The sequence below is a fragment of the Blastococcus sp. DSM 46786 genome, assembly GCF_900109665.1.
Taxonomy (GTDB): domain Bacteria; phylum Actinomycetota; class Actinomycetes; order Mycobacteriales; family Geodermatophilaceae; genus Blastococcus; species Blastococcus carthaginiensis.
Genome location: NZ_FOAO01000010.1, coordinates 55,944 through 103,294, shown reverse-complemented (window position 1 = coordinate 103,294; position 47,351 = coordinate 55,944). Strand labels below are relative to the sequence as shown.

37 protein-coding genes and 1 pseudogene are annotated in these 47,351 nt (G+C 74.1%); 14 read left to right on the top strand and 24 right to left on the bottom strand.

From position 1 onward, the window contains the following. Positions 1-88: 88 nt before the first annotated feature. From BMW62_RS10920 to dnaA, 10 genes are all read right to left on the bottom strand, one after another. Positions 89-832: a DUF3566 domain-containing protein gene (locus tag BMW62_RS10920; protein WP_091930881.1), complete on the bottom strand. Its 744-nt coding sequence runs from the start codon at positions 830-832 to the stop codon at positions 89-91. A 107-nt stretch (positions 833-939) separates the two neighbouring features. After that, a complete protein-coding gene (gene gyrA / locus BMW62_RS10915) occupies positions 940-3,408 on the bottom strand; it encodes a DNA gyrase subunit A (RefSeq protein ID WP_091930880.1) in 2,469 nt (822 codons plus the stop codon). A 103-nt stretch (positions 3,409-3,511) separates the two neighbouring features. Next, positions 3,512-5,542 (bottom strand): DNA topoisomerase (ATP-hydrolyzing) subunit B, encoded by a 2,031-nt coding sequence (gyrB, locus tag BMW62_RS10910; RefSeq protein WP_091930879.1) that lies wholly within the window; start codon positions 5,540-5,542, stop codon positions 3,512-3,514. A 414-nt stretch (positions 5,543-5,956) separates the two neighbouring features. Further along, a complete protein-coding gene (locus BMW62_RS10905) occupies positions 5,957-7,744 on the bottom strand; it encodes an ABC transporter ATP-binding protein (protein WP_211435085.1) in 1,788 nt (595 codons plus the stop codon). A 14-nt stretch (positions 7,745-7,758) separates the two neighbouring features. Next, positions 7,759-8,796, bottom strand: coding sequence for a hypothetical protein (locus BMW62_RS10900; protein ID WP_091930878.1), 1,038 nt, complete (start codon positions 8,794-8,796; stop codon positions 7,759-7,761). A 43-nt stretch (positions 8,797-8,839) separates the two neighbouring features. Further along, on the bottom strand, positions 8,840-9,340 hold the full coding sequence (locus tag BMW62_RS10895) for a DciA family protein (protein ID WP_091930877.1): 501 nt from the start codon (positions 9,338-9,340) through the stop codon (positions 8,840-8,842). Continuing rightward, complete coding sequence (gene recF, locus BMW62_RS10890; protein ID WP_091930876.1) at positions 9,337-10,515, bottom strand: DNA replication/repair protein RecF; 1,179 nt, start codon at positions 10,513-10,515, stop codon at positions 9,337-9,339. Before recF ends, BMW62_RS10895 begins: the two co-directional genes overlap by 4 nt. A 139-nt stretch (positions 10,516-10,654) precedes the next feature. Further along, the gene (gene gnd, locus BMW62_RS10885; protein ID WP_091930875.1) at positions 10,655-11,626 is read right to left on the bottom strand and encodes a phosphogluconate dehydrogenase (NAD(+)-dependent, decarboxylating); all 972 of its coding nucleotides are present in this window, start codon (positions 11,624-11,626) and stop codon (positions 10,655-10,657) included. A gap of 103 nt (positions 11,627-11,729) precedes the next feature. Next, positions 11,730-12,890 (bottom strand): DNA polymerase III subunit beta, encoded by a 1,161-nt coding sequence (gene dnaN, locus BMW62_RS10880; protein ID WP_091930874.1) that lies wholly within the window; start codon positions 12,888-12,890, stop codon positions 11,730-11,732. Positions 12,891-14,004: 1,114 nt separating this feature from the next. Next, positions 14,005-15,777: a chromosomal replication initiator protein DnaA gene (gene dnaA, locus BMW62_RS10875; RefSeq protein WP_091930873.1), complete on the bottom strand. Its 1,773-nt coding sequence runs from the start codon at positions 15,775-15,777 to the stop codon at positions 14,005-14,007. 685 nt (positions 15,778-16,462) lie between these two features. Between dnaA and rpmH the strand changes: the two genes are divergently transcribed. The 8 genes and pseudogenes from rpmH (at position 16,463) to BMW62_RS10835 (ending at position 22,131) form a co-directional block, all read left to right on the top strand. Continuing rightward, positions 16,463-16,600: a 50S ribosomal protein L34 gene (rpmH, locus tag BMW62_RS10870; RefSeq protein WP_091930872.1), complete on the top strand. Its 138-nt coding sequence runs from the start codon at positions 16,463-16,465 to the stop codon at positions 16,598-16,600. Between the two features lies 1 nt (position 16,601). Continuing rightward, the gene (gene rnpA, locus BMW62_RS10865) at positions 16,602-16,982 is read left to right on the top strand and encodes a ribonuclease P protein component (RefSeq protein WP_091930871.1); all 381 of its coding nucleotides are present in this window, start codon (positions 16,602-16,604) and stop codon (positions 16,980-16,982) included. Positions 16,983-17,026: 44 nt separating this feature from the next. Continuing rightward, positions 17,027-17,227: pseudogene (gene yidD / locus BMW62_RS23595) on the top strand (membrane protein insertion efficiency factor YidD); the annotation flags it as partial. A 130-nt stretch (positions 17,228-17,357) separates the two neighbouring features. Further along, positions 17,358-18,524, top strand: coding sequence for a membrane protein insertase YidC (yidC, locus tag BMW62_RS10855; RefSeq protein ID WP_170852330.1), 1,167 nt, complete (start codon positions 17,358-17,360; stop codon positions 18,522-18,524). A gap of 109 nt (positions 18,525-18,633) precedes the next feature. After that, on the top strand, positions 18,634-19,206 hold the full coding sequence (locus BMW62_RS10850) for a Jag family protein (protein WP_244523966.1): 573 nt from the start codon (positions 18,634-18,636) through the stop codon (positions 19,204-19,206). Continuing rightward, a complete protein-coding gene (gene rsmG, locus BMW62_RS10845; RefSeq protein WP_244523965.1) occupies positions 19,203-19,889 on the top strand; it encodes a 16S rRNA (guanine(527)-N(7))-methyltransferase RsmG in 687 nt (228 codons plus the stop codon). The genes BMW62_RS10850 and rsmG overlap by 4 nt, the downstream gene beginning before the upstream one ends. 96 nt (positions 19,890-19,985) lie before the next feature. Next, on the top strand, positions 19,986-21,041 hold the full coding sequence (locus BMW62_RS10840) for a ParA family protein (RefSeq protein ID WP_091930867.1): 1,056 nt from the start codon (positions 19,986-19,988) through the stop codon (positions 21,039-21,041). A gap of 25 nt (positions 21,042-21,066) precedes the next feature. Beyond that, positions 21,067-22,131, top strand: coding sequence for a ParB/RepB/Spo0J family partition protein (locus tag BMW62_RS10835; protein ID WP_091930866.1), 1,065 nt, complete (start codon positions 21,067-21,069; stop codon positions 22,129-22,131). Between the two features lie 117 nt (positions 22,132-22,248). Here BMW62_RS10835 and BMW62_RS10830 read toward each other — a convergent pair whose 3' ends face one another. From BMW62_RS10830 to BMW62_RS10790, 9 genes are all read right to left on the bottom strand, one after another. Next, positions 22,249-23,244 (bottom strand): D-alanine--D-alanine ligase family protein, encoded by a 996-nt coding sequence (locus tag BMW62_RS10830; protein ID WP_091930865.1) that lies wholly within the window; start codon positions 23,242-23,244, stop codon positions 22,249-22,251. Next, positions 23,241-24,659 carry an aminotransferase-like domain-containing protein gene (locus BMW62_RS10825; RefSeq protein ID WP_170852329.1) on the bottom strand — a complete coding sequence of 473 codons (1,419 nt, stop codon included), beginning with the start codon at positions 24,657-24,659 and terminating at the stop codon, positions 23,241-23,243. The genes BMW62_RS10830 and BMW62_RS10825 overlap by 4 nt, the downstream gene beginning before the upstream one ends. A 99-nt stretch (positions 24,660-24,758) precedes the next feature. Then, the gene (locus BMW62_RS10820; RefSeq protein ID WP_244523964.1) at positions 24,759-25,910 is read right to left on the bottom strand and encodes an N-acetylmuramoyl-L-alanine amidase; all 1,152 of its coding nucleotides are present in this window, start codon (positions 25,908-25,910) and stop codon (positions 24,759-24,761) included. A gap of 168 nt (positions 25,911-26,078) precedes the next feature. Then, the gene (gene trxA, locus BMW62_RS10815) at positions 26,079-26,405 is read right to left on the bottom strand and encodes a thioredoxin (protein WP_091930864.1); all 327 of its coding nucleotides are present in this window, start codon (positions 26,403-26,405) and stop codon (positions 26,079-26,081) included. A gap of 112 nt (positions 26,406-26,517) precedes the next feature. Further along, positions 26,518-27,498 carry a thioredoxin-disulfide reductase gene (trxB, locus tag BMW62_RS10810; RefSeq protein WP_091930863.1) on the bottom strand — a complete coding sequence of 327 codons (981 nt, stop codon included), beginning with the start codon at positions 27,496-27,498 and terminating at the stop codon, positions 26,518-26,520. 102 nt (positions 27,499-27,600) lie between these two features. Continuing rightward, positions 27,601-29,268 carry a hypothetical protein gene (locus tag BMW62_RS10805; protein WP_170852328.1) on the bottom strand — a complete coding sequence of 556 codons (1,668 nt, stop codon included), beginning with the start codon at positions 29,266-29,268 and terminating at the stop codon, positions 27,601-27,603. Between the two features lie 80 nt (positions 29,269-29,348). After that, on the bottom strand, positions 29,349-31,406 hold the full coding sequence (gene murJ / locus BMW62_RS10800) for a murein biosynthesis integral membrane protein MurJ (RefSeq protein ID WP_280138639.1): 2,058 nt from the start codon (positions 31,404-31,406) through the stop codon (positions 29,349-29,351). Beyond that, entirely contained in the window at positions 31,403-33,796 is a 2,394-nt protein-coding gene (locus tag BMW62_RS10795) for a DUF6049 family protein (protein WP_091930861.1), read from the bottom strand. Before BMW62_RS10795 ends, murJ begins: the two co-directional genes overlap by 4 nt. Beyond that, positions 33,793-34,269 carry an NUDIX hydrolase gene (locus BMW62_RS10790; RefSeq protein ID WP_091930860.1) on the bottom strand — a complete coding sequence of 159 codons (477 nt, stop codon included), beginning with the start codon at positions 34,267-34,269 and terminating at the stop codon, positions 33,793-33,795. The genes BMW62_RS10795 and BMW62_RS10790 overlap by 4 nt, the downstream gene beginning before the upstream one ends. A gap of 203 nt (positions 34,270-34,472) precedes the next feature. Between BMW62_RS10790 and BMW62_RS10785 the strand changes: the two genes are divergently transcribed. Then, positions 34,473-35,960: a CCA tRNA nucleotidyltransferase gene (locus tag BMW62_RS10785; protein ID WP_091930955.1), complete on the top strand. Its 1,488-nt coding sequence runs from the start codon at positions 34,473-34,475 to the stop codon at positions 35,958-35,960. Between the two features lie 49 nt (positions 35,961-36,009). Beyond that, a complete protein-coding gene (locus BMW62_RS10780; RefSeq protein WP_091930859.1) occupies positions 36,010-36,975 on the top strand; it encodes a matrixin family metalloprotease in 966 nt (321 codons plus the stop codon). Between the two features lie 12 nt (positions 36,976-36,987). Here BMW62_RS10780 and BMW62_RS10775 read toward each other — a convergent pair whose 3' ends face one another. Further along, positions 36,988-38,259 carry an MFS transporter gene (locus BMW62_RS10775; RefSeq protein WP_091930858.1) on the bottom strand — a complete coding sequence of 424 codons (1,272 nt, stop codon included), beginning with the start codon at positions 38,257-38,259 and terminating at the stop codon, positions 36,988-36,990. Positions 38,260-38,360: 101 nt separating this feature from the next. Between BMW62_RS10775 and BMW62_RS10770 the strand changes: the two genes are divergently transcribed. Continuing rightward, positions 38,361-39,014 (top strand): YqgE/AlgH family protein, encoded by a 654-nt coding sequence (locus BMW62_RS10770; protein WP_244523962.1) that lies wholly within the window; start codon positions 38,361-38,363, stop codon positions 39,012-39,014. 126 nt (positions 39,015-39,140) lie between these two features. On the opposite strand, the gene BMW62_RS10765 is transcribed toward BMW62_RS10770, so the two are convergent. The 3 genes from BMW62_RS10765 to BMW62_RS10755 form a co-directional block, all read right to left on the bottom strand. Next, a complete protein-coding gene (locus tag BMW62_RS10765) occupies positions 39,141-39,896 on the bottom strand; it encodes a hypothetical protein (RefSeq protein WP_091930856.1) in 756 nt (251 codons plus the stop codon). Positions 39,897-40,016: 120 nt separating this feature from the next. Further along, positions 40,017-41,096 (bottom strand): inositol-3-phosphate synthase, encoded by a 1,080-nt coding sequence (locus BMW62_RS10760; RefSeq protein ID WP_091930855.1) that lies wholly within the window; start codon positions 41,094-41,096, stop codon positions 40,017-40,019. A gap of 111 nt (positions 41,097-41,207) precedes the next feature. Continuing rightward, the gene (locus BMW62_RS10755; protein WP_211435084.1) at positions 41,208-41,828 is read right to left on the bottom strand and encodes a PadR family transcriptional regulator; all 621 of its coding nucleotides are present in this window, start codon (positions 41,826-41,828) and stop codon (positions 41,208-41,210) included. 157 nt (positions 41,829-41,985) lie between these two features. Between BMW62_RS10755 and BMW62_RS10750 the strand changes: the two genes are divergently transcribed. The 3 genes from BMW62_RS10750 to BMW62_RS10740 all read left to right on the top strand — a co-directional run bounded on the left by BMW62_RS10750 (position 41,986) and on the right by BMW62_RS10740 (position 46,531). Beyond that, positions 41,986-42,402 (top strand): DUF5318 family protein, encoded by a 417-nt coding sequence (locus tag BMW62_RS10750; protein WP_091930954.1) that lies wholly within the window; start codon positions 41,986-41,988, stop codon positions 42,400-42,402. A 142-nt stretch (positions 42,403-42,544) separates the two neighbouring features. After that, entirely contained in the window at positions 42,545-45,007 is a 2,463-nt protein-coding gene (locus BMW62_RS10745) for a transglycosylase domain-containing protein (protein WP_244523961.1), read from the top strand. A 114-nt stretch (positions 45,008-45,121) separates the two neighbouring features. Continuing rightward, on the top strand, positions 45,122-46,531 hold the full coding sequence (locus tag BMW62_RS10740; RefSeq protein WP_244523960.1) for a glycosyltransferase family 87 protein: 1,410 nt from the start codon (positions 45,122-45,124) through the stop codon (positions 46,529-46,531). On the opposite strand, the gene BMW62_RS10735 is transcribed toward BMW62_RS10740, so the two are convergent. Next, positions 46,511-47,323 (bottom strand): deoxyribonuclease IV, encoded by an 813-nt coding sequence (locus tag BMW62_RS10735; RefSeq protein ID WP_091930952.1) that lies wholly within the window; start codon positions 47,321-47,323, stop codon positions 46,511-46,513. The genes BMW62_RS10740 and BMW62_RS10735 overlap by 21 nt on opposite strands. Positions 47,324-47,351: the final 28 nt, after the last annotated feature.

The window sequence follows — 47,351 nt, the reverse complement described above, 5'->3', positions numbered from 1 at the left end:
GGAGGGTCCCGGGAAGGGACGACGGCCACGCTCCGCCCCAACTGGGGACGGCACGTGGCCGCGGTGCGATCCGGAGGATCGCAGTGATTCAGTCCCGTTCGGAGAGCGTGACCTCGAGCCCGCCGACCAGGTCGGAGCAGAGGTTGTAGATGAACGTGCCGACGGTGCAGAGCGCGGTGAGCAGGACGACGTTGATCGCCCCGATGACCGCCGCACCCCAGAACACCACGCCGAGGGTCACGACGTCGCCCGTGGACTCCGCGCCCGACGCGCTGCCGATCTGCCCGAACAGGTCGTTCACGGCCTCGAAGACGCCCAGCCCGCCGAGGACCATGTACAGCAGGCCGACCGCCACCATCCAGATGAAGAAGAGTGCGATCGACAGCATCAGCGAGATCTTCAGCGCCGACCAGGTGTCGATGTGGCGCACCTGCAGGCGGGCGCGGCGCGGGCCGCGGCCGGCCTTGCCCCGGCCGGTCCGCGCGCTGCCCACGCCGACGCCCATCGGGCCGGCGCCGCTCTCGGGGCCGCCCGCGGGCGCGTCGCCGTCGTCGGAGGGCGCCTGCTTGGGGGTGTCCTGCGGCGGCGCACCCTGCGGCGCCGTGCCCTGCGGGGCGGCCCCCTGCTGGGCCGGGGTGGCGCCGGTCGCCGGGGTCAGCGGCTGCGGGACGACAGGCGCCGAACCCGTGCCGGGGGCCTGGGCCCGCTGGCTCCCGGTCGCGGGGATGGACTGCGTCGGGGCCGGCTTGCCGTCCGTGGGGGTGCCCTTCGCCGCGCCGCCGTCCCCTGCCCGGGAGTCGGTGCGCACCGAACCGTGCGTCCGGTCGCTCATGCCAGTCTCCCGTTCCGCAGCGGCGACGCCGCTCCTTCAGTTCCGGGCTCCGCGGCGGCTTCTGGCCACCGCGGAGCCGCAGTCGCTTGCGTGACTAACTACTCACCCTAGGCCGGAGGCTCGTCGTTGTCCGTCGTACGCGCGATCGCCACGATCGACACGTCCTCCGGCAAGTTCATGAGCTTGACGCCCATCGTGGCCCGGTCCTTGTTGTGCCGCACCCCGTTGACCGGCGTCCGGATGACGCCGCCACCGGAGGTGATGGCGTAGAGCTCGTCGCCGAGGGTCACCGCGAGTGCCCCGACGAGCGCCCCCTTGCGCGCCTTCGGGTCGGCCGTCAGCACGCCCTTGCCGCCGCGGCCCTGGTTCGGGTAGTTCTCGATGCCGGTGCGCTTGGCGAACCCGCGCTCGGTGGCGACGAGGACGTCGACCCCCTCCTGCGCGACGATCATCGACAGCAGGCGGTCGTCCTCGGACAGCGAGATGCCGCGGACGCCCTCGGTCGCGCGGCCCATCGGCCGCAGCGCGGCGTCGTCGGCCTTGAACCGGATCGACATCGCCTTGCGGGTCACGAGCAGGAGGTCCTGCTCCGGGTCGATCAGCGAGGCGCCGACCAGCTCGTCGCCATCGCGCAGGTTGATCGCGATGACGCCGCCCTGGCGGGGCGAGTCGAAGTCGGTCAGCCGGGTCTTCTTGACCTGCCCCTTGGCGGTGGCCAGCACCAGGTACGGGGCGACCGTGTAGTCCTTGATCTGCATGACCTGGGCGATCTTCTCGTCGCCCTGGAACGCCAGGATGTTGGCCACGTGCGCGCCGCGGGCCGTGCGGTTGGCCTCGGGCAGCTCGTAGGCCTTCGCCCGGTAGACCCGGCCCTTGTTCGTGAAGAACAGGATCCAGTCGTGCGTGGAGCCCACGAAGAAGTGGTCGACGATGTCGTCCTGCTTGAGCTGGGCCCCCATCACGCCCTTGCCGCCGCGGCGCTGCGACCGGTAGAGGTCGCTCTTGGTCCGCTTGGCGTAGCCGGTGCGGGTGATGGTGACGACGACCTCCTCCTCCGCGATGAGGTCCTCCATCGAGACGTCGCCCTCGTTGGCCACGAACTGGCTGCGCCGGTCGTCGCCGTACTTCTCGACGATCTCGGCGAGCTCGTCCTTGACGATCTGCCGCTGACGCTCCGGCGAGGCGAGGATGGCCTGCAGGTCGGCGATGCGGGCCTCGATCTCGGCGAGCTCGTCCATGATCCGCTGGCGCTCGAGGGCGGCCAGCCGGCGCAGCTGCAGGTCGAGGATCGCGACGGCCTGGATCTCGTCGATGTCGAGGAGCTCCATCAGGCCCCCGCGCGCCTCCTCGGCCGAGGGGCTGCGCCGGATGAGGGCGATGACCTCGTCGAGGTGGTCCAGGGCCTTGGCGTAGCCGCGCAGGATGTGCGCGCGCTCCTCCGCCTTGCGCAGCCGGTACCGGGTGCGCCGCTGGATGACCTCGATCTGGTGGTTGACCCAGTTGCGGACCAGCTCGTCCAGCCGGAGCGTGCGCGGCACACCGTCGACGATGGAGAGCATGTTGCAGCCGAACGACGTCTGCAGCTGGGTGTGCTTGTAGAGGTTGTTCAGCACGACCTTGGCGACGGCGTCGCGGCGCAGCGTGATGACCAGCCGGCGGCCGACGCGGTCGCTGGACTCGTCGGCGATCTCGCTGATGCCCTGGAGCCGGCCGTCCTTGACCAGGTCGGCGATGTTCTCGGCGAGGTTGTCGGGATTGACCTGGTAGGGCAGCTCGGTGACGACGAGCTGCACGCGGCCCCGGGCGTCCTCCTCGACGGTGACGACGGCGCGCATGCGCACCGAGCCGCGGCCGGTGCGGTAGGCGTCCTCGATGCCCTCCCGGCCGACGATCAGGCCGTGGGTCGGGAAGTCGGGGCCCTTGATCCGCTCCATGCAGGCGGTGAGGGCCTCCTCGGCCTCCGCCTCGGGGTGGTCGAGCATCCAGAAGACGGCCGCGGCCACCTCGCGCAGGTTGTGCGGCGGCATGTTGGTGGCCATGCCGACCGCGATCCCGGCGGAGCCGTTGATCAGCAGGTTCGGGACGCGCGCCGGCAGGACGACGGGCTCCTGGGTGCGGCCGTCGTAGTTGCCCTGGAAGTCGACGGTCTCCTCGTCGATGCCGGCCAGCATCTCCATGGCCAGCGGCGTGAGGCGGCACTCGGTGTACCGCATCGCGGCCGCCGGGTCGTTGCCCGGCGAGCCGAAGTTGCCCTGCCCGTCGATCAGCGGGTAGCGCATGGACCACGGCTGGGCGAGGCGGACGAGGGCGTCGTAGATCGCCGAGTCACCGTGGGGGTGGTAGTTACCCATGACCTCGGCGACCGGGCGGGCGCACTTCACGTAGCCGCGGTCCGGGCGGAAGCCCTGGTCGTACATGGCGAACAGCACGCGGCGGTGCACCGGCTTGAGGCCGTCGCGGACCTCGGGCAGGGCGCGGCCGACGATCACGCTCATCGCGTAGTCGATGTAGCTGCGCTGCATCTCCTGCTGGAGGTCGACCGCTTCGACGCGGTCGCGGGGTGGGGTCTCCGTCACGGTTCAGGTCTCCACAGGTCGGTGCACAGAGGTGGACAAAAGGCCAAGTCGACCGCTAAGGCCCCGTCCCGCCCCTCGGAGTGGGCCGGGACGGGGCCGGGGTTCAGACGTCGAGGAAGCGGACGTCGCGAGCGTTGCGGGTGATGAAGCTGCGCCGGGCCTCGACGTCCTCGCCCATGAGGATGCTGAAGACCTCGTCCGCGGCGGCGGCGTCCTCCAGCGTCACCTGGCGGAGGATGCGGGTCTCGGGGTTCATCGTGGTCTCCCACAGCTCGCTGGCGTTCATCTCGCCGAGCCCCTTGAACCGCTGGATCATCTCGTCCTTGATCTTGCGGCCGCTCTCGACGCCGGCCTTGACGACGGCGTCGCGCTCCTTGTCGCTGTAGGCGTACTCGTCGCCGACCTTGCCGCCCCACTTGATCTTGTACAACGGGGGCTTGGCCAGGTAGACGTACTGCCCCTCGACCAGCGGCCGCATGAAGCGGAACAGCAGCGTGAGCAGGAGCGTGCTGATGTGCTGGCCGTCGACGTCGGCGTCGGCCATCAGCACGATCTTGTGGTACCGGAGCTTCGAGATGTCGAACTCGTCGTGGATGCCGGTGCCGAAAGCGGTGATCATCGACTGGACCTCGGTGTTCTTGAGGACCCGGTCGATGCGCGCCTTCTCGACGTTGATGATCTTGCCACGGATCGGCAGGATCGCCTGGTACATCGAGTCGCGGCCGGACTTCGCCGAGCCACCGGCCGAGTCACCTTCGACGATGTAGACCTCCGAGTTGCGCGGGTCCGTCGAGCGGCAGTCGGCCAGCTTGCCGGGCAGGCCGCTGACCGAGAGCAGGCTCTTGCGGGCCAGCTTGCGGGCGTCCTGCGCCGCGCGCCGGGCGCGGGCCGCGGAGGCGGCCTTGGTGATGATCGTCTTGGCCTCGGTCGGGTTGGACTCGAACCAGTGCCCGATCTGCTCGTTGCAGATCTTCTGCACGAAGCCCTTGACCTCGGTGTTGCCGAGCTTGGTCTTGGTCTGCCCCTCGAACTGCGGGTCGCCCAGCTTCACCGAGACGATCGCCGCGAGGCCCTCGCGGATGTCGTCGCCGGTGAGCTTCTCGTCCTTCTCCTTGAGCAGCTTCTTCTCGACGGCGTACCGGTTGACGATCGAGGTGAGCGCCGCGCGGAAGCCCTCCTCGTGGGTGCCGCCCTCGTGGGTGTTGATGACGTTGGCGAAGGTGTGCACCGACTCGGAGTAGGCGTCGGACCACTGCATCGCGATGTCCACCGACATGGCCATGTCGTTCTTGCCGGTGCCCTCGGCGGAGAAGCCGATGACCGACTTGTGGATCGGCGTCCGCCGCTTGTTGATGTGGCCGACGTAGTCGACGAGGCCGCCGTCGTACCGGTAGGTGACCTCGGTGGGCTCGAACGCCTCGTCCTCGGCCTCGGTCGGCGTGGCCGCCTCGGCCAGCGACTCCTCGCCCACCCCCGTCTCGGCCTTGGCGTGGCCCGGGCGCTCGTCGCGCAGCACGATGGTCAGCCCGGCGTTCAGGAAGGCCATCTCCTGGAGCCGGCGGTTGATCGTGTCGAACGAGTAGGTCGTGGTCTCGAAGATGCCGCCGTCGGCCCAGAAGGTGATCTGGCTGCCGCGCTTGTCGGTCGGGCCGACCTCCTCCAGCGGACCCGGCTTGGCCTCGGTGTACTCCTGGTGCCACTCCTTGCCGCGGGTCCAGACGCGGACGTCGAGCCTGGTCGAGAGCGCGTTGACGACGGTGACGCCGACGCCGTGCAGACCGCCGGACACGCCGTAGCTCTTGCCGTCGAACTTCCCGCCCGCGTGCAGGACGGTCATGATCACCTCGACCGTCGGCCGCTTCTCGACGGGGTGCATGTCCACCGGGATGCCGCGGCCGTTGTCCTCGACCCGGACGCCACCGTCGGCCAGCAGGGTGACCTTCACGGTGTCGCAGTAGCCGGCCAGCGCCTCGTCGACGGCGTTGTCCACGACCTCCCACACCATGTGGTGCAGACCGCGCTCACCGGTGGAGCCGATGTACATACCGGGGCGCTTGCGCACCGCCTCGAGGCCCTCGAGGACGGTGATGGAGCTGCCGGAGTAGGTGTTGTCGACCTGGGGTGCTGCGACCACGTGGGGCCTTCCTCTCGAGCAACCGGCGCGCCGGGACCCCGAGCACGCGCGGGGGGCCGGGACGGCGCAGGAGGGCGCTCAGCCGGTTGCTGACGGTTTTCGTCTCCCACGATAGCGCGAGGTACGACAGGAACCGTGCCGTGCACGCCCTGACGTCGTGTCTGCGCCGCTCGCAGGATGACCGCCACCATCCTGCTTGCCCCCCGCCCCGACACGCCGCCAGGGACGGCGCTGGCCGGTTCGAGGTCGCGCGCTCGTCGTCGGCACCGCTGGAGTTCCACGTGGAACACGGTCCCGGCGGCGCGGGACGGTGCTGCGCCGGCCGTCCTCCCGCGCCGTACGGCGTCCTCCCTCAGCGCCCACCGCGAGGGAGGACGCGCGATGATCAAGGTCACCTGATCCCGGCCGCGGACGTCACACCAGCAGCTGGGCCGCCGCGAGTTCGCGGTAGAGCGGGCTGCTGCCGACCAGCTCGTCGTGGGTGCCGCGCGCGACCACCCGCCCCTCGTCGAGCACCACGATCTGGTCGCTGTCGAGCACCGTGGACAGCCGGTGGGCGACGACCAGCAGCGCCCGGCCCGCCGACGCCGCCGCCAGGGTGGTGCGCAGCAGCCCCTCGTTGCGCGCGTCCAGGCTGGCCGTCGGCTCGTCGAGCAGCAGGAGCTCGGGGCGGGCGAGCAGCGAGCGCGCGATGGCCAGCCGCTGCCGCTCACCCCCGGACAGCAGCACGCCCTCGTCGCCGACCAGCACGTCGAGCCCGCGCGGCGAGCGCCGGACGACGTCGGTGAGGCCGACGTCGGCGAGCACCGCCCAGAGCTCGGGGTCGGTGGCGTCCGGCCGGGTGAGCAGCAGGTTGTCCCGCACGCTGCCGGCGAGGACGGGGGCCTCCTGCTCGACGTAGCCGAGCCCGGCGCGCAGGGCCGCCCGGGGCAGGTCCCGGACGTCGGTGCCCGCCCACCGGATCACGCCCCCGGAGTGCGGGTAGAAGCCCTCGATCAGCGCCAGCACCGTGGACTTCCCCGCCCCCGAGGGGCCGACGAGCGCGACCCGGCTGCCGGCGGCGACCTGCAGGGACACCCCGTGCAGCACCGGTGTCCCGTCCGGATAGGCGAACGAGACGTCGTCCAGCTCGAGCAGCGGCGCGCCGACCGCCGGGCCGGCCGGCCGCGACCCGGCCCGCTGCGGGCGCTCGTCGTCCTCCGGGGGCAGGGCGAGCACCTCCTGGATGCGGGTGAGGGCCCCCAGGCCGGTCTGCAGCTGGGTCCACGCGCCGATCGCCTGCCCCAGCGGCATGACCAGCAGGAACAGGTAGAGGATGAACGCCACCAGGGACGCCACGGTGATGGAGCCGCTCGCCACCCGGTAGCCACCGACGCCGAGGACGGCGAGGAAGGCGCCCTGCACGGCGATCGACCCGGCCGGCGAGACCAACGCCTCCAGCCGGGCCACCTGGACCCCGGCCGCGTACGCCCGCCGGGCGCTCGCGCCGACGGCCGCGACCTCCCGCGCCGTGGCACCGCTGGCCCGGATGGTGCGCACCGCCGACAGCGCGCGCTCGACCGCCGCGGTCATCGCGCCGACCTCCTCCTGGGCGCGCTGGGAGAGCCGGCGCACGCCGCGGGAGGCCAGGACGGCGGTGACCGCACCGATGGCGACGGCCAGCACCGTCACGAGCAGCAGCCAGACGTCGACCACGGCCATCGCCACCAGCGCGCCGACCCCGACCACCACCGAACCGGCGACGTCGACGACGCCGGAGGTGACCGTGGCGCGCAGCAGGGTGGTGTCCGAGCCGACGCGGGACATCAGGTCGCCGGTGCGCCGGCGGTCGTACTCGGCCACCGGCAGCCGCAGCAGCCGGTCGACCAGCGTGAGGCGGGTGGTGAGCACGAACCCCTCGGCCGTGCGCTGCAGGACGAACTGCTGCAGCGCCGAGAGCGCCGAGGCGGCCACCAGGACGACCACGAGCAGCCCGACCGCGGGGAGCAGCGGCTCACCGGCCCCCACCACGTCGATGACCCGGGCCACGAGGGCCGGCTGGGCGAGCGCGGCGGCCGCCCCCACCAGGGACAGACCCCCGGCCAGCAGCAGCCGACGGCGGTGCGGCCGCAGCAGCGGCAGCAGGTCGCGCAGCCGGGCGGCCGGGGGCGGCGCGGTGCCCCCGGCCGGCCCGGCGGAGTCCGTGGGGGTGGGTGCGGTCACGGGTACCGGCGCCGTCAGTACCCGGCGGTGAGCGCAGCGGTGATCGCGGTCAGCAGGCGCGCGTGGTGCTCGAGCAGCTGCGGCCGGTGCCCGTCGGGCCGGATCGCCGCCACGTGGTCACCCGCCCCACCACCCCCGCGGACGGCGGCCGACCAGAACTCGTCGCCGTCGTCGCTGCCCAGCAGCACACCGTGCACGGCGGGGTCCTGCGCGAGGCGGCGCAGCCGCGGGTCGTCCTCCGCGGCCAGCAGCAGCCAGCGGGCGTCGAAGGTCTGGTCGCCGCTGGGCATCGGCACCAGGCCGCCGGTCCGGTGCCGCCAGAAGCGCGCCGGGCTCAGCCGGAAGCCGGGCACGGTGCCCAGCATGGGGACGGCGGTGACCGCGTACTCCGGCACCAGGTAGCGCCCCGACGCGTAGACGACGTCGAACGCGACCAGTTCCAGCGAGCCGGCCCGCCCGCGCAGGACGTTCCCGGCGCGGTGGTCCTTGGTCGCCCGCACCGGGGCGCTGGCGATCAGGTCGGCGAGGCCGGCGTCCTGCGGGGCGGTGCCGTCGGAGACGGTCCACCCCTGCTGCAGCGCCCAGCCCTGGGCCCCGACGAGGTCGCCCTCGTAGCGGAACACCTGCTCGACGGCGCCCGGCTTGCGCCGGCGGCGGCCGAGCAGGCCGCGCTGCGCCGGCTGCTCGGGGGGCGGGAAACCCTGGGACGGGGACTGCTCCTGCGGGTGCTGCGGCGGGTACTGCTGCCCGGGCGGCACCGGCTGCGAGGGCGGGACCTGCTCCGTCGGCGGGACCTGGGGCGGCGGGTAGGCCGCCGGTGGCACGTCCGCGCGGGGGGCCGGCCGGTCGGGCTCCGCGGCCGGCAGGTCCCACCCCGGCGGCTGCCACGGCTGGTTCGCCGGCGGCTCGTCGCGCGGCGCCTTCCGCCGGTCGGCGAAGTTGGGGCGGTCCTCCTCCTCGGCGCCACCGTCGCCGAGGTGCGGCGGTTCGCGCCAGCCGCGGCCGTCGCCGTCGTCGAAGCCGTCCCGGTCACCGTCGCGGGGGGTGCTCATCCCTGCATCGTCCTCCCCGGCGCCGGCCCGCCGGGCGGGCGCCTCATCCGTAGGTGTCGCGCGGCCCCCGACCGCGCACCGAGCGCGGACCCTTCTTCCAGCTGGGAGCCGTCGGTCCGACAACGCGCAACCTGGTCACGACGTCCCCGCCGACCTGCGCGCGCAGCTTGCCCAGGATGGAGGGCGCCAGCAGCCGCAGCTGGGTGGCCCACGCCGTGGACTCGGCCACGACCAGAAGCTCTCCCTCGGTGAGGGTCTGCGGCCGGCAGTGCGACGCGATGTCCGGGCCGACGATCGCGTCCCACCGGCCGAACACCGATCCGACCTTCGTGCGGGCCGACCAGTCCTGCTGGTCGACGAGCGCGTCGACCAGGTTGCCGAGCGGCTGCGGGTCGTCGGCGCCCGGTCGCGGCCCGGTCCAGGTGCGGCGCGGGCCGGCGATCCGGCGCCGGGTCGGCCGCGGCCGGGACGCCGACGCGGCACGGGCCGCCTCGAGCGCGGCACGCGCGATGTCGCTGGGCCGTGCCGGCCGGTCGTCGCTCACGGATCGCCTCCCTCACCCACCGGGACCGCATCCTTCACCACGAGCGCCATGCCGCGCCCCACCTCGACGCGGGTCCCCTGCAGCTCCACGGGCACGTCGTCGACCACGGCGGCGGTGATCAGCGTCTGCTCGGCCGACCGGGCGACGGCGGCCAGCGCCGCGCGCCGCTCGGCGTCCAGGGTGGCGAAGACGTCGTCCAGCACCAGGATCGGGTCCTCCCCCTCGCTGCGCAGCAGCGCGAAGGTGGCCAGCTTCAGCGCCAGGGCCAGCGACCAGGACTCGCCGTGGCTGGCGAAACCCTTCGCGGGGGCCGGCCCGAGGTGGATCACCAGGTCGTCGCGGTGCGGGCCGACCAGCGTCATGCCGCGGTCGAGCTCGTCGCCCCGGCGCTCGGCGATGCGAGCGCGCATCGCCTCGGCCAGGTCCTCCACCGAGGGCAGCGCGGCGCCGACGGGCAGGGCCGCGCCGTCCCCGGCCAGCGGCACCGTCGAGCTGTACCCGAGCCCGGCCGCGACGGCGCCCTCCCCGGCGACGCCGGCGTAGGAGTCGGCGACGTGCGGGACCAGGTCGGCGACCAGCCGCAGGCGCGCGGCGAGGACCTGCGCACCGAGGTCGGTGAGGTGGCCGTCCCAGACGTCGAGGGTCTCCACCGCCTTGCCGCGCGCCAGCCGGGCGGTCTTGAGCAGGGCGTTGCGCTGCTTGAGCACCCGCTCGTAGTCGCTGCGCACCCCCGCCAGCCGGGGCGTGCGGGTGGCCAGCAGCTCGTCGAGGAACCGCCGCCGCTCGGTCGGGTCACCCCGGACCAGGGAGAGGTCCTCCGGCGCGAAGAGCACCGTGCGCACCAGCCCGAGGAGCTCGCGCGGCCGCGGCAGCGCCGCCCGGTTCACCCGCACCCGGTTGGCCTTGCCGGGGTTGATCTCGATCTCGACCAGCAGCTCCCGGTCCCCGCGGCGCAGCGCGGCCCGGACCACGGCCTGCCCCGATCCGTGGCGGACCAGCGGCGCGTCACCGGACACCCGGTGGCTGCCCATGGTGGCCAGGTAGCCGACCGCCTCGACGAGGTTGGTCTTGCCTTCCCCGTTGCGGCCGACGAACACCGTCGGCCCCGGGCCCAGGGCCAGGTCGACCCGTTCCCAGCTCCGGAAGTCGCCCACCTGCAGGTGCCTCAGGTACACCTCAGCACCCGCGGTGGGTGACCGGGGCGGCGGCGGTCCAGGGGTTCGCGCCGAGCCGCTGCCGGCCTACCGGCAGGGGTTTTGCCGCGATCCTGCGAGCGGTGCGGGGCAGGGAGCTCCTTCCCGGGGGTCCTTCCGTTCACGCGGGCCGCTCGGCCTCCTGCGCCTGGACGGCGCGGACCGCGTGCCCGCCGAACTGGTTGCGCAGCGCGGCGACGGCCTTCATGGTCGGCGAGTCCTCCTGCCGGGAGGAGAACCGGGCGAACAGCGAGGCCGCGATCGTCGGCATGGGGACGGCGTTCTCGATCGCCTGCTCCACGGTCCAGCGGCCCTCGCCGGAGTCCTCCGCATAGCCGGAGATGCGCTCCAGCGCCGGGTCCTCCTGCAGCGCACGGACCAGCAGGTCGAGCAGCCAGGAGCGGATGACGGTGCCCTGCGTCCAGGAGGCGATCACGCCGGGGACGTCCTCGATCAGGTCGACCGCGGCGAGCAGCTCGTAGCCCTCGCCGTAGGCCTGCATCAGCGCGTACTCGATGCCGTTGTGGACCATCTTGCTGAAGTGTCCGGCGCCGACCGGGCCCGCGTGCACGTAGCCCGCGCCCGGGATCTCCTGCCCGGACTCGTCCACCGGGGCCGGCGGCTTCAGGGCGTCGAAGATCGGCTGCGCCTTGGCGACGTCCTCCTTCGTGCCCCCGACCATGAGCGCGTAGCCGTTCTCCAGGCCCCACACGCCGCCGGAGACGCCGCAGTCGATGTAGCCGATGCCCTTCTCGCGGCACATGACGTCGTGCACCTGGTCGTCGGTGTACTTGGAGTTGCCGCCGTCGATGATCACGTCACCGGGGGCGAGGAGGCCGGCGAGCTCCTTGACGGTGGCCTTCGTCGGCTCGCCCGAGGGCACCATCACCCAGACGACGCGGGGCTCGGCGAGCGCCTCGACGAGTTCCGGCAGGCTCTCGACGTCCCGCTTCCCCGGCGACCGGTCGTAGCCCACCACCTCGTGACCGGCGCGGCGCAGCCGCTCGGCCATGTTGCCGCCCATCTTGCCCAGCCCGATCAGACCCAGCTGCACGACTCGCCCCTCTTCGACCTCGACTGCGTTGACTGCCATCGTGCTCGCCCGGCACGGCCTTGACACCTCGGGCCGCTCGCCGCGGCCCGGTCCAGGGGCTCGCCGCGAGCGTGCGAGCGGTGAGGAGGACCGGGCTCTCGCTTCACCCCGGCAGCCGCACCGGCATGATCAGGTACCGGTAGCTGCCGGCGCGCCCGGCCGGCACCGGCGGCGCGTCGCCGTCGGCCGGCGGCTCGTCGACGCCGGAGAGCACGGCGGGCTTGAGCGGGCTGGTGAAGTCCATGCGCGCCCGCTCGGTGTGCACGGCGGCCAGACCGTCGAGGAGGAACGTCGGGTTGAACCCGATGGTGAGCGGCTCGCCGTCGAAGTCGACGTCGCAGCGCTCCTCCGCCTGCCCCTCGTCGTCACTGCCGCCCGCCCGCAGGGTCACCTGGCCGGGGCTGAACTCGCAGCGCAGCGGCGTCCCCCGCTCGGCGACCAGCGCCACGCGCTTGGCGGCGTCGGTGAACAGGCCGACCGGGAGCGTGGCGTTGGCGAACGACTCCGACGGCATGATCGCGCGGTACTTCACGAACTCGGCGTCCAGCAGCCGGGTGGTGGTCTGCCGGTCCTTGCCGGAGAGGCCGAGGATGCCCTCGCCGGAGCTGCCCGAGGACAGCGAGAGGGTGATCTCCGGCCCGCTGGTCAGCGTCTTCGCGGCCTCGGCCAGCGTGCGGGCGGGCACCAGCACCGCGGCCGACAGGCCCGAGGTCTGCGGGCGCCAGGCGAACTCCCGCACGGCCAGGCGGTAGCGGTCGGTGGCGGCCAGGGTGATCTGGTCGTCGTCGATCTCCAGCCGGACGCCGGTGAGCATCGGCAGCGTGTCGTCCCGCCCGGCGGCGATGGCGACCTGGGCCACCGCCTCGCTGAAGACCTCGCTGTCGACGATGCCGGCCGCGGAGGGCATCGCCGGCAGGGACGGGTAGTCCTCGACCGGCAGCGTGGGCAGGCTGAAGCGCGCATTGCCGCAGGTGATCGCCAGGCGCGGCCCCTCGGCGGTGATCTCGACCGGGTGCGGCGGCAGCGCACGGGTGATCTCGGCGAGCAGCCGGCCCGGGACCAGCACCCGCCCGCTCTCGCTGGTCTGCACGTCGACCTCGGAGCGCGCGGAGACCTCGTAGTCGAAACCGGAGACCGACAGCTGGTTCCCCTCGGCCTCGAGCAGGATGCCCGCCAGCACCGGTACCGACGGCCGCGGCGGCAGGCTGCGCGCCGTCCAGGCGACGGCGTCGGCGAGCACTTCACGTGCCACCCGGAACTTCATCTCTCGACCCACCCATGCTCGGTCCGCGTCCGTGGGACCACCGGGGAGGTGGCCGGCACGGGCGCGGAGCTCGTCGTCCGTCCTGCGGCGGGGCAGAGGCTCCGCTGCGGTGCTCATCGTGCCTGTTGCAGCCCCTGGTGGGGAAACCCCGGTCCCTCGATGGGTTGCTGTTCCCCACGAGGTCTCGGTGATGGGCGTCCGGGAGCCGGGAACCCTGCCCAGCGGAGCGTCCCCACCCAGACTGTGGTTCGAGAATTCTCCGGGATAACTCCTTCATCCTCGTCATCACTGGTGTGGAACCTGGGGATCGAGGCCCTTCGCGCAGGTCAGCGCCCGGATCGGGGTGTTGGCCGATTGTGGGTGGTCAGGGTCTCCCTGTTGTCGACACGTGGACAGATCGACGGTTGTGCACGGTCACCGCCGGCGGTCCACCTGCTGTCCCCTGCGTCTCCCCGGTCCGTCCCCAGGTGGTGTGCACCGGTCGCGGGCGGCCGGCGGCGCCCCGTGCGGACCGGATCGCCCTGGACGGACATCCGTGCAGGTCAACGGCGCGCGACCGGCATCCGGGGGCTCGTCGGCCGAGAGCTGGGGGTGCCGTGTCGACGGGTCGCGGAACGGTGCCGACCGGACTTTCCCCCAGCTGTGCACATCCCTGGGGACAACTTCTCGACGAGTCGACGCCGGTCGCCGTCCCCACGCGGGTCATCGTGCGCAGAACCAGCGATTCCTCCGTCCCCAGGGATCCACACAGGTGTGGACAACGACTTGTCGACCGCGTCGGGACGGTGGCCGGCAGGCGTCCGGACGGTGACCGTCGCGGGTGCGCACCGTCACCGCGGGCAGCCGTGGACGGCGACCAGGACGTGAACATCCGAGGTAGGGCAAGCTCCCGCCGAGACGGCCCAGGGTGTGCGAGCAGGCGCCCGGTGACCGGCTCCGTGAGAGTTGGGGACGGCACAGGCAGGGTCGCGCCGAGTGGGGCCCGGAGGGTCCCGCGCAGGCACGACTGGTGGGCTCAGCTCACGTCGGGAACGGCACGCGGTGACGTGCTGGAACGGCCTCCCTGCAGGGGACCGGCGCGAGCGTGCGAGCGCTGGGGGGCAGGGAAGTCCTTCTACTGCCGGGCGCGGCTCTTGATGCGGGCGGTGAGCTCGGTGACCTGCGTGTACGTCGCCCGCCGCTCGCTCATCAGGTTGGTGATCTTCTTGACCGCGTGCATGACCGTGGTGTGGTCCTTGCCGCCGAACGAGGCCCCGATGCGCGGCAGCGACAGCTCGGTCAGCTCACGGCAGAGGTACATCGCGATCTGCCGGGCGTTGACCAGCGTGCGGCTGCGGTTGGTGCCCTGCAGCTCTTCCATCGTCACGGAGAAGTACTCGGCGGTGGCGGCCATGATGATCGCCGCGGTGATCTGCGGCCCCTGCTCGTCGCTGATCAGGTCCTTGAGCACGAGTTCGGCCAGGGGCAGGTCGACCTGCTGCTTGTTGAGCGACGCGAACGCGGTCACGCGGATGAGCGCGCCCTCGAGCTCGCGGATGTTGGTCTGCACCTTCGACGCGATGAACTCCAGCACCTGGTCGGGCACCTGCAGCCGCTCGCCCCACGCCTTCTTGCGCAGGATCGCGATGCGGGTCTCCAGGTCGGGTGCCTGGACGTCGGTGATCAGCCCCCACTCGAAGCGGGTGCGCAGCCGGTCCTCGAGCGTCGTCAGCTTCTTCGGCGGCCGGTCGGAGGTGATCACGATCTGCTTGCTGGCGTTGTGCAGCGTGTTGAAGGTGTGGAAGAACTCCTCCTGCGTCCGCTCGGCGCGCTCCAGGAACTGGATGTCGTCGATGAGCAGGAAGTCGATGTCGCGGTACCGGCGGCGGAAGTCCTCGGCCCGGCCGGAGTGCACCAGGTTGATGAACTCGTTGGTGAACTCCTCGGTGCTCACGTAGCGCACCTTGACGTTGGGGAACATCCGCGCGGCGTAGTGCCCGATCGCGTGCAGGAGGTGGGTCTTCCCCAGCCCGGACTCGCCGTAGATGAACAGCGGGTTGTAGGCCCGCGCCGGCGCCTCGGCGACCGCGACCGCCGCGGCGTGGGCGAACCGGTTGCTGTTGCCGATGACGAAACTGTCGAAGACGTACTTGGGGTTGAGCCCCGGGTCCAGGCCGGCGGGGCGGCCCGCCTCCGGCCGGCGGCTGCGCGCCCCGGCCGCGGGTCCGGCCCCGGAACGGCGCGACTCCCCCGCCGACCCGTCGACGTCGAACGGGAGCACGTCGGCGGTCGACGCCGTCCCGGCGCCACCCCAGTCCTGGCTCGTGGCCGGCGCCGACGCGTCGCTGCCCCACGTGGTGGTGCTCCAGTCCTCCGGCGCCCCGCGGTCGGCCGGGGGGCGCGGCGGGCCGTCGGCGGGGTGGAGCTCGCGGACCTCGGGGAAGTCGTGGGCGACCGGTCGCTCGGCCGCCGCGGGCCGGTCCCAGGGTGCGGGGGTGCCCACGACGTCGGTGCGGACGCCGAACGCGCTGCGCCCGTCGTCGGTGCGGTCCCGGTTGGCCTGGTCCTCCTCGGCCCGCTGCGCCTCGACCGCCGACCAGGGCCGGCGGGTCGGCTCGTCGTCCCGGGGGTCGGGCGGTGGCGCCGCCGGCGCGTCCTCGAGCTGGACGGCGACGCGGATGTCGCGGCCGAACTGCTCGGACAACGCTTCGGCGAGCACCCGGCGCATGCGCGACTCGAGCACCGTCTGGGTGAACTCGTTCGGCGCCGCCAGCACGGCGGTGTCCTCGACCAGGCCCAGCGGCCGGGTCAGGTTGAGCATCGCGTTCTGCTGCGGGGAGAGGCTGGTCGCCAGTCGCTCCCGGATCTGGTCCCAGGCCGTCGCCAGGTCCAGCGTGGCATCCGCCATGCCGTCTCGTCCTCCCAGTGCTGTCGACCCCGCGGCCGCTCCCGGTGCGTCCTGCACGGCCGCGCCGCGCCCTCCGCGGCCGTCCACCGGTGGATGCCCCGGTTGTGGACACACGAACGCGTGCGATCCACATCGGTGTCCACAGGCTGTGCACGGCCGGCAGAGGTGCTGCGCCGGCTCCGCACGGGACGCTGGCCGATGCAGCGTCTTCGCTGGTCACGGCCTTGTTCGGGCGGCTGGAGGAGTGGCTCGGCGGTCGGTCGACCGACGGGGTCGGCCCGCGCGCCGTGACCCTGACGTCCGACGCGGAGCGACGGCGACGCTAACAGCCCCGTCCACAGCCCGGCAACGCCGCCGCGGTCCGCACCGGGTGGCGCAGAGGTCGCTCCGCGCATCGGAGGACGTCGTGCCCGCCCGGCGTGCCGCCGTGGTCCGCCCGTCGTGGTGGGCGCACCATGGGCGGTCGGTCACCGGCACCCGTTCGTCCTCGGCTATGCTGGCCGGAGTCTGCGGACGGGTGTGCCCGTCCTCCCGCCGCGCCAGTCTGCGCGGTCGGGCCCGGGTCCGTCGGTCCGCAGTGCCAGCTTCCGGGGTCCCGGGGACGGTCGTCGTGCCGTTCCGGTGCCCCGCGCGCTCCCGTCCACCGACGGGGCGCACCGCCGATGCCGTGTAGTGGGAGTACCTCGTGAGCAAGCGCACCTTCCAGCCGAACAACCGCCGCCGGTCCAAGACCCACGGCTTCCGGCTGCGGATGCGGACCCGCGCGGGCCGGGCGATCCTCGCCACCCGTCGGCGCAAGGGCCGCGAGAAGCTCTCCGCCTGACGTGCTGCCTGCGCAGGCACGCCTGCGCCGGCGCCCGGAGTTCACCGCGGTGGTCCGATCCGGCCGGCGCGCCGGGCGGCCGACCATGGTGCTGCACTACCTCCCCGAACGGCCCGAGCAGCCGGCCGGCGACGCATCGTCGCCGGTGGCTGCGCGGGCCGGTTTCGTGGTGGGCAAGAGCGTGGGCAACTCGGTGGTCCGCCACCGGGTGACCCGCCGGCTGCGTGCCGTGGTCCGCACCGAGCTCGACCGGCTCCCGGCGAGCGCGGACCTCGTCGTCCGAGCCCGTCCCGAGGCCGCCGCGGCCGACTCGGCCGCGCTGCACCGCGACCTGACCGCCGGCCTGGACCGGCTGCTCGGCGACCGGGGGGCGCGGCGGTGAACGTCCCGACCGGGTCGGCCCCGCACCGCTCCGCCGCCGCTCGGCTGCTGCTGTGCGCCGTCGGCTTCTACTCCCGGGCGATCAGCCCGGCGTTCCCCCCGCGGTGCCGGTTCCACCCGACCTGCAGCGCCTACGCGGCCGAGGCGGTCGGCCGGCACGGCGCGGCCCGCGGCAGCCGGCTGGCGCTGGTACGGCTGGCCAAGTGCGCGCCGTGGCACCCGGGCGGTGTGGACCCCGTGCCGCCGGCCCGTGGAACTGGGACGGGCGCCCGCTCGTCCAGCTCAGCGGCACGTCCTCAGGTCGCGCCGTCCGATGACCCCGGCCGCGAGGCCACCCCGCCGGCCGCGTGCCGGACCCCGCAGGAGGAGTCCTCCGTTGCTTGACTGGCTGTACACCGCCATCTCCTGGGTCATGGCCCGGTGGCACTCGCTGTGGAACCTGGTGTTCGGCGACCCCGCACCGGAGACGGCCCTCGGCGGGCTGAGCTGGGTGCTGGCGATCGTCTTCCTGGTCGTCACGATCCGCCTGATCCTCTTCCCGCTGTTCGTGAAGCAGGTCAAGTCGCAGCGGGCGATGCAGGAGCTCCAGCCGGAGATCGCCAAGCTGCGCAAGCAGTACGGCAGCGACCGCCAGGGGATGGCCGTGGCGATGCAGCAGCTCCAGAAGGAGCGCGGCGTCAACCCGCTGGCCGGCTGCCTGCCGATCCTGCCGCAGATCCCGGTCTTCCTGTCGCTCTTCCACGTCCTGCGCCGGCTGGCGCCGGACAAGCAGGGTCTGTACTCGTGGTCGAACCAGCTCACCGACGAGGCCGCACGGGCGCAGCTGTTCGGTGCGCCGATCTCCGCGTCGTTCAACATGAGCGGCGCCAAGGAGCAGGCGATCCTCGGGATCGCCGGGGTCAACTACACGAACATCCGCATCGTCGCGTTCGCGCTGATCATCGTCATGTGCTTCACGACGTACTTCACGCAGAAGCAGATCATGTCGCGCTCGGGCCCGGTCGAGGGCCAGGCCGCCATGGTGCAGAAGCTGATGCTCTACGGCGTCCCGATCAGCCTCTTCGTCTCGGGCTTCATCTTCCCGATCGGTGTCCTCATCTACTGGATGACGAACAACCTGTGGACGATGGGCCAGCAGTTCTTCATCCTCCGCAAAATGCCGCCGCCCGGTTCGGACGCCGCCAAGGCGAAGGCCGCCGCGGACAAGCCGGCGATCGACCCCAAGACGCTGGCCCCGAAGCCCGGCGCCAAGCCGGTGCGGCCCAAGCAGGGGCGCCCGTCGGGCACCACCGCCGCCCCGGCCAGCACCGTGGACGGCGACGGCCTCCCCGGTGACGGGCCCACGGCGGACGGTTCAACGGCGGACGGTTCCACGGACAACGGTTCCACGGACAACGGTTCCACGGACAACGGCTCGACGGGGAACGGCTCGACGGCCAACGGTTCCACCGGGTCGCGCAACGCCGGTTCCGGATCCGGCCGCAGCTCCCGGCCCGGGGCGGGCCAAGGGCCGGCCAACCGCGGGAAGCGGAAGCGTCGCTGACCTCCGCCGTACCGCTCCCCCGCCGGCCCGTCCGGCACACAGACCACCGGGACGACCCGGCCGCCGCACCGAACTGGGAGGAACACCCGTGAGTGCTCCGCAGCAGCCCGTGACAGACAACCCGCCGGCCCTGCCCGACGCGGACGCCGCCAGCGACGACGCCGTCGTGGAGCCCGTCGACGTCGAGACGGACGGGGCAGGTGGGGCCGGTGGGACCGGCGACGACCTGCTGGTCCGCGAGGGTGACGTGGCCGGGGACTACCTGGAACGCCTCCTCGACATCCTCGACGTGGACGGCGACATCGACCTCGACGTGGAGGGCGACCGGGCGTCGGTCGCCATCGTCGGGGGCCGGCTGGGCGACCTCATCGGGCCGGACGGCGCGACGCTCGAGGCGCTGCAGGAGCTCACCCGCCTCGCCGTCGCCCAGTCGACGGGCGTGCGCAGCCGGCTGATGCTCGACGTCGGCGGATACCGGGCCAAGCGCCGGGCCGACCTCACCTCGCTGGCCGCGGAGACCGCGCGCCGGGTCTCCGCCAGCGGTCAGCCCGAGCGGCTGAGCCCGATGAACCCGTTCGAGCGCAAGGTCGTGCACGACGTCATCTCCTCGGTCGCGGGCGTGCACAGCGAGTCGGAGGGCGAGGAGCCCCGCCGCCGCGTCGTGGTCCTGCCCGACAGGTGAGCGACGCAGGTCCCCCGGCCGGCGCGGCGGGCGTGCCGGAGGTACCCGCTGCGCCGGCGCAGGCCGCCGAGGTCTTCGGCGCCGCCCTGCCCGCGGCGCAGCGGTACGTGGCCCGGCTCGCCTCCGACGGGGTGACCCGCGGACTCATCGGCCCCCGCGAGGTCCCCCGGCTGTGGGAACGGCACGTGCTCAACAGCGCCGCGGTGGCCGAGGCGGTGCCCCGGGACGCCCGGGTGGTCGACGTCGGCAGCGGCGCCGGGCTGCCGGGTATCCCCCTCGGACTGGCGCGTCCGGACATCGCCCTCACGCTCGTCGAGCCGATGGCCCGGCGGGTGGAGTTCCTGGAGGAGGCGGTCGCCGACCTGGCCGAGGCGCCGTCGACGTGGCGGGTGGTGCGGGGCCGCGCCGAGGACCGGTCGGTGGTCGCCGCCGTCGGACGCGTCGACGTCGTCACCGCCCGGGCGGTCGCACCCCTCCCACGGCTCGTCGGCTGGTGCCGTGGCCTCCTGCGGCCGGGAGCCCAGCTGGTGGCCCTCGTCGGGTCGCGGGCGCTGGCCGAGCTGCCGGCGCTCCGGCCGGAACTGCACGCCGCCGGGATGCGTGACATCGAGGCGCGGGCCGTCGGTGCATCACTGGGAGACGCTGCCACTACCGTGGTGGTCATGACGCGGGGAGACCGGTGACGGTGCCGGGAGGCCGATCCGTGTCCTGTTCCACGTGGAACAGATGCCGCTACCCGATCCGTTCCACGTGAAACGCCGGCAGAGGAAGGACCAGCGATGACCGACCCGGGCGAGCGGCTGCGCAGCAGTCTCGCGGCTGACCAGTCGTCGACGGCGTCGTCCTCGGGTGGGCTCGCGGACTTCGACAGCCCTATCGCCATGGAGGCCCTGCGCGCGACGCGCGTGCTGCACGCCGCCGAGCAGGAGCCCTTCCCTGCTCCCGGGCGCATCCGGGTCATCACCATCGCGAACCAGAAGGGCGGGGTCGGGAAGACCACGTCCACGGTGAACCTCGGCGTGGCCCTCGCCCTGTACGGCCTGCGCACCCTCGTCATCGACCTCGACCCCCAGGGCAACGCGAGCACCGCCCTCGGCGTCGAGCACACCGTGGGCACGCCCTCGATCTACGACGCGCTCGTCGGCGACAGCACGCTCTCCGAGGTGGTGCACCCGACGACGGCCAGCCCCAACCTGCTCTGCGTGCCGGCGACCATCGACCTGGCCGGCGCCGAGATCGAGCTGGTCTCCGTCGTCGCCCGCGAGCACCGGCTGCGGCGGGCGATCGAGGCGTACGTCGCGGCCCTGCCGCGGGAACGCCGGCCGCACTACGTGCTCATCGACTGCCCGCCCTCGCTGGGACTGCTGACGCTCAACGCGCTGGTGGCCGGCGACGAGGTGCTCATCCCCATCCAGTGCGAGTACTACGCGCTGGAGGGGCTGGGGCAGCTGCTCAACAACATCGACCTGGTCCGCCAGCACCTGAACCCGGGGATCGCCGTGCGGACGATCCTGCTCACCATGTACGACGGGCGCACCAAGCTCGCCGACCAGGTCGCCGACGAGGTGCGCAACCACTTCGGCGAGCTCGTGCTCCAGGCGGTCATCCCCCGCAACGTCCGGGTCTCCGAGGCTCCGGGCTACGGGCAGTCGGTCCTGACCTACGACCCGGGTTCGCGCGGCTCGACCAGCTACGTCGAGGCCGCCCGGGAGCTGGCGCAGCGCGGGGTCGCGCTGGAACCGCTCGACGTGGCGGCGGGCAGCAACGGGGCCACCCCGGTCGGCGCGCTCGCCTTCGGGGAGACGTCGGTGCCGTTCCGCCAGGACTCCCAGTGACCACCCCTGCCAGCGAGGAGCAGTCATGACGAAGCGAGGCGGCCTGGGACGCGGGCTGGCGGCGCTCATCCCGACGGGTCCGGCGCCCACGCCTGCCCCGGTCGCCCCGGCTGCGCCCGCGCCGAGCCAGGAGCGGGACGAGCAGACCGGTGAGCAGCCACCGGCGACGCCCGCCGCCGGCGAGCGTGCCGAGGCGGCGCCGGCGTCCGCCCCGGTCAGCCTGGTGCCCTCCCCCCCGCCATCGCCGGCCGCGGAGGCGGACACGGTGGGTGTGCCGGGGGCGCAGCTCCGCGAGGTCTCGGTCGAGGACGTCGTGCCGAACCCGAAGCAGCCCCGGCAGGTCTTCGACGACGAGGCCCTGGACGAACTGACGCACAGCATCAAGGAGTTCGGGCTCCTCCAGCCGATCGTCGTCCGGGAGTCCGAGGGCGGGCGCTACGAGCTCATCATGGGCGAGCGGCGCCTGCGTGCGGCGCGGGCCGCGGGGCTCGGCACCGTGCCCGCGATCGTGCGCGACACGACCGACGACGCGATGCTCCGAGACGCCCTGCTGGAGAACATCCACCGGGTCCAGCTGAACCCGCTGGAGGAGGCCGCCGCCTACCAGCAACTGCTCGAGGAGTTCGGGGCCACGCACGAGGAGCTCGCCCAGCGGATCGGGCGCAGCCGCTCCCAGGTCACCAACACCATCCGGCTGATGAAGCTGCCGGTGAAGGTGCAGACCCGCGTCGCCGCCGGCGTCATCTCCGCCGGGCACGCTCGCGCGCTGCTCGGCCTGCAGGACCCGGTGGCCCAGGACGCCCTCGCTACCCGCATCGTCGCCGAGGGCCTGTCGGTGCGGGCCACCGAGGAGGCCGTCGCCCTGGCGGTCGCCGAGGAGCCGGCGGCGAAGCGGCGCACCCGGCGGATCTCCGCGCCCGGCGTCGAGGAGCTCGGCTCCCGGCTGTCGGACATGTTCGAGACCAAGGTGAAGATCCAGATCGGCCGGTCGAAGGGGAAGATCGTCGTCGAGTTCGGCTCGGTGGACGATCTGCAGCGCATCATCGGCGTCATGGCCCCGGACATCACCGGACGCCGTCCGGACGCCTGATCCGACACAGAGCGACTGCAGAGGCCGCCTTTCGTCACTGACGGAAGGCGGCCTCTGTGTGCGGGCCACGATCAGGGCACTGCCCGGCGTCCGTGGGGTGGGAGAACGGGTTCTCCGTCAGTGGCCGCTCTCGGCCCGGCGGGCGAGCAGCCGGCCGAGCACCGTGCCGAGGTCGTACCCGGCCGCCTCCACCGCCATGGGGAACATCGAGGTCTCGGTGAGGCCCGGCGAGACGTTCACCTCGAGGAAGTGGACCTCGCCGTCGGGGGTGATGATCGCATCGGTGCGCGAGAGGTCGGCCAGCCCCAGCACCTCGTGCACCCGGACGGCGACGTCGGCGGCGCGGGTGGCGACGTCGTCGGGGATGCGGGCGGGTGCGTGGTACTCGGTGAGCCCCGGCGAGTAGCGGGAGCTGTAGTCGAAGACGCCGGACTCCGGCTCGATCTCGACGGCCGGCAGCGCGATCGGCCCCTCGCCGAGGTCGACGACGGCGAGGGCGACCTCGACCCCCTCGACGTAGCGCTCCACCATCACGGTGTCGCCGTAGGCGAAGCAGCTCACCATCGCGGCCGGGAGGTCCTCGACCCGGCTGATCTTCTGGACGCCGAGCGCCGATCCGCCCGAGGCCGGCTTGACCACCAGCGGCAGACCCAAACGGGCGACCATCAGGTCCAGCACGGCACCGGCACCCAGTTCGCGGAACGTGCTGTGGGGGAGGGCGACCCAGTCCGGCGTCGTCACGCCCGCCGTGCGCACGACTGACTTGGCGGCCGGCTTGTCCCAGGCCAGCCGGCACGCGGCCGCGGGGGAGCCCACGTAGGGGACGCCGGCCAGGTCGAGGACCGCACGCAGCGCGCCGTCCTCACCGGTGGCGCCGTGCAGGGCGATGAACACCGCGTCGGCCGGCGCGGCCGCGAGGCCGGGCAGCAGCTCGGCGTCGGCGTCGCGGAGCTCGGCGTCCAGGCCCGCCCGGGTGAGCTCCTCGACCACCTGGGTGCCCGAGGAGAGGCTGACCTCCCGCTCGAAGGTCAGCCCGCCGGCGAGGACGACGGCGCGCAGCGGGTGCTGCTCCTGCGCTGCGGCGGGCTCTGCGGTGGGCGCGGTCTCGCTCATCGGCCGTCCTCGTACGTGTCGCTGTTCGCCGGACCGACCATCGACTCGGCGTCGTGGCCGGAGCCCGGGCGGATCGCCCGGAAAGTGCCGGTGTCGACCGTGTCGAAGGTGGAGTGCAGGTCCAGCTCCGCCTCCACGACGCGGGAGAGCCGTCGCACCCCTTCCCGGATCTGGTCGGGTTCGGGGTAGCAGTACGACAGGCGCATGTACTCCTGGCCGCTGCCGTCGGCGTAGAAGCCGATGCCCGGGACGTAGGCGACGTGCGCGCCCACGGCCCGCGGCTGCATCAGCTTGGCGTCCAGCCCGGCGGGCAGCTTCAGCCACACGTAGAAGCCGCCGTCGGGGCGCGTCCAGGTGGTGCCCGCGGGCATCAGGGCCGCCAGGGACTCCAGCGTGGCATCGCGGCGCTCCCGGTACAGCTCGGTGAACAGCTTGATCTGCTCGCGCCAGGGCTGGGTGTCCAGGTACCGGGCGACGGCGTACTGGGTCAGCGACGGCGGGCACAGGACCTGCGCCTCGGTGGCCAGGACGAGCTTCTCGCGGACCGCCAGCGGGGCGAGCACCCATCCCACGCGCAGGCCCGGGGAGAAAGTCTTGGAGAAGGAGCCCAGGTAGATGACCCGCTGGGAGTCGCGGGCACGCAGGGCGCGCATCGGCTCGCGGTCGAAGCCGAGCAGGCCGTAGGGGTTGTCCTCGATGACCAGCAGGTCCCAGCGCTCGGCGATCGCCATGATCGCCTCGCGGCGCGGCTCGGAGAGCGTCACACCGGCCGGGTTGTGGAAGTTGGGCACCGTGTAGAGGAACTTCACGCGGTCACCGGCGACGCGGCAGGCGACGAGCGCCTCCTCCAGGGCCTCGGGGATCAGCCCGTCGTCGTCCATGGCGACGTGCCGGACCCGGGCCTGGGCGGACTGGAAGACGCCCAGCGCACCGACGTAGGACGGCGCCTCGGCCAGGATCACGTCACCGGGGTCGACGAAGACGCGGGTGACCAGGTCCAGCCCCTGCTGCGAGCCGACGGTCACGACCACTTCGCTCGGCGAGGCGTCGGTGATGCCCTCCAGGGCCATGACGTCGCAGATCCGCTCGCGCAGCCGCGGGTCGCCCTGACCCGAGCCGTACTGCAGCGTCTGCGCGCCCATGCCGGAGACGAGGTCGCCGATCATGGAGCCGACGGCATCCAGCGGGAGGGCGGTCACGGCCGGCATGCCGCCGGCCAGGGAGACGACCTCGGGGCGGCTGACCACGGAGAACAGCGCCCGGATCTCCGACGTCTTCATCCCGTGCGTGCGTGCTGCGTAGCGGTCGGCCAGCGGGTCGAGCCGCGGATGGCGCGGCGCGGGGTGGGGGTGCGCACCCGGGTGCGCCCCCTGCTGTCCGGAACCGGCGGGCGAGCCGGGCGGGGTGGTGGCCACCCCAGGAGTGTAGGCGCGGGTGCGTCGTCGTCCGGTGGGACCACCGGTGCCGGGTGGACCGTTCGGACGCGGCCGGTCGCCGGGCGCGTGCCTGGCCCGCTACGCCTTCTCGGGCAGCACGAAGGTGCCGGTCGCCGGGTCGGCCTCGGCCGGCAGGTAGAGCCGCTGCACGGCGGCCAGGACACCGTGCGCGATGGCGCTGCGGACCCAGGCGTCCAGCAGCAGCAGCCGGTCCACCGGGTGGGAGAGGTAGCCGCAGTCCAGCCGGACGGCCGGCATCCGGCTCATGCGCAGCAGCTCCCACGTCTTGGGGTGCGAGCCGAGGTCCAGCAGCCCGGTGCGGGCGACGATCTCGCGCCGCACCAGGTTCGCGAACTGCTCCCCCACCGTGGAGGAGGCGCCGGAGCCGGTGCCGTAGTAGTAGCTGGCGACCCCCCGGGCGTGCTCGGAGCCGTGGGCGTCCATGTGCAGGGAGAGGAAGAGGTCGCCCCGGGCGTCGTTGGCGAAGGCGGTGCGCTCGGCGAGCGCCGGCCCCTGCCCGCGGCCCCGGGTGAGGTACACGGTGGCGCCCGCGGCCGCCAGCCGCCCCTCGATGCGGGAGGCCAGGTCGAACACCAGGTCCGCCTCGGTGGTCTCGCCCACCGTGAAGCCGGTGTCCGGGCCGCCGTGGCCGGCGTCGACGACGATGCGCCGCCCGATCAGGTGGGGGCCGCTCTCGACGAACGACGCGCTCTGCCGGAGGAGCTGGGGCCGGCCGCCGGTGACCTTGCGGCCCAGCTGGCGCAGCGCCCGCAGCGTCGCCGGGCCGCAGGTGCCGTCGGAGGTCAGCCCGTAGTCGCGCTGGAACGCCCGCAGCCCGAGCTCCGTCTCCGGGCCGAGGATGCCGTCGGCCCGCCCGGCGTCGTAGCCGAGCTCGAGGAGGCGCTCCTGGAGGTTGGTGACGTCGTCACCGCGCATCGGCCGTTCGGGGTCGTAGCGGAGCAGCCGGTCCCCCAGGGACCAGCGGGCCTCGCTGAGCGCCCGGTAGGTCTCCTCCCCCACCCGGCCGTCGACGGAGAGACCGCGGACCTGCTGGAAGTGGCGGACGGCGAGCTCGGTGCCGGCGTCGTACTCCGCCGACTCCAGCGCCGGGTCGGGACCGTCGGGGGATGCGGGGAGGAGGCCGAGGCTGCGGAGGGCGGCGTGCACGTCGGCCACGGCCGGCCCGCGGTCCCCCCGCGCCAAGGGCTGCATGCGGCTGTCGGTTCCCATCGTGCCGCCGATTGTCGTCCCTCCCGTCCTCGTCGGCGCGCCCGGGGAGAGCATCGCGACCCCCGGGAACGGCGAAGGCCCACCCGTCCGGTGGAGGGGTGGGCCTTCGCCGCACGGAGCGTGACCTCGCCGCGCTGGGCGGCGCTGTCGTGGCTCAGGTGCCGTGACTCAGAGGTAGTCGGCCAGGTCGTTCAGGATGGCGCCCTTGGGCTTGGCGCCGATGATGCTCTTCACCGGCTTGCCGCCCTGGAAGACCGTCATGGTGGGGATCGACATGACCTGGTAGTCGCGGGCGATCTGGGGGTTCTCGTCGATGTTCAGCTTGGCGATGGTGAGCTTGTCGCCGTGCTCGGCGGCGATCTCCTCCAGCACCGGGGCGACCATCTTGCACGGCCCGCACCACTCCGCCCAGAAGTCGACGAGCACGGGCTTGTCGCTGCCCAGCACGTCGGTGGCGAAGCTGGAATCGGTGACGGTCACGGTGTTGCCTGCCATGGTCGTTCTCCCTCTCGGTCGACTGGCTCGTTGCTGGCGCTGACGAGGTTGCCTGCCGGGACAACCGGTCGCGGGAACCGGTTATGCCCGGGTGGGCGAGCCCGATGCGGGCTCAGCGCTCGTCGAAGGTCTCGGCGAGCCACCGCTCGGCGTCGATCGCGGCGGCGGCACCCGTGCCGGCCGACGTGATCGCCTGGCGGTAGATGTGGTCGACGACGTCGCCGCAGGCGAAGACCCCGTCGATGGTGGTCCGGGTGGTCGGGTGGTCGACCTGGATGTAGCCCTCGTCGTCCAGCTTGAGCTGGCCGGCGAAGAGCTCGCTGCGCGGGTCGTGGCCGATGGCGACGAACATGCCGGTCACCGGCACGGTCTCGGTGGCACCGGTGGTGGTGTCGGTCAGCTCGACGGCGGAGACGGTGGTGTCGCCGAGGACCTCGGTGACCTGCTTGCCGAGGGCCCAGCGGATCTTCTCGTTGTCCTGCGCCCGCTTCTGCATGATCTTCGAGGCGCGCAGCTCCTCGCGGCGGTGCACGACGGTGACGCTCTTGGCGAAGCGGGTGAGGAAGGTGGCCTCCTCCATCGCCGAGTCACCGCCGCCGACGACGACGATGTCCTGGTCGCGGAAGAAGAACCCGTCGCAGGTGGCGCAGGCGGAGACCCCGCGGCCGAGCAGCCGCTGCTCGTTGTCCAGGCCCAGGTACCGGTACTTGGAGCCGGTGGACACGATGACCGCGTGCGCGCGGTGCACCTGGTCGCCGACCTTGACGATCTTGGGCTCGGCCGTCAGGTCGACCTCGGTCACGTCCGACGGCACCAGCTCGGCGCCGAAGCGCTCGGCCTGGGTGCGCATGTCGTCCATGAGCTGGGGACCCTGGATGCCCTCGGGGAAGCCGGGGAAGTTCTCGACCTCGGTGGTCGTCATCAGCGCGCCGCCGAACTGCGACCCCTCGAACACCAGCGGGTGCAGGTTGGCCCGGGCGGCGTAGACCGCCGCGGTGTACCCGGCGGGCCCCGAGCCGATGATGATGAGGTCGCGGACGCCGTCGTGCTCCGCGGGCGGGATCGCCGGCTGGGTCACCTCGCCGGTGGTCACGGCGGGGCCGGGGGTCGGCTGGTCTGCAGTCACGGGCGGCACAACCACGATCGTAAGGGCGGCATTCCCCGCGGTCCCGTCCAGAGGGGGAAGGGGTCTCCCTCAGCCGGCGGTGCTGATCTCCACCTCGGCCAGCTCCGCGGAGAAGCCGTCCGGGCTGTCGACCAGGCCGGTGAGCCAGACGAGGACGTAGCGCGCGGTCACCGGGTCGTCGAACGCGAGCTCGGTGCTCGGCTCCAGCGTGCCGTTCGCGGCAACGGTGAAGTCGTCCAGCCCCCCGACGGCGGTCTCGGCGGTGCGGATCTCGACGGTGGCGCCCGGCTGCGCGGTCTGGACGGTGACCCCGGCGAGGTCCTGGGCGGAGCCGAGGTCGTAGACGACGCCGACGCCGGGCTTGAGGTTCCCGAACGCCGGGGAGCCGCGGTAGGTGAGGGTGGACCAGCCGGTGGCGGGGTCGCCGTCGTAGGAGAGCGGGACGTCGCCGTCGTTCTCCGGCGCGCCGTCGCCGAAGGGGTCGAACACCTCGGCACCGGCGATGGCGGCCGCCGGGCCGGGCGCGCCCGCCGTCTCCTCGCCCGCACCGCCCTCGGCGACCGGGGCGCTGCTCGCCGGCGGGGTGGAGCCGTCGATGTCCTCGTCCACCGAGTCGGTCACCGACAGGACGCTCGACCCGATCCACCACGCGAGCGCGATCACCACGAGCAGGGCCAGCAGCGGCAGAGCCAGGACGACCAGCCGGTGCTTCCGGGCGTCGTCCTCGTCGTCAGCGTCCAGGTCCGCCGGGTCGGCGTACCGGTCGGCGGCCGTCGAGCCGCCGTGCAGGACGCCGAAGGGCTCCTCGTCCTCGCCGGCGGGCGGGGCCGGGGGCAGCGCCGTGCCGGCGGCGACGGTGTCGCGGGACGTGCGGGCGTGCGGAGCCGGTTCCTCGTCGGACCCGGGGCGCACCGGCGGCACCGGGGGGAGCGCGCCGGGCCCGAGCCGCACCGGTGCCGCGCCCTCGGGACGGCGGTCCCGCCCGCGACGGCGCCGTCCGCCGTCGACCTCCTCGCCGCGGTGCGGCGTGGAGGGGCTGGGCCCGGTCCGCGGGCGCTCGGCGAGCAGCGCGGCCATGGCCGCGACGCTGGACAGACCCTGGCCCGGCTCGGTGGACCGGGCCCGCCGGGCGAGGGCCACGAGGTCGGAGGGCCCGGTGGCCGGCCGGGCGCCGGGCCCGACGCCGGTCAGGCAGGCCTCCAGGAGCTCGCCCAGCGCGGTGATGTCGCCGTGCACGGTGCCGGACGCCGCCGGCACCGCCCGGAGGCCGACGAGCCCGTTGGGCCGGAGGACGACGTTCTCCAGCGTCAGGCCGCCGACGGCCAGGCCCACGCGGTGCGCCTCGGCCACGCCCTCCGCCAGCCGGCGGAGGACCAGCCGCACGTCGCGCTCGGGCATGGGGCCGGAGCGCAGCCGCTCGGCCAGGGTCTCGCCGTCGATCCACTCGTTGACGACGTAGGCCGCGCCTCCGGGCGCCTGCGGGTCGCCGCTGCCCTCGGAGGCGTCGTAGACCATCGCCAGCGCCGGGGTGGCCAGCCCGCCCGCGGTGAGCGCGCGGGTGATCCAGGCGTGCGCGGCCGGCCCGGCCGGCACGTGCACCCGGATGGCGACGTCGCGGTTCAGGACCCGGTCCTTCGCCCGCCAGCTCTGGATGACGCCGGTGGCGGTGGTCTCGTCGGGACCGATCTGGTCGAGCGGGCGGTAGCGGTCGGGCAGTCCGGTGGTCGTGGACGCCATCGACACTGTCGACTCCCTGTGCTGCTCCGGCCGCCGAGGCGGACGCTCCGGCACGGTCGGCCCTCCTGGCCGGCCCCCGGTCACCTGCGCCCCAGCCGGGCCCGCAGCGCAGCGACGGGCTCCCGGACCTCCGGAACGCGGGCCACCACCAGACCGGTCAGTGCGACGCCGCCGACGACCACGGTACCGATGACGACTTCGGCGAGCGAGCCTGCCGTCGAGCGTCCGCCCAGGTCGCCGGTCACGATCCGGACAAGACCGCCGGCCAGCCCCGCGACGACCGCGACGGCGGCGATGCGGACCAGGGGCCCGAAGGTCTCGCGGGTGCGGAGCCCACCGAGCCGGCGGCGCAGCGCCAGGTCGCCGATGACCCACCCGGCGACGTAGGTGAGGCTGGTGGCGAGCATCAGCCCGGCCACCACCAGCTCGGGCTCGACGACCACGGGGACGAGCAGGAGCAGCGGTACCCGGACGGCGACCATGCCGAGCTGGATGAGCGTCGGGGTGCGGGCGTCCTTCATCGCGTAGAAGACCCGCAGCTGCAGCAGCGTCACCGCCATCGGCAGCAGACCGAACGCCCCGACGGCCAGCGCCGTGCCGATGGCCTGCGCCTCGTCGGCCGACGTGTTGCCCCAGGCGAGGAGCAGGACGCCCAGGGGCGGGCCGAGGACGGTCAGCGCGGCGGTGACCGGCAGCAGCCCGAGCGCCGAGAGGCGGGTGCCGAGGGACAGGTCCTGGGCCACGCCCGGCACGTCGGACCGGGCGGCGGCGCGGCTCATCCGCGGGACGAGGGCGGTCAGCAGCGCGACGCCGATGACCCCGTAGGGCATCTGGAAGAGCAGGCTGGCGGATTGGAACGCCGTCGACCCCAGACCGCCGCTCCGCTGCGCCTCGTTGGCGATCCGCAACGCGAACAGGACGCCGACCTGGCTCACGGCCACGTAGCCGATCACCCAGAGCCCGAGGCCGCCGGCCTCGCGCAGCCCGGTGTCGCGGATCCCCCAGCGGGGCCGCAGCGGGACGCCCGCGCGGCGCAGGTACGGAACCAGGACCATCGCCTGCACCGCGATGCCCAGCACCGTGCCCACACCGAGGAGCCAGACGAGGCCCGGCTCGAGAGTGGCCGGCTGGAGCGGACCGGGTCCGCTCGCGGCGAAGAACACGAGGCCGGTGGCGATGACCACGACGTTGTTGAGCACCGGGGCCCAGGCGGGCGGGCCGAACACACCACGGGAGTTGAGCACCGCTTGCGCGAAGGCGCCGAACCCGTAGAACACGATCTCCACGAGCAGGATGCGGGCCAGCCAGTTCGCCAGGCGGTACTGCTCCGGGTCCTCGGCCAGGCCGTAGAGGGCGGTCAGCGCGGGGGCGGCGAGCACCGCCAGCACGGTCATGACGGCCAGCCCGGCCATCGCGAAGGTGGCCAGCCGCTGCGCGTAACCGACGCCGTCGTCCCGGTCCCGCTCCTGCGCGTGCACCAGCAGCGGCACGATCACCGAGGTCAGGACGCCCCCGAGCAGCAGCTCGTACACGATGTTCGGCAGCGTGTTCGCGGTGTTGTAGGCGTCGGCGACCAGCCCGACGCCGAGCGCGGCGAGCAGCACCATCGTGCGGAGCAGCCCGGTGATCCGGGAGACCAGCGTCGCGACCGCCATGGTGCCGGCGGCGCGCAGGATGCCCCCGCTGGCGCCCGGTGCCCCCTCGCGGAGCTCGGTCTCCTCCTCGGTCTCCTGCTCGGCGCGGGGCACCGGCGGCAGGAGCGGCATGGGGAAGACCTGGGTGTCGTCCGCGGCCGGCACCCAGCGGTGCCGCAGCGGCGGCAGCGGCGGCACGGGGGCGGCCGGACGCGCCGGCCGGGCGGGCGAGACGGGTGGCAGCCGGGGTGCCGACGGCGGGGGCACGGCGCCGTCGACGGTGGCCTCGGCGGGCCCGCCCTCGGCGGTGGGGGGCGCGGCGAAGACGGCGTCGCTCGGCGGGGTGGCCAGGTAGGGGGCCGGCGGCAGCGGCGTGGGCGAGCCCCAGCTGCGGCGGCCCGGTGCCGGCCGGGCGGGCGGCGGGGGCGGGGGCAGCGGGCGGGGACGCTCGCCGTCCGCCGCGACGTCGGGACGGTCGCCGGTGGTGCCGGGCCGGTCGCTCACACCGGGCTCCGGGTGGGCGCGGGGGAGAGGGCCGGGGACGACGGGCCGGCGCCGGCGTCGCCCGCCGCGGTGCTCCGGCGCCGCCGGATCAGGAAGTGCACGAGGCGGCGCAGGAACAGCAGCGCGAGCAGCGAGGCGGCGCCGATCGTGATGGACAGGGAGATCGGCCCGTAGGCGGTGCTCTTCACCTGCATCTCGACCCTGTCGCCCAGCGGGCTGCCCGCGGGGGTCGTCACCTGCGCGGTCACGGTGAAGCCACCGGAGCGGCGCAGCTCGGTGGGCACCTGGAGGGTGGTGCGCTGCTCGGGCGCGAGCGTCTGCACCCCGATGTCGCCGACGGCGAGCCCGCCGTTGGCCGGGGGGTCGACCCGCAGCCGGACGTCCACGGGGAACGGCAGCGGGTTGTCCACCGTCAGCACCAGCGGGGCATCGCTGGAGGCAAGGCTGTAGGTGCCGTCGGCCGGCGCGACGACGGTGACCCGTTCCTGCAAACGGTCCATCGTGGCCCGCGCGTCGAGGGCGGCGGCCACGAACTCCTCGGGGTCGTCGCGGCGGAGCACGGAGGAGGCGCGGGCGATGCCGGCGTCGTAGGGCTGGAGCGCCAGGTCGGCGTCCGCGGGGATCGCGTCGGCGAGCTCCTCCCGGGCGGCGACCGCTTCGCCGAGGACCGCCAGCCCGGCCGGGTCGAGCGCGGTCTCCTCGCCGGGGGCGGCGAGCGTCCCGGCGTCGGCCGGCGGTGCGGCACCGAGGTCGGTCACGCTGCCGGGCTGGAGCCAGGGCAGGCCGGCCGTGTCGGCGATCATCGCGCCGGCCCCCTCCAGCTCCGCCTCGAGGTCGCGGGGTGGAGCCACCAGCACCGTCTGCTCGCTCCCCGGCGGGGCCTGCAGGGTCAGGGCGGCCAACTCCGCGAGGTAGCGCTGCTCGGCGATGCGGGGCCCGCCCTGCACGACCTCGGCGGCGCCGACGACGGCGCTCAGCGTCGGGTCGGCCACGAGCACGTCCAGCGCCCCGTCACCGACCGGCACCGAGCTGCGGGCGACGGCGTCCGAGCCGTCCAGGCCCACGGCGGAATCGCCGTCGGTGAGCGCACCGCTGCCCAGGACGACCTGGTCGATGCCCCCGGCGCGCAGCGTGCCGAGGGTCGCGGCGTCGTAGGACCCGTCCGGGGACCAGGCCAGGTCGGTGATGGGGGTGACGTCCAGGACGTCGGCGATTATCTCCGCCCCGGCACCGGTGGCGGCCGCCGGCTCGGGTGGCGGGGTCGCCCCGTCGACGGCCGGGGCCTCGGTGACCGGCGGCGGACCCGGCGGGTCCTGCGCCGTGCCGTCCGGGGTCCCGGGCAGGCTGCGGGTGAGAACGGCGGGCATCCCGGCGGCCTGCAGCCCGTCGGCGTCGACGTCGCCGTAGGGCAGCGCCACGACCGGGCGGGTGGCCACCACCGCGCGCAGCCGGTCGAGGTACGCCCGCGCCGCCTCGGTGCCCGTCCCGGCGCCGGCGACCCCGTCGACGGCGTAGGGCCCGGCGGCCATGCGGGCCAGCTCCTCCACGAGGGCGGGGTCGATGGCCAGCGTGACCGGCAGCGGTGCGGCGGGCGGCGCACCCGGCTCGGCCCCGGGCTGGCCACCGGGCAGCCGCTCCACCACGGCCAGCGCGCGGTCGAGCCGGCCGCCCTCGCTCACGGCCTCGGCGAGCCCGTCGTCGACGAAGTCGCCGGAGGCGTCGCGGTGGCTGGGCTCGGACAGCGGCCACAGCCAGGCCACCGTCGTCCGCGAGGAGGGCACGACCGGCTGCTGGACCAGGAAGGTGGCCAGTTCGCCGACCCGGCGCTCCTGGTCGCCGTCGACGGTGCCGTTGACGTTGAACAGCACCGGGTACACGCCGTCCTGCTCCAGGCGCAGCTCGGCGGAGTCGATCGTGTAGCTGAACTCCACGCTGCCGCCGGGGGCGAGCGCGCCGGGCAAGGCGGCGAAGGGCGGCTGCACGGTGGTCGCGGGGTCGGGGTCGCTGACGGCGTCGGCCAAATCGGGCCGCGCGGTGAGGACGTCGCCGCGCTGCAGCCGGGCGGTCAGGCCGGTGATGAGGTCCGGCCCGGTGTTGGTCAGCGTGCCGGTGACCGTGATCAGTGCGCCCGGCGTGACCGTGCGGGGTTCGAAGCGGGCCACGTCGATGCGCACCGGCCGGTCGGCGGAGGTGGTGGTCCCGTCCGGTGCGGTCGGTGCGGGTGCCGCGGCCGCCGGGGCGAGGACGGTCGCCGGCGCGAGGAGCGGCCCGCCGAGCACGAGGGCGCCCGACAGCAGCGGGACGAGCGCGACCGCGCGCCGGACGGTGCCCTGCCGGGCGGTAGCGGCGGCGGGGCGGCCACCGGCTCGGGTGGCAGCCGGCCGGGTCACGCGCTGTCGGCCAGGAGTCCGGGGGCGCGCTCGACCAGGGCACGCTCGTCGGCGTACGCCAGCCGGGTGCTGAGCTCCTCCAGCGGCACCCAGGCGACCTCGGTGACCTCGACGTCGGCGTCGGAGAGGGCACCGCCGACCGCGCGCAGGAGGAAGTGGTGCACGGTCTTGTGCACGCGGCGGCCCTCGGCGACGAACCAGAAGTCGATGATCCCCAGCGGTGCGACGACCTCGCCGATGATGCCGGTCTCCTCCGCGACCTCGCGGACGGCGGTGTCCTCGGGCGTCTCGCCCGCCTCGATGTGCCCCTTGGGCAGCGACCAGAGGAGGCGACCGCGGCGATCGGTGCGGCCGATCAGGGCGGCACGGGGCCCGGTCACGCCGTCGTCGGCCACCACCAGGCCCCCGGCGGAGGTCTCGTCGACCCGGCGCAGCCGGCGGCCCGGGCGCCCTCGCCCGCCCGTCCCAGCCATGTCAGGAGGGTAGCGCGCGCCCGGCGACAGCCCCGGGAGCATCGCAGGGAGCGCCAGCGAACGAGGAGCGGACCGGAGCGCGGGGATGATGATCAGGTCACCTGGTCGTCAGGGGTGCGGTGAGCCAGGACGCGGGCAGCCGGCCGGACCGGGACGCGGAGCCCGACCGGGTCATTCCTCCGCCCGCACTACGCTGGCTCGTCGTGTCCGCCACCCCGCCGAGCCGACCCGAGCCGGAGCCGGTGCCCCCGGCCGTCCAGGAGACCGTCCGCAAGCTGGTGGACGTCTCCCCCGTGCTCATCGAGCTCGGGCAGCGGTTCGCCGCCGCCGGCTTCGAGGCCCACCTGGTCGGGGGCTCGGTGCGCGACGCCCTGCTCGCCGCGGCCGCCGGGGGTCCGGGCGTCCCCGGGGACCTCGACGTCACCACGGACGCCCGTCCGGAGCAGGTGCTGGAGGTGCTGCGCGGCTGGGCCCGTTCCACGTGGAACACCGGCATCGCCTTCGGCACCGTGGGCGCCGACCTCGGCGGGATGCGCGTCGAGATCACCACCTTCCGGGCCGACCGGTACGACCGCACCTCCCGCAACCCCGAGGTCGCGTGGGGGAACTCGCTCACCGACGACCTGGCCCGGCGGGACTTCACCGTGAACGCGATGGCCGTGTCCCTCGGGCCGGACCGCGCGGTGACCGATCCCTTCGGCGGGCTGGGCGACCTGCTGGCGAAGCGGTTGCGCACCCCCGCCCCCGCCGTCGAGTCCTTCGCCGACGACCCGCTGCGCATGCTCCGCGCCGTCCGGTTCGTCGCCCAGATCGGCCTGGCGCCGGACGAGGAGGTCCTCGCCGCGATGTCCTCCCTCGCCGGCGAGCTGGCCCGGATCACCCCCGAACGCGTCCAGGCGGAGCTGTCCAAGACGCTGCTGCAGGACGCCCCGCGCGCGGCGCTGGAGCTGTTCACCTCGACCGGCCTGGCCGACGTGGTGCTCCCGGAGCTGTCGGCGCTCCGGATGGAGATCGACGAGCACCACCAGCACAAGGACGTCTACGCCCACTCGCTGACGGTCCTCGACCAGGCCATCGACCTGGAGAAGGCGGACTCGGAGGCGGGGTCGCCGGATCTCGTGCTCCGGCTGGCCGCGCTGCTGCACGACATCGGCAAGCCCGCGACCCGCCGGCACGAGCCGCGCGGCCGGGTGTCGTTCCACCACCACGAGATCGTCGGCGCCAAGCTGGTGCGCAAGCGCCTGACCGCGCTCCGCTACCCGAAGGACGTGGTCGAGGCGGTCGCGCGGCTCACCTTCCTGCACCTGCGCTTCCACGGCTACGGGGACGGGCAGTGGACCGACTCCGCCGTCCGCCGGTACGTCACCGACGCCGGTGACCTGCTCCCCCGGCTGCACAAGCTCGTACGGTCGGACTCGACCACCCGCAACAAGCGGCGGGCCGCGGCGCTGTCGGCGACCTACGACTCGCTCGAGCAGCGGATCGCCGAGCTGGGCGCGCAGGAGGACCTGGCGCGGGTTCGCCCCGACCTGGACGGCAACGCCATCATGGAGCTCCTGGGTCTGGGTCCAGGCCCCGAGGTCGGTGCCGCCTGGCGGTTCCTCAAGGACCTGCGGCTCGAACGGGGGCCGCTGGAGCGCGACGACGCCGAGGCCGCGCTGCGGGCGTGGTGGGCCGCCCGCCAGGGCTGACCACCCGGACGGAGCGGGCCGGCTCCAGGAGGGGGACGACGGTGCCGACATGACCGGTGTGCGCCCGGAGCCCCCCGAAGACACCGTCCGGCTGCCCGTGTCCGCGTCCGGCCGGACCCCGCAGTGGCTGCTCGACGAGCTCGCCGGCGCCCCCGGTCCCGCGTCGTCCGCACCCCTGCCCGCCCCCCGGCGCGGGCGCCGCGGCCGGTGGGGGGTCCCGCTCGTCGTCGCGGCCGTGGTGGGCGGCGCGGTCCTCGCCGATCCCCCGGCGTGGCCGTGGGCGGAGGCGCCGGCCGCACCCGGTGCGGCCGCCCCACTGTCCCCCGCCGTCCCCGCGCGGCCCACGGACCGGCCGACCCCCTCGGGCGCGGCGACGCCCCTGGGCCGCCCCCCGCTGCCCCCGGCGGTCGCCGGGTCGTACGCCTACGCGGCGCTGCAGGAGGACGGTGTGACCCCGGTCGCCTACGACCCCTGCCGCGAGATCCGCTACGTGCTCCGCCCCGACGCCGCACCCCCGGGCACCGAGGCGCTGGTGCACGAGGCCGTGGCGCGGATCGGTGCGGAGACCGGCCTCCGGTTCGTCTACGACGGCCCCACCGACGAGCCCATGGGCGGGGAGCGCGCCCCGTTCCAGCCCGACCGCTACGGGGACCGCTGGGCACCCGTGCTCATCGGCTGGCAGACCGAGGCCGAGGACCCCACGCTCGCCGGCGACGTCGTCGGGGCGGCGGGGAGCACCGCGGTCTCCCTCGGCGACGGCCCGCGCGTCTACGTGACCGGCACGGTCACCCTGGACGCCGGCCAGGCGCCGGACCTGCTGGCCGAGCCCGGCGGCGCGACCGCCCTCCGCTCGGTGCTCCTGCACGAGCTCGGGCACCTGGTCGGGCTCTCGCACGTGGACGACGACCGGGAGCTCATGTACCCGGAGGCCCGGCGCGCCGTCCCCGACTTCGCCGACGGCGACCGCACCGGTCTCACCGCGCTCGGCCAGGGGCCCTGCGTGCCCGAGCTCTGAGCCCCGGACGGCTCAGCGGCGTCTCATGCGCGCGTGCAGCAGCGCGGTAGCGACGTAGCCCACGCCCACGACGGCGAGCGCCGGCCGCGAGACCCCCGACTCCGGCAGTGCGAACGCCCCGGCCACCAGCGCGGCGACGAAGCCGACGTTGACGAGGGTGTCGTACACGGAGAAGACCCGGCCCCGGTGGTCGTCGTCGATCGACTCCTGCAGCGTGGCGTCGACGCAGATCTTGACGCCCTGGCCCAGCAGGCCGAGGACGAAGCCGGCCAGCACGGCGGCCGGGGGCTGCAGCAGCAGGCCGAGCGCGGCCTGGAGCAGCCCGCCGACGGTCAGCAGGAGGCCGATCCAGCGCACCGTGCCGATGCGGCGCACGACCGGTGGCGTCACGGCGGCGGCGGTGAGCGTGCCCGCGGCGATCGCCGCGACCACCTGACCGAGCCCCACCAGCCCGCCGGGGAAGGCACCCGTCCCGTCGACGAACGTGTTGCGGTAGAGCAGCAGCGTCATCAGCGTGAGCAGGCCGAACCAGATGCGGTGCAGCCCGATGGCGGTGAGCGCGGCGGCGACCGGCGGGTGCGCCCAGGCGTGGCGGGCCCCGGCGGCCATCCCGGCCACCACCTCCCGTGCCGGCAACCGCGCGGTGCGGGCGACGTGGTCGGGCCCCAGGTATGCGCGCGTGAACCCGGCGACGACCGCCGCGGCCGCGAGGTAGGGCAGGGCGGAGGACAGGGCCACCGCGCCGTACCCGGCGTCGTCGGACCCGGTCAGCTGCAGCAGCGCCAGCGCGGCACCGCCCCCCACCACCGCGGCGACGGCGCCCGCCGTCGTCGACAGGGCGTTCGCCGTCACCAGCGAGGACTCCTCGGTGGTGTGCGGCAGCCCGGCGGACAGCGCGGCCAGCACGAACCGGTTGACCGAGAAGACGGCGAGCCCGGCGACGTAGAAGCCCGGCCCCTGCACGCCCGCCACCACGAGTGCGGCCACCACGGCCACGAGCCCCGCGCGCAGCACGTTGGCTCGCAGCAGGACCTGGCGCCGGCTCCAGCGGTCCAGCCAGACGCCGGCGAAGGGCCCGACGACGGAGTACGGCAGCAGCAGGACGGCGAAGCCCGCGGCGACGTCGACCGGGTCGGCGGCGCGCTGCGGGTTGAACAGCACCGTGCCGGCCAGCGCGGCCTGGAAGACGCCGTCGCCGAACTGCGACAGCAGCCGGGTGCCGAGCAGCCGGCGGAAGTCCCGGCGCTCGAGGAGGCCGCGCACCGTCGTCCCCGCCCCGGCCACGCGCGTCACCCTACGAGCAGCAGCCGCCGTCCCTCCTCCCGCGCGCGCCGGGGGCACTGCCCCGGGCGCCGAGGTGGGGCACACTGGGGAGGATGTCGTCGGTGCCTCCCCCGCCCGAGCCCGAATCCGGTCCGCCCGCGCGGCCCGCGACCGGCCGCCGTCGCGCCGGTGCGGTCCCCCCGCTGTCGGTCGGCTCCCTCGACGACGTGCGGGCCGGCGCCCTCCTCGTGGCGATGCCGGCGCTGACCGAACCCACGTTCGCCGGCGCGGTGGTCTACGTCCTCGACCACTCCGACACCGGCACGCTGGGCGTGGTGCTGGGGCAGCCCAGCCAGGTCGAGATCCGCGACGTGCTGCCCGGGTGGTGCGACCTGGCGGTGGAGCCGGGGGTCTTCCACGTCGGCGGGCCGTGCGAGACCGACACGGCGCTCTGCCTGGCGACGGCGTCGGCCGAGGCTGCGGTCCCCGGTCTGCGCCCCGTGGCCGGCGACGTGCACCTGGTCGACCTCGACGGGGACCCGGACGCGCTTGCCGGGCGGCTGTCGGGCCTGCGGGTCTTCGCCGGCTACGCGGGCTGGTCACCCGGGCAGCTGGTCGGGGAGCTCGCCGAGGGCGCGTGGGCCTGCGTGCCGAGCCGCCCCGGCGACGTGCTCAGCGCCCTCTCCGGTCTCGAGCTCTGGCGCCGGGTGATGGGCCGGCAGCGCGGTCGCCTGGCGGTCCTCTCGAGCGCGACAGCGGACCCCACCGCCAACTGACGTCCCTCGCGGCACGTGTCGGGCAGCGCGATCCGGCGTCGTCTGGTAGGAATTGACCCGGGAAGGGGCGGTCTGGGGAAGAGGCCGCCCCTTCCCGCTTCTCCGCCGGCGGTGACGTCCCCCGCCCTAGATGCCGAACGCCTCCGCGATCTCCGGGTGGTCCGCGGCTTCGGCCGTCTCCTCCGCCGTCGGCAGCGCGAGCCGGCGGGTCCCGTGCTCGGCCAGCGTCACCGTCACCTCCACGCCGCCCAGCGGGGTCCGGTACTGCACCAGCGTGCGGTCGGAGTCGTCGATCGCGACCGTGCGCTCGTCGCGGAGCCGGTAGACCGTGGCCGGGCGGCCGTCGACGGCCTGCTCCCCCTGCCAGCGGTACGGGCCGTCCAGGAACGCCGCTGGCCGGTCGGGTCGCTCCGCGGCGAGGTTCTGCAGCACCTGTACCAGGACGTCGAGCAGCGGCGGCTCCCCTTCCCCGGACGACAGCGTCCGGCGCAGGTACGCCGCCTCCGGCGCCCCGTCGGCGGCGAGCGCCTCGGCCAGCCCCGGCACGTCACCGGCCCAGAGGTCGTCGCGGTCGAAGAAGAGGGTGCGGGTGTCCCGGTCCTCGCTGCCGACCACGGTGACCGCCTGGGCCTGGCCGACCTGGCGGCGGAAGTCGATCTGACCGGTGAGCGTGAGCACCGCCTCGTCGGCGAAGGGGACGGTGACGACGAAGTCCGCGCCGCCCTCTTCGTGGTTGAGGTGCAGCAGCTCGGCGAGGACGGCGGCGTCGTCCTCCGTGACCGGTTCACCGGGCTGCCGCTGGTCGTCGGTGCAGCCGGCCAGCAGCAGCAGGCTCAGCCCGGCCGCGCCCACCCGGAGCACGAGCTGGCGGCGGGCACGCATGCGTGCAGCGTATGCAGCCGGTCGCCCCGGACCGGCGATGACGCGGCGCGGGCATAGGAGGCTTTACCTACGTCCTGGCCCCCAGGGACGTAGGTAAAGCCTCCTATGCCCGGTGAGGCCTCAGCGCTCGAGGTCGCCGCGGATGAAGGCCTCGACGGCGTCGCGGGCCTCGCTGTCGCTGTACTGCACCGGCGGGCTCTTCATGAAGTACGAGGACGCCGACAGGATCGGGCCGCCGATGCCGCGGTCCTTGGCGATCTTCGCGGCGCGGACGGCGTCGATGATGATGCCGGCCGAGTTCGGCGAGTCCCAGACCTCGAGCTTGTACTCCAGGTTCAGCGGGACGTCGCCGAACGCGCGACCTTCCAGCCGGACGTAGGCCCACTTGCGGTCGCTCAGCCACGGCACGTGGTCCGAGGGGCCGATGTGCACGTTGCCCGCGCCCATGTCCCGGTCCACCTGGCTGGTGACGGCCTGGGTCTTGGAGATCTTCTTGGACTCCAGGCGCTCGCGCTCGAGCATGTTCTTGAAGTCCATGTTGCCGCCGACGTTCAGCTGCATCGTGCGGTCCAGCTGCACGCCGCGGTCCTCGAACAGCTTGGCGAGCACCCGGTGGGTGATCGTGGCGCCGACCTGGCTCTTGATGTCGTCACCCACGATCGGCACGCCGGCGGCGGTGAACCTGTCCGCCCACTCCTTGGTGCCGGCGATGAAGACCGGGAGGGCGTTGACGAAGCCGACACCGGCGTCGATCGCGGCCTGCGCGTAGAACTCGGCGGCCTGCTGCGAGCCCACGGGCAGGTAGCAGACGAGGACGTCGGCACCCGACTGGCGCAGAGCGGCGACGACGTCGACCGGCTGCTCGTCGGACTCCTCGACCATCTCGCGGTAGTACTTGCCCAGGCCGTCGAGGGTGGTCCCGCGCTGCACGGTCACGCCCAGCGGCGGGACGTCGCAGATGGAGATCGTGTTGTTCTCGCTGGCGACGATGGCCTCGGAGAGGTCGCGGCCGACCTTCTTGGCGTCCACGTCGAACGCGGCGACGAACTCGATGTCGGACACGTGGTACTCGCCGAAGCGGACATGCATCAGGCCCGGGACGGACGTGGTCTCGTCGGCGTCGCGGTAGTAGTGCACGCCCTGCACGAGCGAGGCGGCGCAGTTACCGACGCCGACGATGGCGACCTTGACTGACCCCATGACTCTCCTTACTCCTGGACCGTGGTGGTCCGCTGGGCCCGGACCGGTGGTGGTCCGTTGCTGTCTCGGGCGGGCTGGCCCGCCGGTCGTGCTGGTGGTGCGTGACCGTTGCTAGGTCGGTACGCGCTGCGCGGCGGCCGGCCCGTCGTCCTCGCCCGCGCGGGGTGCCGGCCGGTCGCCGGACTCCGCCCGTTCGCTGTCGATGAGCTCGGAGAGCCAGCGGACCTCCCGGTCCACCGACTCCAGGCCGTGGCGCTGCAGTTCGAGCGTGTAGCGATCGAGCCGTTCGCGGGTCCGCGCCAGTGAGGACCGCAACCCTTCGCGCTGCCGTTCCACGGTGCGCCGGCGGCCCTCGAGGATCCGCAGCCGCACGTCGCGCGCCGTGTGCCGGAAGAAGGCCAGGCGGACCCCGAAGAGCCCGCCGTCGTCGTAGGCCTCCGGGCCGGTCTGGCTGACCAGCTCGTGGAAGCGCTCCTTGCCCTCTGCGGTGATCGTGTAGACCACCTTCCCGCGCCGGCCGGTCAGCGGCGGTGCATCGGCCGGCAGCAGGGCACGCGGTGCGGGCTCGTCGGTGGAGATGAGCCCGGCCGCCTGCATCCGTCGCAGCGCGGGGTACAGCGATCCGTAGGAGATGCTGCGCAGCCCGCCGAGCACCGCGGCGAGCTGCTTGCGCAGCTCGTACCCGTGCATCGGCGCCTGGTGCAGCAGGCCGAGGATGGCGAACTCGAGCACGTCGCCCTCCTCGGTCGCACCTGCAGTCGATGTATCGGCACGATACATCGACCGTTCTGCAGGCTCCACCCGGAGGCGTGGGGCGGGTGGGTCTCCCGGGGCGGGTACCGTGCTCGGTCACCCCACGGACCAGGGCCTGGTGCGTACATTGGCCGCCGTGCCCGGACGTCGTTCCGTCGTGGACTACTCGCTGCAGCGGCGAGCCGTCCTCGCGGGAGTACATGCGGGCCGCACCGGGTTGTTCGAGGTGTGCGACGCCAGCCCGTACCTCTCGCGGGCGGCGAAGTACCACGGAGAGCCGACCGACGCCGCCTGCCCGGTCTGCCGACGTGAGCACCTCACCCTGGTGAACTACGTGTACGGCGAGCACCTCGGGCCGGTGGCCGGCCAGGCCAAGACCGAGGCCGAGCTCGCCCGCATGGACGCCGCCCAGGACGAGTTCTCGGTGTACCGGGTCGAGGTGTGCCGCGGCTGCGGCTGGAACCACCTGGACTGCTCGTACGTCCTCGGTGTCGAGCCCGAGCCGGGGCGCAAGCCCCGCCGCAGCCGGCACCGGGCCGCTCCCGAGCGGTGACGGACCGGCCGGTCACCGGCCCCCACCGTGCCACCGGGCCCGCGACGGAGCGGGCCCTCTCCGCTGCCACAGCTGAAGACGAACCGCTGCGTCCGGGCAGGTGCCCGGCGTCGACCATGACAGTCCAGGAAGGGGTGTGCTCGTGCCCAGCCACGACGAGACCTCGCCCGTCGCTCCGCGTGCCGGCTCGGTGCGCCGCCCGCCGGCCGCCCGTACCCGCAGCACCGGGGGCGGAGGCGGCACCGGGCGTCCCCCGGCGGGCGGGCGCCCGTCGGGCGGCGCGCGGCCGCCCGCCCGCGGCGGCACCACGGCCTCGCGCGGCGGGACCACGGCCTCTCGCGGCGGCTCCGGCCGTCCGTCGGGCCGACCGGCATCCGCGAAGGGCAAGGCCGGGCGCAGCGGGAAGCAGCGCCGCGCACGGCGGCTGAAGATCACCGCCGCGATCATGGGCGGGCTGCTCGCCCTGATGTGCGTCTTCGTCGGCGTCGTCTACGCCAGCACCGAGGTGCCGAGCCCCGACTCGGTCTCGACCAAGCAGACCACGGTCATCTACTACTCCGACGGCGTGACGGAGATGGCGCGGCTCGGTGACGAGAACCGCACCAACGTGCCGCTGGCGGAGATCAGCGAGCCGGCGCAGCGAGCCGTGCTCGCCGCGGAGAACCGCAGCTTCTACTCCGACCCGGGCATCTCCTTCACCGGCATCGTGCGCGCTGCGTGGAACAACCTCACCGGTGGTTCCACGCAGGGTGGCTCGACCATCACGCAGCAGTACGTGAAGAACGCCTTCCTGACGCACGACCAGACGTTCAGCCGCAAGTTCCAGGAGCTGTTCCTGGCGATCAAGCTGGACAACAACTTCTCGAAGGAGCAGATCCTCGAGAACTACCTGAACACCATCTACTACGGCCGCGGTGCCTACGGCATCGAGGCCGCAGCGAACACCTACTTCGGCATCCCGGCCGCGGAGCTCACCGCGCAGCAGGCCGCCGTCCTGGCCGTCCTCATCCGGAGCCCCTCCAACTACGACCCGGAGACCAACCCCGAGGGCGCGCAGGACCGCTGGGGCCTGGTGCTCGACGCGATGGTCGAGGAGGGCTGGCTGACGACGGAGGAGCGGGCCGCCTCGGTGTACCCGCCGGTGCTGCCCAAGACCGACTCCACGCTCGGCATGCCCCAGGGCCCCGAGGGCCACATCGTCCGGCAGGTCACCCAGGAGCTGCAGGAGCGGTACCGGTACGACGAGCAGCAGGTCAACGCCGGTGGCCTGCAGGTCACGACCACCATCAGCAAGCCGGCGCAGGACGCCGCCGTCGCCGCCGTCCAGGAGGTCACGGGACCGCCCGAGCCGCAGGAGCTGCGGGAGGCCCTGGTCGCCGTCGACCCGCGCACCGGCGCGGTCGTCGCCTACTACGGCGGCGAGAACGGGGTCGGCACCGACTACGCGCAGGCCAAGCGCCAGCCCGGGTCGTCGGTCAAGCCCTACGTCCTGGCCACGGCCCTGGAGCAGGGCATCGGCATCCAGGCCCGCCGCGACGGCAGCGACGACCAGGAGTTCCCCGACCGGCCCGGCCTGCCGGTGACCAACTCCGGGGGCGCGAGCTGCCCGGCCTGCACGCTGACCGAGGCCATCACGCGCTCGCTCAACACCACGTTCTACGGCCTGGCCTACGAGGTCGGCCCCGAGAACGTGCGCGACACGATCCTCGCGGCCACGGGCCTGCCGGACACGTGGGGCGGCAGCGACTTCTTCGCGGGGAAGACGGTGCTGGCCAACTCCGACGGCCTCACCGGCTCGTCGATCGGCATCGGCGAGTACGAGCTGCGCCCGTTCGACCAGGCGCAGGGCTTCGCCACGCTCGCTGCCGACGGGGTCTTCCGCGACGCCCACTTCATCGGGAAGGTGACCGACGGCGAGGGCGCGGTGCTGGTGGACCAGACCGCCGCCGCAGGGGGTGAGCAGGTCCTCCCCGCCGACGTCGTCAACGACGTCACCGTCGCGCTCAAGGACGTCGCCTCCTACTCCCGCCGCGCGCTCGACGGCGGCCGCGAGGTCGCGAGCAAGACCGGCACCCAGGGGCAGGGGGAGAACAACTCCGACGCGTGGATGGTCGGGTACACGCCCTCCATCGCCACCGCGGTGTGGATGGGCAACGACTCCCCCAGCGACCCGATCGTCGACTCCCGCGGGCGGATCATCTACGGCTCGGGGCTGCCCGGTGCCATCTGGCAGCGCTTCATGGACACGGTGCTCGCCGGCACCCCGGAGGAGGACCTGCCCGACAAGCCGCTGATCAAGGGCGACACCGGGGAGGGCGTCGCGGCGCCGACGACCGAGGCGCCGCCGCCGGTGGAGACCCCGGCCGCGCCGTCGTCGCCCCCGAGTCCGTCCCGGCCGAGCTTCCCGGACCGGAACGGCAACGGCGTGGACGACCGCACCGAGCAGCCGCCGTTCCCGGACGAGAACAACGACGGCATCGACGACCGCACCCAGCGGCCGCCGTTCCCGGACGAGAACAACGACGGCATCGACGACCGCACCCAAGAGCCGCCAGACACGGAGCCGGGCACGCCCGGCCCCGTCGTCCCGCCACCGCTCGACTGACACGTCCCGCACACTGCTCGCATGAGCAGCTCGCCCACGGGCCCGTCCGCCACCGCGGACGGGCCCGTGCGCGTTCCACGTGGAACGCAGCCGCCGTCCGCCCCGGACCGCGTGGTGCCCTCCTGGACCGATCCGGTGGTCCGCCAGGCGAGCGAGGCCATCGGCGGACCGTGGGGCCGATTCGCCGTCACCGGCCGCGCCTTGTTCTGGACGCCGCTGCGGGTGTGCCTGCTCTTCGCCACGCTGGCGCTGGCGGTGGCGTGGGTGAAGCAGGCGCCGTGCGCCGACGGCGACTGGGCGGGTTCCGTCCAGTACACGCACTTCTGCTACTCGGACACGGTGCCGCTGTTCGGCCTGCACGGCCTGGACGACGGCGCCGTCCCCTACCTGGACTCCGCCGTCGAGTACCCGGTGCTCACCGGGGCCTTCATGGCCCTGGCCGCCACGGTCTCCGCCGGCTACGACCGGGTGGCGACGGCCTCGGGCCCGCTCCCCGAGGTCGCCCCGGTGCTCAGCTACTACGTCGTGACGTGCCTGCTGCTGACGGTCTGCGCGCTGCTCGTGGTCCGGGCCACCCTGGCCCTGGCCGGACGCCGCCCCTGGGACGCGGCGATGATCGGGCTGTCCCCGCTGCTGGTGGTGCACGCCTTCACGAACTGGGACCTCCTCGCCGTCGCCCTGGCCACCCTGGGCATGTGGGCGTGGGCGCGCCACCGCCCGGTGCTCGCGGGCGTGCTGCTGGGTCTCGGCGTCGCCGCCAAGCTCTACCCGGCGTTCCTGCTCGCCGCGCTCCTGCTGCTGTGCCTGCGGGCCGGGCGGCTCCGCCTCTGGGCCCGGACCGCGGCGGCGGCGGCGCTCGCCTGGGCCGCGGTCGACGTGCCCGTCGCGGTGCTGGCGCCGGAGAACTGGTCCCGCTTCTTCACGCTCAACCGCACGCGGCCGGCCGACCCCGACTCGCTCTGGAACCTCGCGCAGCACGTGGCCGGGAACGGGTGGCTGGACGGGCCGCTGGCCGAGGGGCAGACGCCCACGGTGCTCAACGCCGCCGTCGCCGTCGTGCTGCTGACGGGGCTCGCCGCGGTGGCCTGGCTGACGCTGGCCGCACCCGTCCGGCCGCGCCTCGCCCAGATCGCCTTCCTGCTGGTCGCCGTCTTCCTGCTCACCAACAAGGTGTGGAGCCCGCAGTACTCGCTGTGGCTGCTCCCGCTGGCGGTGCTCGCCCGGCCGCGGTGGCGCTCGCTGCTGGCCTGGCAGGCCACCGAGGCGCTGCTGTGGGTGCCGCGCCTGCTCTGGTACCTGGGCACCGAGAACCGCGGCGTCGACGTCGAGTGGTTCTTCCTGGCCGTGACGCTCCGCGACGCCGCTGTCGTCGTCCTGATGGCCCTGGTGGTGCGGGACGTGCTGGACCCCGACCGCGACGTCGTGCGCACCAGCTGGCGGGGCGTGGACGACCCGGCCGGCGGGCCCCTGGAACACGCCCCCGACCGGTGGGCGCTCCGCCGGTCAGCCGATCGCCTCGCGTAGCAGCGCGATCTCCGCCGCGTGGCTCGCGGCGTCCCCCGGCGTCTCCAGGACGACGGGGCAGCCGGCGGCCCGCGCCACCTCCACCAGCAGCCCGGCGGGCATCTCGCCACCGGCCAGGGGTGCGTGCCGGTCGCGCCCCGAGCCCGCGGGGTCGCGGCTGTTGTTGAGGTGCACCAGGTCGATCCGGCCGGTGATGGCCCGGACGGCGTCGACGACGGCGCCCAGGTCCCAGCCGGCGGCCCAGCCGTGGCAGGTGTCCAGCACGAAGCCGGCGCCGAACTCGCCGATCGCGTCCCACAGCCGGCCGAGCGCGTCGAGGTCGCGGGCCATCGCGTTGCCGCCGCCCGCCGTGTTCTCGACGAGGACGGGCACGGGGAAGCCGCCCTGCTCGGCCTGGCGGGCGAAGGTCTTGCGCCAGTTGTCCACGCCGACCGCCGGGTCGTCGCCGGCCAGGACGTGCCCGCCGTGCACCACCAGGCCCCGGGCCCCCACGTCCGCCGCGGCCCCGGCGTGCGCGCCCAGCAGCTTGCGGCTGGGGATGCGGATGCGGTTGTTCGTCGTCGCCACGTTCAGGACGTAGGGGGCGTGGACGTAGACGGCGACGCCGGAGCCGCGCAGCTCCGCGGCGTCGGGCCGGGGTCGCGGGGCCTTCCAACCCTGGGGGTCGGCGAGGAAGACCTGCACGGCGTCGGCGTCCACCTCGGCCGCCCGCGCCAGCGGGCCGCCGCGGTCGGGCTCGCCGTCGTCGGTGAGGCCGGCACCCACGTGTACGCCGATCGGGTGACTGCCCATGCTGATCTCCGGTTCGTCGACGATTTCC

Bases quoted from the DNA above. Each gene is read 5' to 3' on its own strand.
- BMW62_RS10835 (WP_091930866.1), top strand. From the start codon at position 21,067: ATGACGAAGCGAGGCGGCCTGGGACGCGGGCTGGCGGCGCTCATCCCG.
- BMW62_RS10830 (WP_091930865.1), bottom strand. From the start codon at position 23,244: ATGAGCGAGACCGCGCCCACCGCAGAGCCCGCCGCAGCGCAGGAGCAG.
- BMW62_RS10920 (WP_091930881.1), bottom strand. From the start codon at position 832: ATGAGCGACCGGACGCACGGTTCGGTGCGCACCGACTCCCGGGCAGGG.
- BMW62_RS10790 (WP_091930860.1), bottom strand. From the start codon at position 34,269: ATGGCTGGGACGGGCGGGCGAGGGCGCCCGGGCCGCCGGCTGCGCCGG.
- dnaN (WP_091930874.1), bottom strand. From the start codon at position 12,890: ATGAAGTTCCGGGTGGCACGTGAAGTGCTCGCCGACGCCGTCGCCTGG.
- BMW62_RS10900 (WP_091930878.1), bottom strand. From the start codon at position 8,796: ATGAGCACCCCCCGCGACGGTGACCGGGACGGCTTCGACGACGGCGAC.
- gnd (WP_091930875.1), bottom strand. From the start codon at position 11,626: ATGGCAGTCAACGCAGTCGAGGTCGAAGAGGGGCGAGTCGTGCAGCTG.
- dnaA (WP_091930873.1), bottom strand. From the start codon at position 15,777: ATGGCGGATGCCACGCTGGACCTGGCGACGGCCTGGGACCAGATCCGG.
- BMW62_RS10820 (WP_244523964.1), bottom strand. From the start codon at position 25,910: ATGGGAACCGACAGCCGCATGCAGCCCTTGGCGCGGGGGGACCGCGGG.
- trxA (WP_091930864.1), bottom strand. From the start codon at position 26,405: ATGGCAGGCAACACCGTGACCGTCACCGATTCCAGCTTCGCCACCGAC.
- BMW62_RS10765 (WP_091930856.1), bottom strand. From the start codon at position 39,896: ATGCGTGCCCGCCGCCAGCTCGTGCTCCGGGTGGGCGCGGCCGGGCTG.
- BMW62_RS10840 (WP_091930867.1), top strand. From the start codon at position 19,986: ATGACCGACCCGGGCGAGCGGCTGCGCAGCAGTCTCGCGGCTGACCAG.
- BMW62_RS10780 (WP_091930859.1), top strand. From the start codon at position 36,010: ATGACCGGTGTGCGCCCGGAGCCCCCCGAAGACACCGTCCGGCTGCCC.
- BMW62_RS10735 (WP_091930952.1), bottom strand. From the start codon at position 47,323: ATGGGCAGTCACCCGATCGGCGTACACGTGGGTGCCGGCCTCACCGAC.
- BMW62_RS10805 (WP_170852328.1), bottom strand. From the start codon at position 29,268: ATGGCGTCCACGACCACCGGACTGCCCGACCGCTACCGCCCGCTCGAC.
- BMW62_RS10760 (WP_091930855.1), bottom strand. From the start codon at position 41,096: ATGGGGTCAGTCAAGGTCGCCATCGTCGGCGTCGGTAACTGCGCCGCC.